Origin of the sequence: Methyloversatilis sp., assembly GCF_030696805.1 — a bacterium.
In the GTDB taxonomy this organism is placed as follows: domain Bacteria; phylum Pseudomonadota; class Gammaproteobacteria; order Burkholderiales; family Rhodocyclaceae; genus Methyloversatilis.
In genome coordinates this window covers 1-56,926 of the sequence record NZ_JAUYRO010000036.1, presented here as the reverse complement: position 1 = coordinate 56,926, position 56,926 = coordinate 1, and the positions used below count along the sequence as shown (strand labels likewise).

The 56,926-nt window shown below is 64.8% G+C and carries 49 protein-coding genes and 1 pseudogene (1 of these 50 cut by a window edge); 21 read left to right on the top strand and 29 right to left on the bottom strand.

Going from position 1 to position 56,926, the window contains the following annotated elements; all coding sequences use genetic code 11:
- The 3 genes in view from Q8R75_RS04940 to mnmG are tightly spaced (at most 46 nt apart) and all read right to left on the bottom strand, a layout consistent with a single transcriptional unit that may run on beyond the window.
- Nucleotides 1–54, bottom strand: partial view of an AAA family ATPase gene (locus Q8R75_RS04940; protein WP_305614084.1) — the 5' end (the start) only. Its footprint begins 717 nt before the window's first position; 54 of the gene's 771 nt are visible here — the first part of the coding sequence; it begins with the start codon at nucleotides 52–54; its stop codon lies off the left edge, out of view.
- Nucleotides 55–61: 7 nt separating this feature from the next.
- Complete coding sequence (rsmG, locus tag Q8R75_RS04935) at nucleotides 62–700, bottom strand: 16S rRNA (guanine(527)-N(7))-methyltransferase RsmG (RefSeq protein WP_305614083.1); 639 nt, start codon at nucleotides 698–700, stop codon at nucleotides 62–64.
- A 46-nt stretch (nucleotides 701–746) separates the two neighbouring features.
- Nucleotides 747–2,636, bottom strand: a complete 1,890-nt coding sequence (mnmG, locus tag Q8R75_RS04930) for a tRNA uridine-5-carboxymethylaminomethyl(34) synthesis enzyme MnmG (protein ID WP_305614082.1) — start codon at nucleotides 2,634–2,636, stop codon at nucleotides 747–749.
- A gap of 164 nt (nucleotides 2,637–2,800) precedes the next feature.
- On the opposite strand from mnmG, the gene Q8R75_RS04925 reads away from it, so the two are divergent.
- Entirely contained in the window at nucleotides 2,801–3,130 is a 330-nt protein-coding gene (locus Q8R75_RS04925) for a hypothetical protein (protein ID WP_305614081.1), read from the top strand.
- A 45-nt stretch (nucleotides 3,131–3,175) separates the two neighbouring features.
- On the opposite strand, the gene Q8R75_RS04920 is transcribed toward Q8R75_RS04925, so the two are convergent.
- The 6 genes from Q8R75_RS04920 to rpmH form a co-directional block, all read right to left on the bottom strand.
- Nucleotides 3,176–3,937 (bottom strand): TSUP family transporter, encoded by a 762-nt coding sequence (locus Q8R75_RS04920; protein WP_305614080.1) that lies wholly within the window; start codon nucleotides 3,935–3,937, stop codon nucleotides 3,176–3,178.
- A 30-nt stretch (nucleotides 3,938–3,967) separates the two neighbouring features.
- The gene (gene mnmE, locus Q8R75_RS04915) at nucleotides 3,968–5,332 is read right to left on the bottom strand and encodes a tRNA uridine-5-carboxymethylaminomethyl(34) synthesis GTPase MnmE (RefSeq protein ID WP_305614079.1); all 1,365 of its coding nucleotides are present in this window, start codon (nucleotides 5,330–5,332) and stop codon (nucleotides 3,968–3,970) included.
- A gap of 105 nt (nucleotides 5,333–5,437) precedes the next feature.
- The gene (gene yidC, locus Q8R75_RS04910) at nucleotides 5,438–7,078 is read right to left on the bottom strand and encodes a membrane protein insertase YidC (RefSeq protein WP_305614078.1); all 1,641 of its coding nucleotides are present in this window, start codon (nucleotides 7,076–7,078) and stop codon (nucleotides 5,438–5,440) included.
- Nucleotides 7,079–7,149: 71 nt separating this feature from the next.
- A complete protein-coding gene (yidD, locus tag Q8R75_RS04905) occupies nucleotides 7,150–7,359 on the bottom strand; it encodes a membrane protein insertion efficiency factor YidD (RefSeq protein ID WP_305614077.1) in 210 nt (69 codons plus the stop codon).
- Nucleotides 7,356–7,823, bottom strand: a complete 468-nt coding sequence (rnpA, locus tag Q8R75_RS04900) for a ribonuclease P protein component (RefSeq protein ID WP_305614076.1) — start codon at nucleotides 7,821–7,823, stop codon at nucleotides 7,356–7,358. The genes yidD and rnpA overlap by 4 nt, the downstream gene beginning before the upstream one ends.
- A 92-nt stretch (nucleotides 7,824–7,915) precedes the next feature.
- Nucleotides 7,916–8,050 carry a 50S ribosomal protein L34 gene (gene rpmH, locus Q8R75_RS04895; RefSeq protein WP_083223994.1) on the bottom strand — a complete coding sequence of 45 codons (135 nt, stop codon included), beginning with the start codon at nucleotides 8,048–8,050 and terminating at the stop codon, nucleotides 7,916–7,918.
- Nucleotides 8,051–8,337: 287 nt separating this feature from the next.
- Between rpmH and dnaA the strand changes: the two genes are divergently transcribed.
- From dnaA to gyrB, 3 genes are all read left to right on the top strand, one after another.
- A complete protein-coding gene (dnaA, locus tag Q8R75_RS04890) occupies nucleotides 8,338–9,804 on the top strand; it encodes a chromosomal replication initiator protein DnaA (RefSeq protein WP_305626632.1) in 1,467 nt (488 codons plus the stop codon).
- 262 nt (nucleotides 9,805–10,066) lie between these two features.
- Entirely contained in the window at nucleotides 10,067–11,167 is a 1,101-nt protein-coding gene (dnaN, locus tag Q8R75_RS04885) for a DNA polymerase III subunit beta (protein WP_305614134.1), read from the top strand.
- A gap of 93 nt (nucleotides 11,168–11,260) precedes the next feature.
- Nucleotides 11,261–13,765, top strand: a complete 2,505-nt coding sequence (gyrB, locus tag Q8R75_RS04880; protein ID WP_305614074.1) for a DNA topoisomerase (ATP-hydrolyzing) subunit B — start codon at nucleotides 11,261–11,263, stop codon at nucleotides 13,763–13,765.
- A gap of 382 nt (nucleotides 13,766–14,147) precedes the next feature.
- On the opposite strand, the gene Q8R75_RS04875 is transcribed toward gyrB, so the two are convergent.
- The 3 genes from Q8R75_RS04875 to Q8R75_RS04865 are packed head-to-tail and all read right to left on the bottom strand — an operon-like array spanning nucleotide 14,148 to nucleotide 16,095.
- Nucleotides 14,148–14,678 carry a hypothetical protein gene (locus tag Q8R75_RS04875; RefSeq protein ID WP_305614073.1) on the bottom strand — a complete coding sequence of 177 codons (531 nt, stop codon included), beginning with the start codon at nucleotides 14,676–14,678 and terminating at the stop codon, nucleotides 14,148–14,150.
- Entirely contained in the window at nucleotides 14,675–15,265 is a 591-nt protein-coding gene (locus Q8R75_RS04870) for a hypothetical protein (protein WP_305614072.1), read from the bottom strand. The genes Q8R75_RS04875 and Q8R75_RS04870 overlap by 4 nt, the downstream gene beginning before the upstream one ends.
- On the bottom strand, nucleotides 15,262–16,095 hold the full coding sequence (locus Q8R75_RS04865; RefSeq protein ID WP_305614071.1) for a TIGR04255 family protein: 834 nt from the start codon (nucleotides 16,093–16,095) through the stop codon (nucleotides 15,262–15,264). The genes Q8R75_RS04870 and Q8R75_RS04865 overlap by 4 nt, the downstream gene beginning before the upstream one ends.
- A 375-nt stretch (nucleotides 16,096–16,470) precedes the next feature.
- Between Q8R75_RS04865 and Q8R75_RS04860 the strand changes: the two genes are divergently transcribed.
- Nucleotides 16,471–17,547, top strand: coding sequence for a Fic/DOC family N-terminal domain-containing protein (locus Q8R75_RS04860; RefSeq protein WP_305614070.1), 1,077 nt, complete (start codon nucleotides 16,471–16,473; stop codon nucleotides 17,545–17,547).
- Nucleotides 17,548–17,794: 247 nt separating this feature from the next.
- A complete protein-coding gene (locus tag Q8R75_RS04855) occupies nucleotides 17,795–18,919 on the top strand; it encodes an XRE family transcriptional regulator (protein ID WP_305663532.1) in 1,125 nt (374 codons plus the stop codon).
- Here Q8R75_RS04855 and Q8R75_RS04850 read toward each other — a convergent pair.
- Nucleotides 18,892–19,272, bottom strand: coding sequence for a hypothetical protein (locus tag Q8R75_RS04850; RefSeq protein ID WP_305614068.1), 381 nt, complete (start codon nucleotides 19,270–19,272; stop codon nucleotides 18,892–18,894). The genes Q8R75_RS04855 and Q8R75_RS04850 overlap by 28 nt on opposite strands.
- Before the next feature lie 174 nt (nucleotides 19,273–19,446).
- Between Q8R75_RS04850 and rhuM the strand changes: the two are divergent.
- A pseudogene (rhuM, locus tag Q8R75_RS04845) lies at nucleotides 19,447–19,962 on the top strand (RhuM family protein); the annotation flags it as partial.
- 80 nt (nucleotides 19,963–20,042) lie between these two features.
- Here rhuM and Q8R75_RS04840 read toward each other — a convergent pair.
- The 3 genes from Q8R75_RS04840 to Q8R75_RS04830 are packed head-to-tail and all read right to left on the bottom strand — an operon-like array spanning nucleotide 20,043 to nucleotide 23,351.
- Nucleotides 20,043–21,077, bottom strand: coding sequence for a zinc-dependent alcohol dehydrogenase (locus Q8R75_RS04840; RefSeq protein ID WP_305614067.1), 1,035 nt, complete (start codon nucleotides 21,075–21,077; stop codon nucleotides 20,043–20,045).
- A complete protein-coding gene (locus Q8R75_RS04835; RefSeq protein WP_305614066.1) occupies nucleotides 21,074–21,943 on the bottom strand; it encodes an oxidoreductase in 870 nt (289 codons plus the stop codon). The genes Q8R75_RS04840 and Q8R75_RS04835 overlap by 4 nt, the downstream gene beginning before the upstream one ends.
- A gap of 25 nt (nucleotides 21,944–21,968) precedes the next feature.
- Entirely contained in the window at nucleotides 21,969–23,351 is a 1,383-nt protein-coding gene (locus tag Q8R75_RS04830; protein ID WP_305614065.1) for an NAD-dependent succinate-semialdehyde dehydrogenase, read from the bottom strand.
- Between the two features lie 268 nt (nucleotides 23,352–23,619).
- Here Q8R75_RS04830 and Q8R75_RS04825 point away from each other — a divergent pair, with 268 nt between their 5' ends.
- The 3 genes from Q8R75_RS04825 (at nucleotide 23,620) to Q8R75_RS04815 (ending at nucleotide 26,764) form a co-directional block, all read left to right on the top strand.
- Nucleotides 23,620–25,197 (top strand): oleate hydratase, encoded by a 1,578-nt coding sequence (locus tag Q8R75_RS04825; protein ID WP_305614064.1) that lies wholly within the window; start codon nucleotides 23,620–23,622, stop codon nucleotides 25,195–25,197.
- 28 nt (nucleotides 25,198–25,225) lie between these two features.
- Nucleotides 25,226–26,260: an NADP-dependent oxidoreductase gene (locus Q8R75_RS04820; RefSeq protein ID WP_305614063.1), complete on the top strand. Its 1,035-nt coding sequence runs from the start codon at nucleotides 25,226–25,228 to the stop codon at nucleotides 26,258–26,260.
- A 165-nt stretch (nucleotides 26,261–26,425) separates the two neighbouring features.
- Entirely contained in the window at nucleotides 26,426–26,764 is a 339-nt protein-coding gene (locus Q8R75_RS04815; RefSeq protein WP_305614062.1) for a zinc ribbon domain-containing protein YjdM, read from the top strand.
- A gap of 101 nt (nucleotides 26,765–26,865) precedes the next feature.
- Here the strand turns inward: Q8R75_RS04815 and yjjJ are convergent, their stop codons facing one another.
- Nucleotides 26,866–28,209 carry a type II toxin-antitoxin system HipA family toxin YjjJ gene (yjjJ, locus tag Q8R75_RS04810; protein ID WP_305614061.1) on the bottom strand — a complete coding sequence of 448 codons (1,344 nt, stop codon included), beginning with the start codon at nucleotides 28,207–28,209 and terminating at the stop codon, nucleotides 26,866–26,868.
- 199 nt (nucleotides 28,210–28,408) lie between these two features.
- On the opposite strand from yjjJ, the gene Q8R75_RS04805 reads away from it, so the two are divergent.
- The 10 genes from Q8R75_RS04805 (at nucleotide 28,409) to Q8R75_RS04760 (ending at nucleotide 42,506) form a co-directional block, all read left to right on the top strand.
- Nucleotides 28,409–30,028 carry a class I SAM-dependent DNA methyltransferase gene (locus Q8R75_RS04805; protein ID WP_305614060.1) on the top strand — a complete coding sequence of 540 codons (1,620 nt, stop codon included), beginning with the start codon at nucleotides 28,409–28,411 and terminating at the stop codon, nucleotides 30,026–30,028.
- Entirely contained in the window at nucleotides 30,018–31,316 is a 1,299-nt protein-coding gene (locus Q8R75_RS04800; protein WP_305614059.1) for a restriction endonuclease subunit S, read from the top strand. The genes Q8R75_RS04805 and Q8R75_RS04800 overlap by 11 nt, the downstream gene beginning before the upstream one ends.
- Before the next feature lie 201 nt (nucleotides 31,317–31,517).
- A complete protein-coding gene (locus Q8R75_RS04795; protein ID WP_305626621.1) occupies nucleotides 31,518–32,120 on the top strand; it encodes a nucleotidyltransferase domain-containing protein in 603 nt (200 codons plus the stop codon).
- Nucleotides 32,074–32,532 carry a hypothetical protein gene (locus Q8R75_RS04790; protein ID WP_305614057.1) on the top strand — a complete coding sequence of 153 codons (459 nt, stop codon included), beginning with the start codon at nucleotides 32,074–32,076 and terminating at the stop codon, nucleotides 32,530–32,532. The genes Q8R75_RS04795 and Q8R75_RS04790 overlap by 47 nt, the downstream gene beginning before the upstream one ends.
- The gene (locus Q8R75_RS04785) at nucleotides 32,529–35,705 is read left to right on the top strand and encodes a type I restriction endonuclease subunit R (RefSeq protein WP_305614056.1); all 3,177 of its coding nucleotides are present in this window, start codon (nucleotides 32,529–32,531) and stop codon (nucleotides 35,703–35,705) included. The genes Q8R75_RS04790 and Q8R75_RS04785 overlap by 4 nt, the downstream gene beginning before the upstream one ends.
- A gap of 102 nt (nucleotides 35,706–35,807) precedes the next feature.
- On the top strand, nucleotides 35,808–36,860 hold the full coding sequence (locus Q8R75_RS04780; RefSeq protein ID WP_305614055.1) for a virulence RhuM family protein: 1,053 nt from the start codon (nucleotides 35,808–35,810) through the stop codon (nucleotides 36,858–36,860).
- Nucleotides 36,857–37,720 carry a GIY-YIG nuclease family protein gene (locus Q8R75_RS04775; protein ID WP_305614054.1) on the top strand — a complete coding sequence of 288 codons (864 nt, stop codon included), beginning with the start codon at nucleotides 36,857–36,859 and terminating at the stop codon, nucleotides 37,718–37,720. The genes Q8R75_RS04780 and Q8R75_RS04775 overlap by 4 nt, the downstream gene beginning before the upstream one ends.
- A 198-nt stretch (nucleotides 37,721–37,918) precedes the next feature.
- Nucleotides 37,919–39,406: an acetamidase/formamidase family protein gene (locus Q8R75_RS04770; protein WP_305614053.1), complete on the top strand. Its 1,488-nt coding sequence runs from the start codon at nucleotides 37,919–37,921 to the stop codon at nucleotides 39,404–39,406.
- A gap of 289 nt (nucleotides 39,407–39,695) precedes the next feature.
- Nucleotides 39,696–40,568 carry a DMT family transporter gene (locus Q8R75_RS04765; RefSeq protein WP_305614052.1) on the top strand — a complete coding sequence of 291 codons (873 nt, stop codon included), beginning with the start codon at nucleotides 39,696–39,698 and terminating at the stop codon, nucleotides 40,566–40,568.
- Nucleotides 40,569–40,646: 78 nt separating this feature from the next.
- Entirely contained in the window at nucleotides 40,647–42,506 is a 1,860-nt protein-coding gene (locus tag Q8R75_RS04760; protein WP_305614051.1) for a nuclease-related domain-containing DEAD/DEAH box helicase, read from the top strand.
- A gap of 99 nt (nucleotides 42,507–42,605) precedes the next feature.
- Here the strand turns inward: Q8R75_RS04760 and Q8R75_RS04755 are convergent, their stop codons facing one another.
- The 12 genes from Q8R75_RS04755 to Q8R75_RS04700 form a co-directional block, all read right to left on the bottom strand.
- Nucleotides 42,606–43,442, bottom strand: a complete 837-nt coding sequence (locus Q8R75_RS04755; RefSeq protein WP_305614050.1) for an aldehyde dehydrogenase — start codon at nucleotides 43,440–43,442, stop codon at nucleotides 42,606–42,608.
- A 300-nt stretch (nucleotides 43,443–43,742) separates the two neighbouring features.
- Nucleotides 43,743–44,759, bottom strand: coding sequence for a class II fructose-bisphosphate aldolase (gene fba, locus Q8R75_RS04750; protein ID WP_305614049.1), 1,017 nt, complete (start codon nucleotides 44,757–44,759; stop codon nucleotides 43,743–43,745).
- Nucleotides 44,760–44,821: 62 nt separating this feature from the next.
- Nucleotides 44,822–45,715: an aldehyde dehydrogenase gene (locus Q8R75_RS04745; RefSeq protein WP_305614048.1), complete on the bottom strand. Its 894-nt coding sequence runs from the start codon at nucleotides 45,713–45,715 to the stop codon at nucleotides 44,822–44,824.
- Complete coding sequence (tkt, locus tag Q8R75_RS04740; protein ID WP_305614047.1) at nucleotides 45,715–47,784, bottom strand: transketolase; 2,070 nt, start codon at nucleotides 47,782–47,784, stop codon at nucleotides 45,715–45,717. The genes Q8R75_RS04745 and tkt overlap by 1 nt, the downstream gene beginning before the upstream one ends.
- Nucleotides 47,785–47,797: 13 nt before the next feature.
- Nucleotides 47,798–48,688, bottom strand: a complete 891-nt coding sequence (locus Q8R75_RS04735) for a phosphoribulokinase (protein WP_305614046.1) — start codon at nucleotides 48,686–48,688, stop codon at nucleotides 47,798–47,800.
- A gap of 395 nt (nucleotides 48,689–49,083) precedes the next feature.
- Nucleotides 49,084–50,157, bottom strand: a complete 1,074-nt coding sequence (locus Q8R75_RS04730; protein ID WP_305614045.1) for a class 1 fructose-bisphosphatase — start codon at nucleotides 50,155–50,157, stop codon at nucleotides 49,084–49,086.
- Between the two features lie 85 nt (nucleotides 50,158–50,242).
- Nucleotides 50,243–50,959 (bottom strand): HAD-IA family hydrolase, encoded by a 717-nt coding sequence (locus Q8R75_RS04725; RefSeq protein ID WP_305614044.1) that lies wholly within the window; start codon nucleotides 50,957–50,959, stop codon nucleotides 50,243–50,245.
- Nucleotides 50,952–51,656 (bottom strand): ribulose-phosphate 3-epimerase, encoded by a 705-nt coding sequence (rpe, locus tag Q8R75_RS04720; RefSeq protein WP_305614043.1) that lies wholly within the window; start codon nucleotides 51,654–51,656, stop codon nucleotides 50,952–50,954. Before rpe ends, Q8R75_RS04725 begins: the two co-directional genes overlap by 8 nt.
- Nucleotides 51,653–52,450 carry an HAD-IA family hydrolase gene (locus Q8R75_RS04715; RefSeq protein ID WP_305614042.1) on the bottom strand — a complete coding sequence of 266 codons (798 nt, stop codon included), beginning with the start codon at nucleotides 52,448–52,450 and terminating at the stop codon, nucleotides 51,653–51,655. Before Q8R75_RS04715 ends, rpe begins: the two co-directional genes overlap by 4 nt.
- A 13-nt stretch (nucleotides 52,451–52,463) precedes the next feature.
- Complete coding sequence (gene cbbX, locus Q8R75_RS04710; protein ID WP_305614041.1) at nucleotides 52,464–53,354, bottom strand: CbbX protein; 891 nt, start codon at nucleotides 53,352–53,354, stop codon at nucleotides 52,464–52,466.
- Between the two features lie 14 nt (nucleotides 53,355–53,368).
- Nucleotides 53,369–53,788, bottom strand: a complete 420-nt coding sequence (locus Q8R75_RS04705) for a ribulose bisphosphate carboxylase small subunit (protein WP_305614040.1) — start codon at nucleotides 53,786–53,788, stop codon at nucleotides 53,369–53,371.
- 161 nt (nucleotides 53,789–53,949) lie between these two features.
- On the bottom strand, nucleotides 53,950–55,416 hold the full coding sequence (locus Q8R75_RS04700) for a form I ribulose bisphosphate carboxylase large subunit (protein ID WP_305614039.1): 1,467 nt from the start codon (nucleotides 55,414–55,416) through the stop codon (nucleotides 53,950–53,952).
- A gap of 376 nt (nucleotides 55,417–55,792) precedes the next feature.
- On the opposite strand from Q8R75_RS04700, the gene Q8R75_RS04695 reads away from it, so the two are divergent.
- Entirely contained in the window at nucleotides 55,793–56,770 is a 978-nt protein-coding gene (locus Q8R75_RS04695; protein ID WP_305626271.1) for a LysR family transcriptional regulator, read from the top strand.
- The last annotated feature ends 156 nt before the right edge of the window (nucleotides 56,771–56,926 follow it).

The window sequence follows — 56,926 nt, the reverse complement described above, 5'->3', positions numbered from 1 at the left end:
CGTCGTCTTGCCGACCCCGCCTTTCTGGTTGGCGATCGCAAAAATGCGCGGCATCGGCCGGTCAGCCTGCAGCGGGCACGCGGGCAAGCCACAGCAGATGACGCGCGCCCTCGACGCCCGGCACCTGCAGTTCCTCGGCCCGGCGCAAGGCCCAGCCGGCGGGAATGGCGCGCACTTCCTCATCCGGGTAAACGCCCTTCATCGCCAGCATCTGGCCGTCGGGCTTCAGCAGATGTCCGGCCACCTTGATGAAATCGGCCAGATCGCCAAAGGCGCGCGACACGATGAAGTCACGGCTCTGCGACAGCTCGACCGCTTCGGCGCGCGCAATCTGCACGTCGAAGTTCTCCAGGCCGAGGTCGATGCGTACCTGCTGCTGGAACGACGCCTTCTTCGAATTCGGCTCGACTGACAGCACATCGAGGTCGGGCCGCGCGATGGCCAGCGGAATGCCCGGCACGCCGCCACCGGAACCGATGTCGATCAGCGTCGAACCGTCCGGAATGAAGCGGGCAATCGACAGCGCATCGAGCAGGTGATGCGTCAGCATGCGCGACTCTTCGCGGATCGCGGTGAGGTTGTACACCGCGTTCCACTTGGCCATCAGCGCGATGAAACGCAGCAGTCGCGTTTGCGCGGCAGCGGGAATCGACAGGTCGAGGACGTTGAGGCCGGCGGCCAGTTCGGTTTGCAAGGTCATGGGCAGATCGCTTGGGGCAACTTCATTTTGGGGTCGGCTCAGCGGCTCAGGCCGCGCTGCGCACGGCCTGACGCTTCTTCAGGTGTACCAGCAGCAGCGATATCGCGGCCGGCGTGATGCCCTGGATGCGCGAGGCCTGGCCCAGCGTTTCCGGGCGGTGCTGCACCAGCTTCTGGCGCACCTCGCGCGACAGGCCGGTCACGGCGGCGTAATCCATGTCATCAGGCAGGCGCGTGTCTTCTGTGGCGCGCAAGCGCTCGACTTCGTCCTGCTGGCGATCGATGTAACCCTGGTACTTGGCCAGGATGTCCAGCTGTTCGATTGCGTCGATGTCAGTGATCGGCTCGGGCGCGCCCGGCAGCGTCATCAGCGCGGCATAGCTCACGTCCGGCCGGCGCAACAGATCGAACAGCGAATACTCGTGCTCGATCGGCTTGCCGAGCACACGGATGGCGTCGCTCGCCGGAACGGTGTCCGGGCGTACCCAGGTCGCGCGCAGGCGCTGCGTTTCACCGGCGATCGCGTCGCGCTTGCGGTTGTAGGCATCCCAGCGCGCGTCGTCGATCAAGCCCATGTCGCGCGCGACGTCGGTCAGCCGCAGGTCGGCGTTGTCTTCACGCAGACTGAGCCGGTACTCGGCGCGCGACGTGAACATGCGGTAGGGCTCGGACACGCCGCGCGTGATCAGGTCATCGACCAGCACGCCCAGGTAGGCCTCGCTGCGCGCCGGGCACCATGCATCGAGGTCGCGCACCTGACGCGCCGCGTTCAGACCGGCCAGCAGGCCCTGCGCAGCCGCCTCTTCGTAGCCGGTCGTGCCATTGATCTGACCGGCAAAGAACAGGCCGTTGATCGCCCGGGTTTCAAGCGAGGACTTCAGACCGCGCGGATCGTAGTAGTCGTACTCGATGGCGTAGCCGGGCCGCAGGATGTGGGCGTTCTCAAGACCTGGAATGCTGCGCACCAGATCGATCTGAACGTCAAACGGAAGCGATGTCGAAATGCCGTTCGGATACACCTCGTGCGTCGTCAGGCCTTCCGGTTCCAGGAAGATGTTGTGGCTGTCGCGATCGGCGAAGCGGTGGATCTTGTCCTCGATGCTCGGGCAGTAGCGCGGACCGACGCCTTCGATCACGCCGGTGTACATCGGCGAGCGATCAAGACCGCCGCGGATGATGTCGTGCGTGCGCGTCGTGGTGTGCGTGATCCAGCATGGCAACTGGCGCGGATGCATGGCGCGCTTGCCGATGAAGCTGAACACCGGCACCGGGTCATCGCCCGGCTGCGCTTCCATCAACGAATAATCGATGCTGCGACCGTCTATGCGCGGTGGCGTGCCGGTCTTCAGGCGACCTTGCGGCAGCGCAAGTTCCTTCAGCTTTTCGGCCAGGCGGATCGCGGGTGGATCGCCTGCGCGACCGGCGGAATGGTTCTCCAGACCGACATGTACCCGGCCATTCAGGAAGGTGCCGGCAGTCAGCACAACCGACCGCGCACGGAAGCGGATACCGACTTCGGTCACGACGCCGGCGACACGGTCGCCGTCCATGATCAGATCGGCGGCAGCCTGCTGGAACAGATCGAGGTTCGGCTGATTTTCAAGCCGGCTGCGGATGGCCGCCTTGTACAGAACGCGGTCGGCCTGGGCGCGCGTGGCGCGCACCGCCGGGCCCTTGCTGGCATTGAGTGTGCGGAACTGTATGCCAGACTCGTCGGTAGCCAGCGCCATCGCACCGCCGAGCGCATCGACTTCCTTCACCAGATGACCTTTGCCGATGCCGCCGATCGACGGATTGCACGACATCTGGCCCAGCGTTTCGATGTTGTGCGTCAGCAGCAGCGTGCGCACGCCCGACCGCGCAGCCGCCAGCGCGGCTTCGGTACCGGCATGGCCGCCGCCAATGACGATCACGTCGTAACGGGTCGGGAAATCCATTTTCGCTGCAATGCAAAATAAGACGAAGGGGCTGAATGATACGACCGAAGGCAACGATCACCAAGGTCGCACGCCCTTGTAGCCTTGCAAGTTCTTACAGTTGCTTACGGCGCAAAGCGTCCGCGCTCACTACGCTTGTGACGTGTTCACCAAGAGTGAGAACCATGAAAACCCTCAGTTCGGTACTTGCTGCGCTCACATTGACTTTCAGCGGCGTTGCCATGGCTGACCGCGATGACTGGCGTGGCCACCGCGGCGACCGCCACCACGGCTACCAGAAAGACTACCGTGGGCATCATGACTTCGGCCGCCATCACCGTGGCCACGGCCATCGTCATTACGGTCCACGGGTGAGCAACCACTACTATGGTGGGCCTGCCTACTACGTCGCACCACCGCCGCGCTACTACGGCTATGGCGGTTACGGTCATCACGGCTATCGCGGTGGTAGTGGGGTGACCATCGTGCTGCCGCCAATCCGCTTCGGTCATTGATTGTTTATCGGCTACATCTGAACGATGTTTCACGTGAAACATCGTTCAGGTGGACAACACATCCCAGGTCAAACGCGCGATCAGCACACTGACCACAACAATGAAAACGCGGCGCACGAACAGTGCGCCGTTTTTCATTGCAAGGTGGGCTCCGACCCATGCGCCAGCAAGATTGGCCAGCGCCATCACGGCCGCCACCTTGATCATGATCGCTCCCACCGGCACGAACCAGCACAGCGCCGCCAGATTGGTGCTGACGTTGACGACCTTGGCGGCGGCCGACGCACGCAGGAAATCCCACGCATAGCAGCGGATGAACAGAAAGATCAGGAAGCTGCCCGTACCGGGCCCGAAGAAACCGTCGTAGAAGCCGATCGCCGCGCCCAATACAAGTGCAAGCATCGGGTGCGCCTTGCGTTCGACGCTGCGCGACGAAGCGCCGAAGTCCTTCTTCTTCAGCGTGTAGCCAAGCACGGCGACCAAAAGCACGATGACCAACGGTCGCAACATTTGCGGCGGGAACAGACCGACCGCTGCGGCACCGGCAAATGACGCGACGAACGCAGCCAGGGCAGCACGCCAGAGCACGCGCCAATCCATGTCGACCTTGCCAAGATAGCGGCGCGCCGCGAAGGCCGTCCCGACAATGCTTACTGCCTTGTTGGTGCCGAACAGGGTCGCCGGCGCGACGCCCGGGAAAACGTTGAACAGCAGCGGTATCTGCACCAAGCCGCCGCCGCCGACCATGGCATCGACAAGTCCCGCAAAGAATGCGCCGACGAACAACAGGGTGAAGTCAGCGAACAAAACGAAGTTCCGGTTGTTTCACGTGGAACATCACTTGCCGATGCAGAAGCGGGAGAAGATTTCGCCCAGAAGATCATCCGGTGTGAATTCGCCGGTGATGTCACCCAGGGCACGGTGGGCGAGCCGCAATTCTTCAGCGAACAGATCCAGCTGCAACACCTTGCCAGCGATACAGGTACGCGCAACGTCCAGCCTGTCTATCGCCCTATCGAGCGCATGCAAGTGCCGGGCACGGGCAGACAACGCATCTTCCGCGCCGCCGTGCCAGCCGATGCAATCAAGCAAGGCTGTGCGAAGCAGATTCAGCCCGGCACCTTCGCGGGCTGACAGCCAGATCGACACGACATCGCCCGAGATTTCCGTGCTTGGCGCGGCTCCGGTGAGATCGATCTTGTTGAATACACGTATGCGCTTCAATCCAGCTGGCAGACCATCCTCTATCAGGCGTGCAGCCGCATCCAGCCCGGTCGTCGCGTCGATCAGGTGCACCACTGCATGCGCACGATCGAGCTCGCGCCGCGTACGCGCGATGCCGGCCTGTTCGACCGGATCGGTCGTGTCGCGCAGGCCGGCAGTGTCGATGATGTGAAGCGGAACACCGTCGATGGAAATCAGCTCGCGCAAGGTGTCGCGAGTGGTGCCGGCGATATCGGTCACGATGGCGCGATCCTCACCGGACAGCGCATTGAGCAGGCTCGATTTGCCGACGTTCGGCGCGCCGGCCAGCACAACCGTCAGTCCATCGCGCAGCACCGCGCCGCAGCGCGCTCTTTCGCGCAACGCGCCGACCGCCCGCATCACCTCGTCGAGCTTGCGCCGTGCGCCCGACTGTTCGATGAATTCGACGTCTTCTTCGGGAAAGTCCAGCGTCGCCTCGACGAACAGTCGCAGATTGACCAGTGCGTCTTCCAGCTGATGAACGTGGCGCGAGAACTCCCCGTCCAGCGAGCGCATGGCCGAGCGGGCCGCCGATGACGTACTCGCATCGATCAGGTCCGCCACCGCTTCAGCCTGGGCCAGATCGATGCGGTCGTTGAGGAAAGCACGTTCGGTGAATTCGCCCGGGCGGGCAGGGCGGGCACCCAGTTCGAAGCAGCGTGCAAGCACCGATTGCAACACCGCACCGCCGCCATGGCCGTGCAGTTCGAGCACATTCTCTCCGGTGTAGGACGCCGGCGCCGCGAACCAGAGCGCGATGCCGTGATCCAGCACCGCACCGTCGCCTGCCAGAAACTTCAGGAAGGAAGCCTGACGCGCAGGCGGCAGCCGGCCGAGCACGCCAAGTGCAACATCGGCCGCCCCACTGCCGGACACCCGTACAACGCCGATGCCGCCACGACCGGACGCGGTGGCGATGGCGGCGATGGTATCGCTGGGGTGCCTGACTGGATGCATGATCTCTGGGGTCCGTTAACGAATAGGGCGCCGCGCCCACAATACAACCCGCCGTGGGTGATTGCAGTCGCGGCGCCCTGGGCGCCGGAACGAAAGTCTGCGGGATCAGGTCTTCGCCGTCTTGCCGCTTTCGATCATGCGGGTGATCTGCCACTGCTGGGCGATCGACAGCACGTTGTTCACTACCCAGTACAGCACAAGACCGGACGGGAAGAAGAGGAACATGCCGGTGAATACGATCGGCAGGAACAGCATCACCTTGGCCTGGATCGGGTCCGGCGGCGTCGGATTCAGCTTGGTCTGCACGAACATCGTGACGCCCATGATGATGGGCAGGACGAAGTAGGGATCCTTGATCGACAGATCGGTGATCCAGCCTATCCACGGCGCGTTGCGCATTTCGACGCTGCCCAGCAGCACCCAGTAAAGCGCGATGAACACCGGTATCTGCACCACGATGGGCAGGCAGCCGCCCAGCGGATTGATCTTCTCGGTCTTGTACAGCTCCATCATTTCCTGCTGCATGCGCATGCGGTCGCCGCCATGGCGTTCCTTGATCTGCTGCATGCGCGGCGTGACCACGCGCAGCTTGGCCATCGAGCGATAACTGGCGGCCGACAGCGGGAAGAAGATGGCCTTGATCAGAATCGTCAACAGAATGATGGCCCAGCCCCAGTTGCCGACCATGTCATGCAGCTTCTCCAGCACCCAGTGCATCGGCGAAGCGATGATGGTCAGGAAACCGTAATCGACCACCAGATCGAGGCCGGGCGCCAACGCAACCAGATCCTCCTGGATCTGGGGGCCGGCGTAAAGCGGCACCTCGATCGACGACGACCCGCCGGGTGCAGCCGCCGCCAAAGGCACGACGACACCGGCTGTAAAGAGGTCATTGCCTACCTTGCGTGCAAAGAATTCGCGATCGGAGCCCTTCGGCGGCACGAAGGCACTGACGAAATAGTGCTGCACCAGCGCCACCCAGCCATCCGGCGCCTTGGTGACAAACTTTGCCGAATTGTCGGCGATGTCCGAAAAGTCGATCTTCTGGTACTTGCCCTGATCGGTGTAGAAGGCCGGGCCCGTGAAGGTGCTCAACATTGCGTTGCCGCCCGCGGTCGGCTTGCCGTCGCGCAGCAGCTGGAAGTAAGCATGCGCGCTAACCGGCGCCTGCGACGCATTTGCCACTTCGTAGCGGGTGACGATCTGATAGCTGCCGCGGGTGAACGTCAGCACCTTGGCCACGGTGACGCCTTCGCCACCGGGTGCCGTCATGCGCAGCTCGACTTTGTCCTGGCCATCGGCCAGCGCCAGCTCACCTTCCGGCAACTGGAAAACCGTCTTGTGGGTCGGCAGCCCTTCACCAATCAGGCCGCTCTGCGCGTGATAAAGGTGGGCACCTCCATTGTCGAGCAGCACGAAGTTGCCGGTCGCCTCGGGGCCTGCCTTGTGCTGCAGCAGTTCGAGCCGGATGATCGAACCGCCCTCGGCCGACACATCGGCGATGAACAGATCGGTCACCACGCGGGTCGCGGTCTTCTGCGCCACCACCGGCACGGCCGGTACATCGGTTGCGCCAGCCGGCGTGCTCACGGTGGGCACCGGTGCCTGGGCACCCGGCGACTGAGCAACCGCGTCGGCGGTGGGTGCTGCCGCGACCGGTGGCTGCGACTGGCGCTGCCAGCCGTCCCACAGCATGAACAGCGAAAACAGGAAAACGATCAACAGGGCGGAGCGTTGGGTATCCATCTGGGGAATCGTCGGAAAAATGCGTCGTTGAGTGGAAAGCGATCGTGGAAGCGGCCGGGAAGACCCGATGCTCAAGGCACCGGATCATGCCCCCCGGGGTTCCACGGATGGCAGCGCGCAATGCGCCTGAGCGACAGCCAGCCACCACGCAGGGTGCCGTGGTGGCGAATCGCTTCGGTGGCGTATTCGGAACAGCTGGGCAGAAAACGGCAATTCGCACCCAGCATGGGACTGATGGCGTAGCGATACACGGCAAGTACGGACAGCAGAAGACTTTTCAACTGGCTGGCTCCGGAACAGGCGGCTTCCCGCTGGACGGCCCGGCATCGGGCACTACGGCCGGCGGACGCATCCGGCCAAAAAGCTGGTCAAGCTCTGCCCGCAGCGCCTTGCGGTCAAGGCCTTCGGGCCGTGAATTCAAGCGCAGCACCAGATCGAGCGGCCGCAGTCCAGGTCGCGCGTGGCGGAATGCTTCGCGCGCCAGACGCTTGACCAGATTGCGATCATGCGCGCGTTTCAGGTGCCGCTTGGCGACCACGACGCCCAGACGCGCTCCGTTCTCGACATCCGCTCCGGTGATGTTCACCGGACCGTAATGGATCACGAAATGGCGACTGCGCTGTGTGCGCCGTAAAGCAAAAACGGATGAAAACTCATCCGTTTTTCTGAGCCGGAATACCGGGCGAAAACTGAACGTTTCTCGCGGCGGCTTTTCGGGTAGTTCTGCCGTGCCGGCTTCGCTCACGTTGCATTTACCTTCCGGCTTGCTGCCGGATGGCAAACGACCGGACGATTACAACCATGGCGCGCGGGCGGCGGCTGAAAAATCGAACCGCTTTAGACCGCGAGCCGGACGCGGCCCTTGGCGCGACGTGCGCGGATGACGGCGCGACCACCGCGGGTGCGCATGCGTTCGAGGAAACCGTGGGTGCGGGCACGGCGGACAGATGACGGCTGGTATGTGCGTTTCATGGCCTGCTCACTATGTATACGGAAAAGCCCGCGATTACAGCGCAACATCTGCGCCTTGTCAATCGCCCCGCAGCGGCGCGGGTTTGGCCGGTGTGGATAAGCAGGGCCGAAAGCGCTAGAATCCGTCACTCAAAACAGCTGGCAAAAGCGGACCCGGGCCACCGGTCACCGCAGTGCCCGGAACACCGCAGAGAGGCGATCCTTCATCACGGATCGACTGTTCCGGGTCAGGTCACAAAGCTGTGCCATACCCCCTAGAAATCGACCCGGCGACCTCGCAGACCATGATGCAACAGTTTTGGGCAGTCTGCCTCAGCCGCTTCGAGCAGGAACTTCCCGCGCAACAATTTCACACCTGGATCAAAGGCTTGCGCATCGATCCGTGCGCAGATACCGAAACCGAATCACTGGCGCTGGTCGCCCCGAACCGCTTCGTCCTGCAATGGGTGCGCGAACGCTACGTGTCACGCATCGAAGCACTGGGTCTCGAATATTTTTCGCAACCCGTATCCGTGCGCCTCAGTCTGCCCCAGGCAGGCAGTCAGGCGAGTGACGCTGCCGACGCGCCCATTCTGGTGCCGTCTTCGCCGTCGGAGCCGCGTGTGCGCCAGACGCATCTGCGTGCCGACGGTGAAGAAACCACCCGCGTCACGCCGCCGGCCATCATCAAGTCAAATGGCGACGCGCAGTCCGACCGCAACGAACGCAACCGCGGCCGGCCTGATGAACGTGACCGCTCGCGGCTGAACCCGGGTTTCACCTTCGACAACCTGGTGACCGGCCGTGCCAACGAACTGGCGCGCGCAGCAGCCATACAGGTCGCGCAGAACCCGGGCATGTCCTACAACCCCATCTTCATCTACGGTGGTGTCGGGCTGGGCAAGACGCACATGGTGCACGCGCTGGGCAACGAGGTGATGCGGCACAACCCGGACGCGGTCGTCCGCTACGTGCATGCCGACGACTACTACGCCGACGTGGTGCGCGCCTACCAGCAGAAGAGCTTCGACGCCTTCAAGCGCTATTACCGCTCGCTCGACGTGCTGCTGATCGACGACATCCAGTTCTTCAACAACAAGACGCGCACGCAGGAAGAGTTTTTCTACGCGTTCAATGCGCTGACCGACGGCAAGAAACAGATCGTCATCACCTGTGACACCTATCCGAAGAACATCCAGGGCGTCGAAGAGCGTCTGACGACGCGCTTTGGCTGGGGGCTCACGGTGCAGATCGAGCCGCCCGAACTCGAAATGCGGGTGGCCATCCTGAAGAAGAAGGCCGAGATGGAACGCGTGAAGGTGGGTGACGACGTCGCCTTCCTGGTCGCCAAGAACATCCGCAGCAATGTGCGCGAGCTCGAAGGCGCGCTGAAGAAGATCATCGCCTTCGCCCACTTCCACACAGTCCCGATCACGCTGGAAGTGGCCCGCGAGGCGCTGAAGGACCTGCTGGGCGCGCACAACCGGCAGATCACACTCGAATTCATCCAGAAGACCGTCGCCGATTACTTCAAGATCAAGGTGTCGGAGATGTATTCGAAGAAGCGCACGCGTGCCATCGCGCGGCCGCGCCAGGTCGCCATGTGGCTGGCCAAGGACCTGACGCCCGAAAGCTATCCGGCGATCGGCGAAGCGTTCGGCGGGCGCGACCATACGACCGTGCTGCATGCCTGCCGCACCATTGCCGACCTGAGGCTGAAGGATGAAGTACTCAATCATGACCTGCACGTGCTCGTGCAGACCTTGCGCAAATAGCCGGAGACTGCCGCAAAAAGATGTGGAGGAAACGGTATTGAAGCTGTACGGATAAACAGGCATTGAAACGTGTATGGCAGCTGTGGATAAGCAGGGTGTTTTCAGCGGGCCACGGTTTCATCCACATTTGTTCAAGCGCAGATCCGGCAGTTGTACAGACAACGATACATACTGCAAGCAACTGAAAATAATAAGAATTAAGGTGTTCTCCACAGAAAATGGTCGACGTTAACGGTTTACAGAGGTTTATAAAATGCTCTTAATGAAGATAGAACGCGAACAGCTGCTGCGTCCGCTGCAGTCGGTCAGCGGCATCGTCGAGAAGCGCCACACCCTGCCCATCCTGTCCAACGTCCTGATCGAAACCGAGGGCGATGCGCTCACGCTGCTGGCCACCGACATCGAAATCCAGATCCGTACCCGGACCACCGGCAGCATCAGCGCCGCCCAGCCGGCTGCGCTGACGGTCGCCGCCCGCAAGCTGCAGGACATCCTGCGTGCCCTGCCGGAAGGGCAGGAGGTCAGCCTCGACGCCGACGACCGCAAGCTCACGGTGCGCTGCGGCAAGAGCCGCTTCACGCTGCAGACGCTGCCGGCGCAGGACTACCCGCGCATGCAGGTCGCCGAGGGCGAAACCGTCAAGCTCAGCCTGACCCAGCGCAAGCTCAAACGCCTGCTGTCGCTGGTGCAGTACTCGATGGCCCAGCAGGACATCCGCTACTACCTGAACGGCCTGCTGCTGGCCGTCGGCAGCGAGGAACTGCGGCTGGTCGCGACCGACGGCCACCGTCTGGCCTACGTGTCCGAAGCGCTGCCCGGCGTGACCGACAAGCTCGACGTGATCCTGCCGCGCAAGACCGTGCTCGAACTGTCGCGCCAGCTGGCCGACACCGACGACCCGGTCGACATCGAACTGGGCGGCAACCAGGCGCGCCTGCGCTTCGGCTCGGTCGAGCTCATTTCGAAGCTGATCGATGGCAAGTTTCCCGACTACGAACGCGTGATTCCGAAGGACCACCCGAAGGAAATCATGCTGCAGCGCGCGTCCTTCCTGCCGGCGCTGCAGCGTGCCGCCATCCTGACCAACGAAAAGTTCAAGGGTGTGCGCGTCGTGCTGTCGTCCGGCCTGCTCAAGCTCATTTCGAGCAATGCCGAGCAGGAAGAGGCGCAGGAAGAGCTGGAAGTCGATTACACCGGCGACGCCCTCGACATCGGATTCAACGTGAGCTACCTGCTCGACGTGCTCGGCAACGTGGCCGGCGACACCCTGAGCCTGCGCCTGAATGACGGCAACAGCAGCGCGCTGATCACGCTGCCCGGCACCGACGGCTTCAAGTACGTCGTGATGCCGATGCGCGTGTAAGCCGCGCCGCCTGCACCACCGCCCGGCCTTCGCGCCGGGCTTCGTGTTTTTTGATGGACCCCGCGCACCTCGTGCGCAGCACCGGAATACGCCATGTCTGACGAGCTCACACCGAATGTCCCCGAAGCGCCCAAGGTCCCGGAGGCTCCCGACGCCGACGCCTACGGCGAAGGCAGCATCCAGATCCTCGAAGGGCTGGAGGCCGTGCGCAAGCGGCCGGGCATGTACATCGGCGACACGTCGGACGGCACCGGTCTGCATCACCTGGTGTTCGAAGTGGTCGACAACTCGATCGACGAGGCGCTGGCCGGCCACTGCGACGACATCGTGATCACCATCCACACCGACAATTCGATTTCGGTGACCGACAACGGCCGCGGCATTCCGACCGGCATCAAGTTCGACGACAAGCACGAACCGAAGCGCTCCGCCGCTGAAATCGCGCTGACCGAACTGCACGCCGGCGGCAAGTTCAACCAGAACTCGTACAAGGTGTCCGGCGGCCTGCACGGCGTGGGCGTGAGCTGCGTCAATGCGCTTTCGAAGTGGCTGCGCCTGACGGTGCGCCGCGACGGCAAGAAGCACTTCATGGAATTCGAGCGCGGCGTGCCGGTCGAGCGCCTGCTCGAGGTGCAGAACGGCGTCGAAGTGTCGCCGCTGAAGGTGCTGGGCGCGTCCGAAAAGCGCGGCACCGAAGTGCACTTCCTGGCCGACGAAACCATCTTCGACAACATCGAATTCCACTACGACATCCTGGCCAAGCGGCTGCGCGAACTGTCGTTCCTGAACAACGGCGTCAAGATCAAGCTGGTCGACCAGCGCAATAGCAAGGAAGAAGATTTCGCCTTCCTCGGTGGCGCGCGCGGTTTCGTCGAATACATCAACCGCAACAAGACCGCGCTGCACCCCAATGTGTTCTGCAGCGCCGGCGCGTCGATGCAGGGCAATGTGCAGATCGACGTCGAAGTCGCGATGCAGTGGAACGACAGCTACGCCGAACAGGTGCTGTGCTTCACCAACAACATTCCGCAGACCGATGGCGGCACCCACCTGACCGGGCTGCGCGCGGCGATGACCCGCATCATCAACAAGTACATCGAAGAACACGAAATCGCCAAGAAGGCCAAGGTCGAAATCACCGGCGACGACATGCGCGAAGGTCTGGCCTGCGTGCTGTCGGTGAAGATGCCCGACCCGAAGTTCGCGTCGCAGACCAAGATGAAGCTGGTGTCATCCGAAGCGCGTCCGGCAGTCGAGGAAGTGGTGGCGCAAAAGCTCACCGACTTCCTGCAGGAACGTCCGAACGACGCCAAGACCATCTGCGGCAAGATCGTCGAGGCCGCGCGTGCGCGCGACGCCGCCCGCAAGGCACGCGACATGACGCGCCGCAAGGGCATCCTCGACTCCTTCGGCCTGTCGGGCAAGCTGGCTGACTGCCAGGAGAAGGACCCGGCCAATGCCGAGCTCTACCTGGTCGAGGGTGACTCCGCCGGCGGCTCCGCCAAGCAGGGCCGCGACCGGAAGTTCCAGGCCATCCTGCCACTGAAGGGCAAGATCCTGAACGTCGAAAAGGCGCGCTTCGACAAGCTCATTTCCAGCCAGGAAATCGTCACGCTGATCCAGACCCTGGGCACCGGCATCGGCAAGGACGAATACAAGCCGGAAAAGCTGCGCTACCACCGCATCATCATCATGACCGACGCCGACGTCGACGGCGCCCACATCCGCACCCTGCTGCTGACCTTCTTCTACCGCCAGATGCCCGAACTGGTCGAAGGCGGCCACATCTACATCGCGCAGCCGCCGCTGTACAAGATCAAGCACGGCCGCACCGAGCTGTACGTGAAAGACGACCACGAGCTGAACCAGTACCTGCTCAAGCTGGCGTTCGACGAATCCAGCCTGGTGCCGCGCGAGGGTGCCGAGCCGCTGTCCGGCAGCGCCTTCGAAGAAATGGCGCGCGAATACCTGCTGGCCGAAGCCATCGTCGAACGTCTGGCCGAGTACGCCGACGGCGAACTGCTGCGCACGCTGCTCGAACACAACATCGCGCTCAGCCTCGACGACGAAGCCGCCGCCCGCGACAGCGCCGCCCGGCTCGCCGCCAAGCTCCCGTCCAGTGTCACCCTGCTGGCCGAATACAACGACAAGACCGAAGCCTGGCAACTGCGCATCGAGCGCATGCACCACGGCAACCGCAAGATCGGCCGCGTCGACAGCGAATTCCTGTTGTCAGGTGACTACCAGCGCATCCGCCACGCCGCCGAACTGATCGCCGGCCTGGTCGGCCCCGGCGCCGTCGTCAAGCGCGGCGACAAGCAGCAGGACGTCGCGAGCTTCACCGAAGCCACGCGCTGGTTGCTGAACGAAGTCGAACGCAACCTCGGCAAGCAGCGCTACAAGGGCCTGGGCGAAATGAACCCGGAACAGCTCTGGGAAACCACGATGGACCCGACCGTGCGCCGCCTGCTGAAGGTACAGATCGACGACGCCATCGCCGCCGACGAAATCTTCACCACGCTGATGGGCGACAACGTCGAGCCGCGCAGGGCGTTCATCGAGAACAACGCGCTGAACGCGCGGAATATTGATGTTTGAAGCTGGTGTCGGATGACACGGAAAGTGAATTTCCTGCCACGTTAGTGCGAAATCGCTGACACAGATAGTGACAAAAGCTCCCGAGGGAGCTTTTGTTGTTTCTGCACTGTGCTTTTCGAACTGTGCTGCTCAGCTGGCCTCTCTTGGGCTGGAACAGTCAGTGACGTACCAGTGACCGACCGGCTGTAGCTGCTGGGCGCGCCTCAGACCTGAACGGAGGCTTTCATTTTGGAGAAGCTGCCGAGCCCATCTAATCCATGCCCCCGGAAAAACGAACCTGCCGGTGCGCCCTTATTCCGCCTCCGCCATCGACCGTGTAGCGCGATTACGATTCGATGACATAAGAAAACTCCCCTAGTCCGCTCAGGGGCGTTGAAGGAGATCAGGCGGGGTGGATCAGGAGCGAGAACTGCTTCTGGAGCTCGCGCCGCAACTGCGCGCGCGTGTGCCTGCTGCCGTGTCGCGTCTGGCATACATCGGCATGGCCGGGATCGGCGGCGTGGGCGGTGTCGTAGATGCAGAAGCGGCCGCCGTCCTCCGGGCCGCGTAGGGCGCGAATGCCGGCGGCGGTGGCGCCGATGGCGCATTCGAAGGATCGACCGGGCTTGGCGGCGGCGCGGGCGTGGCCGTGTTGGCGAATATCGTCTTCACTGCCGGTGACGACCAGCCGCTGTACCGACATGCCCTTGTTCGACGCATCGTCGAAAGCGGCTTCCGTTACCTTTCCGGTCGCGAGGTCGTAATGCACCGGGGAAAGGATCAGGCGCCACAGGGTCTCGTCGTCCGTCACCGGACCGGGGGAGTGCGGCGACACCGAATGCGCCTCGCATGCGCAGTTGGGTGACTGTGCGTCGATTTTCTCGGACTTCTTCGGGTCGTTCGCGACGCTTGCGAACAGTTCCTGGCAGCTCATCCGGCAATGGGTAGGCTCGCGAGGTAGTGTTGCAGCGCGGCCGGCAGCGTGCGCGCTGCGATACCCTCGGCGCCGCCATAGCCGTCCGGGCCGTCGGTCAACGACGTATAGGTGCCATCGCCTTCGAACTCCAGGCTCGCATAGTGCGTGCCGCGATCCCAGTACAAGCCGATGGCGCCCGATCCGGACAGCATCGGGGACGGGACAGGAAGGGTGTGCGGCAGCTGCACCAGGAACTCCAATACGTCGAGCAGCGCGGTCGCCTTCGCCGGCTGTCCGTCGTAGCCGTCCCAGTCGTGGGTCAGAAACTTGTATTCGATCAGTGTGCGCCGCAGCGCCATCATCTGTTCCACACGCCCGTTCTGCGCGGCGGTTACGACCAGTTCGTGGGCGCTTGGAATCGGCGCCGCATTGGCAGGGGCTTCAGCGAGTCCGAGCAGCGCAGTGGATATCTTGCGCAAAACGTTGTCTTGCGAGAACCATCCGCGCACAGGGGTGGCGGTGCGGTCGGTCCGGGCAGCACCGACGGATCGGTTCGGCGCGGGCTGGGGCAGATAGCTGACGAATTCGAAGGTGGCGGCGGTCATGAGTCGGTCCCATCCTCTGCATTCAAATGGATGCGTGCGAGCATTTCATCGTTGAGAAGCTCACGCAGCACAGCCTTGTTCTCGCTGTGCATGCCGTGCATCGTGGTGTGCAATAGAGGATTGTTTCCCGCGTAAAGCTGCTCGGCGTCGGAGAGCGGTGCGTTGAAGACGGTCTTGTGCACGCTCCAAATGCGTACTTGGCGGTTTCCGTTCTCGTCGATCAGGTCCGTGTTAACCACCGTCAGCTTCCGGCATTCGGGCTCGTCGGGCATCTCAGTAAAGTACCCGTGGTGCGCATGCCAAAGACTCTTTTGCTGGAAAACTGACGCCGGGAGCATGGCCGAGTTCTGCCGCAGCAGCATGTCTGCGCGGAACTGCGCGACATTGTCTCCGGTGATTCTGAAGACATCCTGGTACTGCAGGCCGAAACCGGTGAAGCCCCCCGAGCTGACGGCAATGAGTGGCAAAAGGGGGTGCATCAGGTCCGCCGCAGTGGCGTACTCCTCTTCCCAGCGGGTGTAGGTGTGAAGCGTCACGGCCAGCGTGTTGGGCGTGAGCATCAGATTGCGTTCGATGCGCCCATCCGGTGCAAACCGTTCGAACGTCCAGCCCACCGCTTGAGCCGGCTGTATGGATTTACCGCCGCTTTCGAGATTGAATTCGACCGCGAATTGCTGAACAGGCTTCTTGCTCGGAAGCTTGTCCTTGAGAGTGGCCTCATATACCGACTCGAGCGCGCCCATAACGGCGGGCGGCAGCGGCTGCTGCCATTCGACGCCGAACGAAACGCTCTCGATTGCGTGCGTGTCGTGCAGGGGCGAGATGTTCATCGTCAAGTCGGTCTCTCGTAGTGGCGGAAAAGTATAGCAATGATATCCGGCTGGATATCGTGTCCTGCTTCCGGTCAGAGGTTATCGAGAGGGAAGAGTTCGCCATTCCTTGGGGGCGGGCTCTTCGCGCACGATGCCAACGAATTCCCCGCGTTGCACCTACGTCCTGCCATGGGGTTGTGCAGCACGTGCTTCAGCACACCTCGGTCGGCGTGGGTCAGCTCGCCGGGTTAAGTTTGGCTGTGACGGCAGAAGCCCTGGCAGGTCAATGACCTCTGTGCATATATATAGAAAACGCCGATATCTATACAGATCGCTCGCCATATGTCTAAAAGTTAGCTATTTTTAGACACGTCTTCATTCAAAGGTCGCTGAATGCCGTTCGATCGCGCGCAGCCCTACAACGACCTGCCCCTGCTTCCGCCGCCGGTCGAACTCGAAACCCGGGCCGTTCTCAAGCAGGCGATCAGCTCAAATCGTGTGCTGGCCAACCTGCGGGGTCTGGCGGCGCAGATACCCAACCAGGGCATGCTGATCAGCAGCATTGCGCTGCAGGAAGCCCGTCTGTCGTCCGAGATCGAGAATATCGTCACCACCAACGATGAGCTGTATCGGGCCGACGCCGATCCCGAGGGCAAGAGCGATCCGCACACGAAGGAAGTCCTGCGCTACCGGGAAGCGCTCTATCACGGCTTTCAGGCGCTGAAGGCTCGGCCGCTGACGACCAACCTGTTCATCGAAATCGTCCGCCTGATCAAGCAGACCGAACTCGACATCCGGGCGATTCCGGGTACGGCGCTGAAGAACGAGGCCGGCGAGGTGGTGTACACGCCGCCGGTCGGCGAAGCGGTGATTCGCGACAAGCTGGGAAACCTCGAACAGTTCATCCATGCCGACGACGGCATCGACCCGCTGGTGAAGATGGCGGTGATGCATTACCAGTTCGAGGCGATCCATCCGTTTCCGGATGGCAATGGCCGTACCGGGCGCATCCTGAATCTGCTGTATCTGGTCGAGAAGGGGCTGCTCGACATACCGGTCCTGTGCCTTTCGCGCTACATCATCGCCAACCGTGCGGCCTACTACGAAGGTTTGCGCCGCGTCACCGAGTCTCAGGACTGGGAGAACTGGATTCTGTTCATGTTGCGCGCCATCGAATCGACGGCGCAGCAGACCCACGACCAGGTGCAGCGGATTCGTGCCTTGATGGAAAGCGTGCGCGCACGGGTGCAGACCGAAGCGCCGGCGATCTACAGCAAGGATCTGATCGAGGTCATCTTCCGGCACCCGTACACGAAGATCCAGTTCGTCGTCGACGCGGGCATCGCCAAGCGGCAGACCGCTTCAACCTATCTGCAGAACCTTGCCGGGCTTGGCATCCTGCGCGAACAGAAGCACGGCCGGGAGAAGTACTACATCAACGAAGCCTTGTTCAACGAGCTGGCGGGTTGACCGCGAGACGCGTCGACGTGATCGACATGTCCGTAAAACGTGTCGATTTTCGCCTGGTTTTTGAACACGATTTCCGGATGTGTCGATCCGCTCGACAGGTTTCGGTGAAACGTGAGCCTGGCGCAACGCGTGCCGTAGGATCGCCCGCTGCCCATTCTGCGCACTGTGGTTGAGCGCATTCTCGCCAGGATGTACCGCCCGTTCGATGAACACGACCAAGGCGATTTCGCAGGGCGAGCGGCGTTAAATGACGCGCTCACCAGTCAGCGCAGCAATCAGGTTGACGATTCCTATATTTTGTATATGGTTGTCAACCTGGGAGGCCGCAATGATCCATGACCGCATCCGCCGTGCCCGCGTGCTCCGGGGTTTGAGCCTCGAAGATCTTGCGCAGAGGCTGGGCGATATCAGCAAGCAGGCCTTGAGCAAGTTCGAGAAGGGCGCCGCGGTGCCGAATTCGACGCGCCTGCTGCAACTGGCACACGCGCTGGACGTGAAGCCCGAGTACTTCTTTCGCCCGGACGCCGTGACGCTGGCGCCGCTGGAATTCCGCAAGCTCGCAAAGATGCCGAAGTATCGACAGCAACAGGTCGAGGAGCAGATGCGCGAGCATCTGGAGCGTTACATCGCGCTGGAGCGATGCTTCGACGCGGCGGACGTCGCGCTGGACGCCGTTCCTGCGCGCGCCATACCCGTCGCGTCCGTAGACGCCGCCGAAGACGCGGCCAGAAAGCTCAGGGAAGACTGGGCCATCGGTGGCGATGCGATCGCCAACCTGACCGAACTGCTCGAAGACCATGGAATCAAGGTCGCGCTGCTCGACGGGCCGGATGACTTCGACGGCGCATGCGCCGCCACCCATGACGAGCAGCACGTGCTGATCGCCCTGAATCGCACCCGCCCCGGCGAGCGCATGCGTTTCACGGCTGCGCACGAGCTCGGGCACTGGATCATGGCCCTGCCGGAAGAGATGCCTGAACGGGAGCAAGAGGCGTGCTGCCATCGCTTCGCGGGCGCTTTCCTGTACTCCAGGGATCAGGTCGTTCTGGATTTCGGCAGCCACCAGCGCTCCAGGGTTCACATGATGGAACTGCTCAACGCCAAGCGCCGTTACGGCGTGTCCATGCAGGTGGCTCTGCGTCGGCTGAAGGATCTGGATCTGTTGAGCGAGCCCGGTTACAAGTCCGCGTCTATCCAGTTCAACGTGAATGGCTGGCGTTCTTCCGAGCCGGAACCGTTGCCTGCCGAGCAGCCCCGCCGCTTCGAATCTCTGGTGTTCTGGGGCCTGGCGGAGGATCTGTTCACCCGGTCCCGCGCGTCCGAATTCCTGCAGCGGCCGATCGATCAGCTTGAGCCCGCGATCGAGGTGTAGGCCGTTTCCGCATGAGCCGGATCTACATCAGCGACACCAATATCTGGATTGATTTCAACAACGCCGGCCTGCTCGACGAGTTGTTCCGGCTGCCGTTTGCGCTCTGCTGTACCGATTTCGTACTGGACGAGCTGAAGGACTTCGACCATGCCGCCCTGCTCGCGCGAGGCCTGGTTGTCGAGGGGATGGACGGCACCGCAATCACCGAGCTGCACGGCATGATGATCGAACACAACAACAGTTCCCTGCCCGACGTCTCCTGCTACTTTCTGGCTCGGCAGACCGCACGACCACTGCTCACCGGTGATGGCCGGCTGAGAAAGCAGGCACAGAAGGACGGCCTGGAAGTGCATGGCGCGCTATGGCTTCTGGATCGTCTGGTCGAGCATGCGGTGATCCCGCCGGCTCGCGCCGCCGACTGTCTTGAACTCATGTTGCGAAGGAACGCGCGTTTGCCACATGTCGAATGCCAGGCTCGACTGAAGCAGTGGCGCGGGTAAATTGACAGCCGGTTTTCTATAAACATCATGAGCGAACTGATTCTCTATACCACCGAAGACGGCCGCAGCCAGATCAGGCTGCGGGCCGATCAGCAGACGGAATGGCTGACACAGCTGGAAATGGCCGAGCTGTTCGATGTGACGACTGACAATGTCGGCCTGCATCTGAAGAACATCTTTGAAGATGGGGAGTTGAGTCGCGAGGCAACTACCGAGGATTCCTCGGTAGTTCAGATCGAAGGTTCGCGCGAGGTGAAGCGTCCGGTCACGCTCTACAACCTCGACGCCATCCTGACCGTGGGCTACCGGGTGCGCTCGCCGCGCGGGGTGCAGTTCCGCCGCTGGGCGACCACGGTGCTCAAGGAGTATCTGCTCAAGGGCTTCGTGCTGGACGACGAGCGTCTGAAGAACCCGGATGGCCGCCCGGACCACTTCGATGAAATGCTGGCGCGCATCCGGGACATCCGTGCCTCGGAGAAGCGCTTCTACCAGAAGGTGCGCGACCTGTTTGCCTTGAGCAGCGACTACGACAAGAGCGACCAGGCGACGCAGATTTTCTTCGCCACCGTACAGAACCTGTTGCTGTACGCCGTCACGCGACATCGACTGCCGGATCGACGGCTTCAGCCCGTGAAGTCCAGCACCACGCGCGATGGCACTTCACCTTTGGCCAGACGTTCAAAAACGGCGTTGATCGCCGACAGGGGCTGCAATTCAATGTCGGCCTTCACCTTGCCGTCAGCAGCGAAGGCCAGTGCTTCGGCCATGTCCTGCCGGTTGCCGACGAAGGAGCCGCGAATGGTGATGCAGTTGGCCACCACCTCGAACAGCGGCGTCGGAAATTCGCCTGGTGGAATGCCCACCAGCACGCAGGTGCCGTGCTTGCGGGTCATGCCGATGCCTTGCCGGAACGCGGGCAGGGACGGTGCGGTGATCAGCACGCCGTGCGCGCCTCCATCGGTAATGTCTCTGACCGCCAGCGCCGGGTCACCCGTCCGGACGTTGATCACGGCATCGGCGCCGAGGCGTTTTGCGTGGTCGAGTTTTCCGTCATCGATATCGACCGCGCACACGTGCAGACCCATGGCCTTGGCGTACTGCACCGCCAGGTGCCCCAGGCCGCCGACGCCCGACACGACCACCCATTGTCCCGGACGGGCCTGCGTTTCCTTCAGACCCTTGTATGAGGTGATGCCGGCGCAGATCAAGGGCGCCGCATCGTGAGCGGCAAGACCCGCCGGGATGTGGGCAACGTAGTTCGGGTCGGCGATGATGTATTCGGCGAAGCCACCGTTCTTCGAGTACCCGCCGAACTGCGCGTCGGCACACACCGGTTCCTGTGCCGCCAGACAGAATTCGCAATGACCGCAGGCCGAATAGAGCCAGGGCACGCCAACGCGGTCGCCTTCCTTCACGGCAGTGACGCCGGCACCCAGCGCCGTGACGATGCCGATGCCCTCGTGCCCGGGCGTGAACGGCGGCGCAGGTTTCAGTGGCCAGTCGCCGGCGGCGGCGTGCAGGTCGGTGTGGCAGACGCCGCAGGCTTCGGTCTTGACGAGGATCTGGCCCGCACCGGGTGTGGGGATATCGATGTCCTTCAGCACCAGCGGTTTGCCGAACTGCTCCACCTGCGCGGCCTGCATCGTGCGCGTCGTCATGTCGCCGTTTCCGGGAAATCGGCACCGCGCGCGACCGCCTCGCCGGCCATGAAGTCGTTGCGCAGTTCGTCCACCTTGGCCATCGCACCCTCGAAGGCGTCGTTGCCGAGCAGCAGGTGATGCGGCGGCTGACCTGAACTGACCGCTTCGATGATGGCCTTGACTGCCCGCACCGGGTCGCCCGGCTGCTTGCCGGACGACTCGCGCACGGCAGCGCGCACCGCGCCTGCGGTGGCCTGATAGTCATCGATCTGCAGTGCGCTCTCATTGGCCGAGCGTCCGGCCCAGTCGGTGCGGAACCCGCTGGGTTCGACCACCATCACCTGGATGCCCAGCGGCTCGACCTCGCGGCGCAGTGCTTCGGACAAGCCTTCGACGGCGAATTTGGTGGCGTTGTACTGCCCCAGGGCAGGCATGCCGCGCAGGCCCGCCAGTGACGACAGATTGACGATGCAGCCGCTGCGGCGCTTGCGCATGCCCGGCAGCGCCGCCTGAATCATGGCGGTCAGACCGAACACGTTCACCTCGAACATCCTGAGCACTTCCGCGGCCTCGCCCTCCTCGATCGCGGCGAAATAGCCGATGCCGGCATTGTTCACCAGCACGTCGATGCCGCCGAAGCACGCCTCGGCCGCCTCGATGGCGGCCGCGACCTGATCCGGCCGGGTGACGTCGAGCGTCAGCACGAGCACCTTGTCGCTCTCTTCGAAGTCGTCCAGCTTGGCGGGGTCGCGCGCGGTCACCACCGTGCGGTAGCCCAGCGCGATAGCCTGCCTGGCCAGTTCCTGACCGAAGCCGGTGGAGCAGCCGGTGATGAACCAGACGGGTGATTCGTCGGACAGCAGGCGGGGGGCGGGCGTGTTCATGGTGGTCACTTTCTGGCGTGCGTGATCAGACGGGCGCGGCGGTGTGCCCGCTGCGGACCAGCTTCTTGTTGACGAATTCCTGGATGCCCAGGTCGCCGAGTTCGCGGCCATAGCCCGAGTGCTTGATGCCGCCGAACGGCAGTTCGGCATCGCTCCAGTCGAGGTTGTTGATGAACATCATGCCGGTGTCGACGCGGCTGGCCACGCGCCTGCCGCGCGCTTCGTCCCGCGTCCACACCGAACCGCCGAGGCCGAAGTCGGAATCGTTGGCCAGCGCGATGGCTTCGTCTTCGGTCTTCACACGGTAGAACGACGCCACCGGGCCGAAGAACTCGTCCCGGAAAGCGCGGTTGCCGGGCGCGATGTCGGTCAGGATCGTGGGTTGCATGAAGAAGCCCGGGCGATCCAGACGCGCGCCGCCCAGCAGCAGCGTGGCGCCGTCCTTGACGGCGGCATCGACCTGCGCCAGCAGTTGCACCAGCGCCGCTTCGGAGGACAGCGGGCCCAGCGTCGTGCTCTCGTCCATCGGGTCGCCCGGCCTGAGGGCTTCGAGCGCCGTGCGGAATCCCGCCAGGAAGCGGTCGGCGACGGCATCCTGCACGATGAAGCGCTTGGCCGCGCAGCAGGTCTGGCCGGTGTTGTACATGCGGCCCCACACGGCCCACGGAAGGGTCTGGTCCAGGTCGGCGTCGTCGAGCACGATGAAGGCGTCGCTGCCGCCCAGCTCCATGGTCGACTTCTTCAGGTTCTGCCCGGCGCGGGCGGCCACGACGCGCCCTGCCGGCACGCTGCCGGTGAGTGCCACACCCTTGATGCGCGGGTCGTCGATCACGCGGTCGGACTGTTCGTAGGAAATGAGCAGATTCGTGTAGGCGCCGACCGGTGCGCCGGCGTCGAGCAGCAGCTTCTCGAAGGCGATGGCGCATTGCGGCACGCTGCCGGCATGTTTCACGACCAGCACATTGCCGGCCATCAACTGCGCACCGGCCACGCGGGCGAGCTGGTAGAACGGGAAATTCCACGGCTCCACGCAGAACAGCACACCCAAGGGCGAGCTTTCCATGTGCGCCTCACCGTTCTTCGGATGCAGCGTAACGGGCGCCAGAAAGGATTCCGCGTGCGCCGCGTAGTAGGCCAGGATGTCAGCACTGAATCTGACCTCGCCGCGCGCTTCATCGATGCGCTTGCCCATCTCCAGCGTGGCCAGCCGCGCGAAGTCATCGACATGGGCGCGCAGCAACGTTGCCGCCTTGTTCACGATGTCTGCCCGTTCGGCAAAGCCGGTGTGCTTCCAGACTTGGAAGCAGGACTCGGCCGTCGCCAGTGCGGTGTCGAGTTGCCCGCTGCTCATGTGCTCGAAGCTCTTGAGCAGCTTGCCGTCATTGGGGTTGATGCTCTGATAGGCCATGCGAACGGGTGTCCTTCGGGTTCGTGGATCGGGACGCCGGAGCGCGGCCGTCGTGTTGCGCTCGACACGCCTCGGGAGCCGGTTGGGGGGATGGTCCACGCAGGCTGAACGGCGCGGTTTGTCGGGTCTGTTCGATGGCGCACGCAGCGCTTCAGCCCGCCCGGGGCCGTCGATCGCGAGGTGTTGCCCAGCGCACAGACCACGATAGGCGTGTCGCATAGCGTCGGAGCCCGGCTATTCCGCCAGCTGATCGGTCCATGAAAAAACCATGAGCACGACGTCGACACGCAAAGCCTTTTTCGTTGGTGGCGGCATCGGCTCGCTGGCCGCCGCCGCTTTCCTGATCCGTGACGGCGGCATGCCGGGCAGCCGGATTTCCATCCTGGAGACCGGCCCGGTAATGGGTGGCAGCCTCGATGGATCGGGTGATGCAGATCGCGGCTATTCGATGCGCGGCGGTCGCATGCTCACCACCGACAATTACGAGTGCACCTGGGCGTTGTTCAAGTCCATCCCGTCGCTCGCACGACCGGGCCTCAGCGTGTTCGAGGAGACGCGGGAATTCAACGAAAAGCATGTATCCAACGCGATGGCGCGCCTGGTCGACAGCCGCCGCGCCCGGGTGCCGGTGTCCTCCATGGGCTTTTCGATGCACGACCGGGTGGAACTGCTCAAGCTCGCCAATGCCGACGAAGCCTCGCTCGGCTCGAGCCGCATCACCGACCACCTGTCACCCGCTTTTTTCGAGACCGAGTTCTGGTTCATGTGGGTTACCACCTTCGCCTTCCAGCCCTGGCACAGCGCGGTCGAGTTCAGGCGCTACCTGCACCGCTTCATGCTGGAGTTCTCGCGCATCGAAACGCTGGCCGGCGTCAAGCGCACCGTGCTGAACCAGTACGACTCGCTGGTGGTGCCGCTGCAGCGCTGGCTCGAAGCGCAGGGCGTGCGCCTGATCAATGACTGCACCGTCACCGGGCTCGACCAGCGGACGGCCGACGGCCCGTTCGAAGTCAGCGCAATTCAGTGCACCGTGAAGGGAGAGGCGCAGACCCTTTCGCTGGACGACGGCGACCTGACCTTCGTGCAGAACGGTTCGATGACCGATGCCTCCAGCCTGGGCTCGATGCGTGCGGCACCGGCCAAGCTGAAGAAGGCCCGCAACGGCAGCTGGACCTTGTGGGAAACGCTCGCCCAAGGGCGGCCGTCGTTCGGCAACCCGGCGGCGTTCAACAGCTGTGTCGCGCAATCCGACTGGGCGTCGTTCACGGTCACGCTGAAAGACCCGGCCTTTTTCGACCTGATGCAGCGCTTCAGCGGCAACGAAGCCGGCACCGGCGGGCTGGTGACGTTCAAGGATTCGAACTGGCTGATGTCCATCGTGCTGGCGCACCAGCCGCACTTCGCCAACCAGCCGGCCGACGTGCAGGTGTTCTGGGGCTACGGACTGTTCCCCGACCGCATCGGCAACTTCGTCGCCAAGGCCATGGCCGACTGCACCGGCGCCGAGCTGTTGCAGGAGCTGTGCGGCCACCTGCGCTTCGACCTGGAAACGATGGACACCGCCAACTGCATCCCCTGCCGCATGCCCTACATCACCAGCATGTTCATGCCGCGCGCGCCCGGCGACCGCCCGCTGCCGGTGCCGCCCGACACGAAAAACTTCGCCTTCATCAGCCAGTTCGTCGACATCCCGCTCGATACCGTGTTCACGGTGGAGTTCTCGGTGCGGGTGGCGCAGATGGCGGTGTACCAGTTGCTCGACATTTCGCAGCCGATTCCACCGGTGACGCCGCATGACAAATCGCTCCACGTGCAGTTCAACGCACTGGTCAAGGCGCTGAAGTAAGCCGATCAACCCCGAAAGGACCCGCGCCATGTCGCAAGGCAAGACCGTCAATCGCCGCATTGTTCTGAACGCCCGGCCGCGCGGCGCACCGACCGCCGAAGACTTTCGCCTCGAAAGCGGTCCGCTGCCGACGCCCGAAGCCGGCCAGCTGCTGTTGCGCACCGTGTTCCTGTCGCTCGACCCCTATATGCGTGGCCGGATGAGTGACGGGCCGTCGTACGCGCCACCGGTGGAGATCGGCGACGTGATGGTCGGCGCCACCGTTTCGCGCGTCGAGGCGTCGCGTCACGACGACTTCAAGGTGGGCGCATGGGTGCTGGGCGCCAGCGGCTGGCAGGACTATGCAATTTCGGATGGACAGGGCCTGACACCGCTGCCTGCCGACGAGACGCATCCGTCGCACGCCCTGGGCGTGCTCGGCATGCCGGGCTTCACCGCCTACATGGGGCTGCTCGACATCGGTCGCCCGGTACCCCGGGAAACCGTCGTCGTCGCCGCGGCAAGCGGGGCCGTCGGCTCGGTCGTCGGACAGATCGCGAAGATCAAGGGGTGCACCGTGGTGGGCATTGCAGGCGGCGAGGACAAGTGCCGCTACGTGGTCGATGAACTCGGCTTCGACGTCTGCCTCGATCACCGCGCCGACGACCTGCCCGGTCGTCTCGCCGCCGCCTGCCCGAAAGGCATCGACGTGTACTTCGAAAGCGTGGGCGGGCCGGTGTTCGATGCCGTGCTGCCGCTGCTCAACACCAGGGCGCGCATCCCGGTGTGCGGGCTCATTTCGGCGTACAACGCCACCGGGTTGCCGCCAGGCCCCGACCGGCTCGGACTGCTGATGGGCACCGTGCTGCGCAAGCGCATCCGCATGCAGGGATTCATCATCTTCGACGACTACGGTCCGCGCTGGAACGAGTTCGCGGACGCGATGGGCGCGTGGGTGAACGAGGGCCGGGTCAAGGCGCGCGAAGACATCGTCGTCGGTCTGGAGAACGCCCCCACTGCGTTCATCGGCCAGCTCGAAGGCAGGAATTTCGGCAAGCTGGTCATACGGGTGGCCGACGACTGAGCGCTGCCGCCCGCGCGGATGAAGTTCATCGCAGTACACTGCGCGCCTTTCGAGCGAAGCGCGGCACGCCATGTCGGCCCGCCTGCACTTCGGCTGGCGCGGCGCCGGACGGTTCATCGCCGTCCGCAGCGCGCGGCAGCACGTGTAATGACTGAAGGAATCCCGATGAGCGGCCTGCCCCCCTGCCCGCAATGCAGTTCCGGATACACCTGGGAAGACGGCGCCATGCTCGTCTGCCCCGAATGCGCCCATGAGTGGGCCAGCGGCGACGCGGCGGCCGTCGAGGACAAGCGCGTGTGGAAGGACGCCCACGGCAACGTGCTGCAGGACGGCGATTCGGTCACCGTCATCAAGGACCTCAAGGTCAAGGGCACCTCGTCGGTCGTGAAGGTCGGCACCAAGGTCAAGAACATCCGCCTGATCGAAGGCGATCACGACATCGACTGCAAGATCGACGGCTTCGGCTCGATGCAGCTGAAGTCGGAATTCGTCAGGAAGGCCTGATCGGACGTTTTCCGGCCGGTGCGCCGACCTGATCCTCGCCAATCCGCCGTTATTCAGGCCTTGCTTTCCCCTTGCCGGTGCCGAGGTCTTCGTCAGCACGCTCACGCCAGTCGTTCTATCCGCGCGCTTGCGCTGTTGATGTGACGTTCCAGCGCGGCGATGCAGGGTCGGAATCGCTCGCTGAATCCGTTTTGCGCCGTGATTCCGGCGAGGTAGGCGCGTGCCAGCGCCTCGGCCTGCCGCCACGTTTCGTTTGCTACACCTGCGTGAATGACGGCTTCGGGAACCGTGTCGGGCAGGCCACCGCCACTGCGCGGTGCGAAGGTCATCGGCGTCATGTCGTAGGCGGGTGCGAGGTCGTACGGACGTCCATACTCGGCAACGAAGGACAGATTGCCGGCATGCATGTCCGAATTGCCGATCAGCGTGCCGAAGGCCCAGAGCAGACCGGCGCCGGCCGCCGCCGCCGGACGGATATGGCCGGCGGCGGCGAGCCTGGCCGCAATGTCGGGCCAGCCGACCGATGCCTCGCCGACGAACTCTGCATCCAGCGCAGTCAGTGAGAACAGCGCCCGCCGGCCCAGATTGCCGATGCGATCGAAGCGTTCGATCTGCAGGAAGCGCTGACCACCGTGGTCGATCCACTGCGTGGAAGAAGCCGGAACCCCCGCGTCACGCAGCGTTTCAAGCGCGACATGCTCAGCCAGCAGCAGGTCACGCCAGCGCTCGCTGACCGGGCTGTTCTCGGGTTCGCTGAATTTCACGATCACATGCCGGGCCCCGCCGGGTGTCATGGCATAGGCGGTGAATTTCGGTTGTTCCCCCCCCGCTGATGATCCCGGGGTGTCCCCCCGGGCCGCCTCGCACGCCAGTCGGGCATAGGTTTCAGCCTTTTCCGCATCGGGGATGGGCGCCGGAACCGGCATGGCCAGAAACCGGTCGCGCGCCACATCGCCGGGGAGCAGATTGCCGACCAGGTCGTGGCCATGCGCCAGCAGCGCCCGCAAGGCATGCGTATCGCTCCAGTCGGCCAGTCGGGCCGGCAGCCCGAGTTCAGCACCATGGCGCGCCGCGTGGGCCCGACCCGGATAGCCCTGCGGGCGCATATCGAAGAGCCACCAGGGCAGACCTTCGCTGTACAGCGTGACGCCGTCGGTCTGGCGCATCACGAATCCTTCTGAACGCACCGGTACAAGCGTGCCCAGCAGCTTGATCCGGCCTTCTGCATCGACCCGGTATATCGCGATGTCCGGCAAGCCACGGGCGGCATCCCTCAGCGCGTAACGAATGGATCGTGCCGCGCCGATGCGCACGATGTCGTCACCCAGGTCGGTCAGCGCACGCGACATCGTCGGCTGACTGATACCCATGCTTTCAGACAGTTGGCGCGCAGTCAGCGGCCCACCGTACAGGCGCATGCGAATGCTTTCAGCGTGCGGCGACATGTTTTGAATGGATTAATGAATAGATATGTGAATATATCACGTCTGACCCGAGGCCGTCCTCAGGTGCGTCCTCAGGTGTGTCCTCAGGCCCGTCCCGAGGTCTATCTGACGTCTATCCCACGTCTGTCTGCCGCGCCCGGTGCCGCACCGTTCCCGTTTGTGACTTTCGCGTTTGTGGTTACAGTCGCGCGGGTGCCCGATGGCTGCGCGTGTGCAGGTCAGTCGGCGCACGCCGACCACGACCTGGAACCCCATGCTCGACGACATCAAGAAAACCCTCTGGGCCACCGCCGACAAGCTGCGCGCCAACATGGATGCGGCCGAATACAAGCACCTCGTGCTCGGCCTCATCTTCGTCAAGTACATTTCCGACACCTTCGCCGCGCGCCGCGCCGAACTGGTGCGCCGCTTCGCCGACGAAGCCGACGACTACTTCCTGCCCGACAGCACGCCCGCCCTGCTCGCCGAAGAACTCGAAGACCGCGACTACTATCGCGAGGTCAATGTGTTCTGGGTGCCCGAAGCGGCGCGCTGGGAAGCGATCCGTGCGGCAGCCAAGCAGCCCGACATCGGCAAGCGCATCGACGACGCGCTGTCGCTGATCGAAGCGGAAAACCCGAAGCTCAAGGGCATCCTCGACAAGCGCTATGCGCGCGCCCAGTTGCCCGACGGCAAGCTGGGCGAACTGATTGATCTGGTGTCGACCATCGGTTTCGGCACCGACAGCAAAGGCGAACCGGGTGCCGCGCGCGACGTGCTGGGCCAGGTGTACGAGTACTTCCTCGGCCAGTTCGCCAGCGCCGAAGGCAAGAAGGGCGGGCAGTTCTACACGCCGGCCAGCATCGTCAAGACGCTGGTCGCCGTGCTGGCACCCCATCACGGCAAGGTGTACGACCCCTGCTGCGGCTCGGGCGGCATGTTCGTGCAGTCGGAGAAATTCATCGAGGCGCACGGCGGCCGGCTGGGCGACGTGTCGATCTACGGCCAGGAATCCAACCCCACCACGTGGCGGCTGGCGGCGATGAACCTCGCCATCCGCGGCATCGACTTCAATCTGGGCAAGGAACCGACCGACACCTTCACCCGCAACCAGCACCCCGACCTGCGCGCCGATTTCATCCTCGCCAACCCGCCGTTCAACATCAGCGACTGGTGGCACGGCAGCCTCGAAGGCGACCCGCGCTGGGAATATGGCAACCCGCCGGCCGGCAACGCCAACTACGCGTGGCTGCAGCACATGCTGTATCACCTGAAGCCCACCGGCCGCGCCGGCATCGTGCTGGCCAACGGCAGCATGAGCTCCAGCCAGAACAGCGAAGGCCAGATTCGCGCCGCCATGGTCGACGCCGACGTGGTCGAAACCATGATCGCGCTGCCCGGCCAGCTCTTCTTCAACACCCAGATTCCCGCCTGCCTGTGGTTCCTCACCCGCCACAAGCCGCGCCGCCCCGGCGAAGTGCTGTTCATCGACGCACGCAAGCAGGGCCGCATGATCAGCCGCGTGCAGGCTGAACTGAACGACGACACCATCGCCCGCATCGCCGCCACCGTCGCCGCCTGGCGCGGTGAAGCCGGCGCCGGCGACTACACGGACGAGCCCGGCTACTGCCGCAGCGTGACGCTCGCCGAGATCGCCGAACACGGCCACGTACTCACGCCCGGCCGCTACGTCGGCGCCGAAGCGGTCGAGAACGACGACGAGGCCTTCGCCGACCGCATGCAGGCGCTCACTGAAAAGCTCGGTGAACAGATGGCGAAGGGCGCGGAACTGGACCAGTTGATCCGGCAGAAGCTGGGGGGGCTGGGGTATGAGTTCTGAGTGGCGGTCGTATAGGCTCGAAGAAGTTGGACGGATCGTTACAGGCAAAACGCCGAAAAGTGGTGTCTCGACGTTTGAGGGAACCGATGTCCCATTTATCTCGCCGCTGGACTTCTCCGGCGACAAATGGATAAACCGAAGCGTTAGAGCGATTTCGGAAGTCGGTGCTCAAGCGGTCAAGGGCTGCATCATTCCCGCGCGCAGCGTCCTCGTGACCTGCATTGGCTCCGATATGGGCAAGGCGGCGATTGCTGCGTCACGATCTGTTACGAATCAACAGATCAATGCGATTGTTGTCGATGAGGGGCGTTTCTGCCCGGAGTTTATTTACTACAACCTTTCGCTTCGAAAGGCCGAGATTCGTAGCATGGCGGGGGGCTCCGCCCAGCCCATTTTGAACAAGTCAGCGTTTAGTCGGCTTTTCTTTGAATGTCCGTCATTGAACGAACAGCATCGGATAGTCGAGGCGCTGCGACCTTTAGACGACCGCATCGCCCTCCTGCGCGAAACCAACGCCACGCTCGAAGCCATCGCGCAGGCGCTGTTCAAGTCGTGGTTCGTCGATTTCGACCCCGTCCGCGCCCGCATGGAAGGCCGCGCCCCGGAAGGCATGGACGACGCCACCGCCGCCCTCTTTCCCGACAGCTTCGAGGAATCGAAACTGGGCTGGGTGCCGCAGGGGTGGAGGCTTGCTCCGCTTTCGGACGCTTTCGAAATCAACCCGACGCGCAAGTTGAAGAAGGGCGAACTTGCGCCCTACCTCGACATGGCGAGCGTCGGTACGCAAGGTCACAGTGTCAGCGGTACCGTGCAGCGGGAGATGGGTTCCGGCACGAAGTTCATCAACGGCGATACGCTTCTGGCGCGCATCACGCCCTGCCTTGAAAACGGCAAGACCGCCTTTGTCGACGGCCTGCCTGAAGGTCAGACAGGCTGGGGATCGACTGAATTTGTCGTGCTCCGTCCGAAGACCCCGCTTCCCGTGTATTACGCATACCTTCTGTGCCGTCACACAGCCTTCCGCGATTTCGCGATTCAGAGCATGTCCGGTACCAGCGGACGCCAGCGCATTCAGAATGACGTGCTCGGCCGTTATCCTGTTGTCGTGCCATCAACCGATGTCGCCGAGGCGTTCGGACAGGTTGTCGGCAGCATCCAGCAGAAGATCGCCGCGAACCATGTGCAAGCCCAAACCCTCGCCACCCTCCGCGACACCCTGCTGCCCCGCCTGATATCCGGCCAGCTCCGTCGGCCGGACGCCGAAGCGATGGCGCCTGAAACGGCGTAACTGCAAACCTTCACTTGGTACCCATTGGTTCGGTCGGGGCTCATGTCGGGCCGACGATTGCGAACTTCGCGTACATGCAGTGGCTGATAGGTATGGAAAATGCCGTTTTCCATACACTCAGCGGCCAGCTTTCAGTCACCCATCTTGCATTACGTAGCCGATAAGGCTACAGTCGGAGCCAATGGAGCTACGACTATGTTGATGGAGCTGTTGTTCGGGAGTTATCGCCAGCGGGTGTTGAGCCTGTTGTTGTTGCATCCCGATTCAAGTTATTACGTGCGGGAACTGGCGCGCCTGACCGGCACCAGCGCCGGCACCCTGCACAAGGAATTGACCCGCCTGGCTCAGGCCGGTTTGCTGCTGCGTCAGGAGCAGGGTAACCAGGTGCGTTACCAGGCCAACCGGGCGTGTCCGGTCTTCCCTGAGCTGGCCGGCCTGTTTCGCAAGACCAGTGGCCTGGTGGATGTGCTGGCCGACGCCTTGCAACCCCTGGCTGGCGATATTGCGCTGGCTTTCGTCTTCGGCTCGATGGCGCGTGGCGACGAGCAGCCCGGCAGCGACGTGGATCTGATGCTGATCGGCTCGCCGGCCTTCGCCGATGTCGTGAGGGTCTTGTACCCGGCGCAGGAAACCTTGCAGCGTGAAATCAATCCGGCGGTCTACAGCGCTCAGGAAGTTGCCAGGCACATTGCGGCGGGCGAGCCTTTCATCCGCGAGCTTCTCGCCAAACCCAAATTATTCGTGATCGGAACCGAGCATGAACTTGGAAAACTTGCTGGCGATTCACAAGCTGCAAAGCTTTGAAGCGAGCGCGGCTGGCGTGCAACGCCTGCTGGCTGCGGCCAGCCGTAACCTGGCGGATGCCGGGATCGAGGCGCTCAGTTCGGAAAACCGGTTTGATGCGGCCTACAAGGCCGTCATGCAGTGCGCGATGATTGGCTTGTGGGCCAATGGCTACCGTACATCGACCAGCCAGCCCGGCCATCACCAGACCGCCTTGCAGGTATTGCCAAAGACGCTGGGGCTGGAGCGGGACGCCGTGATCGTGCTGGACGCCCTGCGCAAGCAACGCAACCTGAACGACTACGAGGGCGATCCGGTCAGCGATAGTGCCGTGACTGAATGCTGCAGGCAGGCGGCTTTGCTTCTTGAACATACGCAGACGTGGTTGCGCAGGAATCGCCCGGAGTTGCTGGCGAGCAAGGCGCAACCGTGACCGAAGAACACCTCGAACAGGAAGTGCTGGGCTGGCTGGCCGACGTCGGCTACACGCCGCTCGACGGCCCGGATCTGGCGCCTGACGGCAGCCGCCCGGAGCGCGGCCACTACCGGGAGGTGGTGCTGGAAGGGCGGCTGCGCAGCGCGATCGCGCGGCTGAACCCGGCGATTCCCGCGCCGGCGCGCGAGGACGCGCTGCGCCAGGTGCTCGATCTGGGCACGCCGGCGCTGCTGGCGGCGAACCGGCTGTTTCACCGGCTGCTCATCGGCGGCGTGCCGGTCGAGTACCAGCAGGAGGGCGACACTCGCGGCGACTTCGTGCGGTTGATCGACTGGGCTGACCCCGCGCGCAACGAGTGGCTGGCCATCCGGCAGTTCACGATCAAGGGGCCGAAACACACGCGCCGGCCCGACGTGATCCTGTTCGTCAATGGCCTGCCGCTGGTGCTGCTGGAACTGAAGAACCCGGCCGACCAGACCGCCAGCATCTGGAAGGCCTACGATCAGATCCAGACCTACAAGGCGCAGATCCCGGACGTGTTCCAGTACAACGAACTGCTGGTGATTGCCGACGGCAGCGAGGCGCGGCTGGGTTCGCTGTCGGCCAATTCCGAGCGTTTCATGCAGTGGCGCACCATCGACGGGGACGTGCTCGACCCGCTGGGTCAGTTCAACGAACTTGAAACACTGGTGCGCGGCGTGCTCGCGCCGCCGATGCTGCTTGACTATCTGCGCTTCTTCGTGCTGTTCGAAGACGATGGTGGGCTGGTGAAGAAGATCGCCGGCTACCACCAGTTTCACGCGGTGCGCGCGGCGATCCGCCAGGTGGTGGCCGCGTCGCGACCCGACGGCGCGCCGCTCACCCGCGGCAAGGGCGGCGTGGTGTGGCACACCCAGGGCAGCGGCAAGAGCATCACGATGACCTGCTTCGCCGCCCGCGTGATGCAGGACGTGGCGATGGAAAACCCGACCATCGTCGTCATCACCGACCGCAACGACCTCGACGGCCAGCTGTTCGGCGTGTTCTCGCTGGCGCAGGACCTGCTGCGCGAACAGCCGGTGCAGGCGGCCACCCGGCAGGATCTGCGCGCCCGGCTCGGCAACCGCCCGTCGGGCGGCATCGTGTTCGCGACCATCCAGAAATTCATGCCGGGCGAAGACGAAGACAGCTTTCCGGTGCTGTCCGACCGCCACAACATCGTGGTGATCGCCGACGAGGCGCACCGCACGCAGTACGGCTTCGAGGCCAAACTGAAAACGGTGCGCCCCGCGCGCGCCGGCTCTGCCGATGCCGCCAATGACGACGCGCCAGCGCTGAAGGTGGCCCAGCCGGAGGCTGAATACGTCACCCGCTATCAGGTCGGCTATGCGCAGCATCTGCGCGATGCGCTGCCCAACGCCACCTTCGTCGCCTTCACCGGCACGCCGGTGTCGAGCGAAGACCGCGATACGCGCGCCGTGTTCGGCGACTACATCCACATCTACGACATGCAGCAGGCGCGCGAGGACGGCGCAACGGTCGCGATCTACTTCGAATCGCGCCTGGCCCGGCTGTCCCTGAAGCAGGAGGACCTGCCGCAGCTCGACGACGAGGTCGACGAACTGGCCGAAGACGAGGAAGAAAGCCAGCAGGCGAAACTCAAGAGCCGCTGGGCCGCGCTCGAAAAGGTGGTCGGCGCCGAACCGCGCATCGCCCGCGTGGCGGCCGATCTGGTCGCTCACTTCGAGGAACGCAGCAAGGCACAGTCCGGCAAGGCCATGGTCGTGGCGATGAGCCGCGAAATCTGCGTGCATCTGTACGACGCCATCGTGGCGCTGCGCCCCGACTGGCACGATGACGACGCGGAAAAGGGCGCGATCAAGATCGTCATGACCGGCTCGGCGTCGGACCGCGCGCTGCTGCAGCCGCATATATATAGCGCTCAGGTGAAGAAGCGGCTGGAGAAGCGTTTCAAGGCGCCGGGTGATCCGCTGCGTCTGGTCATCGTGCGCGACATGTGGCTCACCGGCTTCGACGCGCCGTGCATGCACACGCTCTACATCGACAAGCCGATGAAGGGCCACAACCTGATGCAGGCGATCGCCCGCGTCAATCGGGTATTCAAGGACAAGCAGGGCGGGCTGGTGGTCGATTACATCGGCATCGCCAACGAACTGAAAAGCGCGCTGAAGGAATACACCGCCAGCAATGGCCGCGGCCGGCCGACGGTCGATGCCGCCGAAGCCTATGCGCTGCTGGCGGAAAAGCTCGACCTGCTGCGCGCGCTGCTGCACGGCTACGACTGGAGCGATTTCCTGACCGCCAGCCACCGACGACTCGCCGGTGCAGCCAACCACGTGCTCGGCCAGCAAGATGGCAAGAAGCGCTTCGCCGACAATGCGCTGGCCATGAGCCAGGCTTTTTCGCTGTGCTGCACGCTGGATGAGGCGAAGGCCGTGCGCGAGGAGGTGGCGTTCCTGCAGGCGGTCAAGGTCATCCTGACCAAGCGCGACATCACCCAGCAGAAGCGCACCGACGATGCGCGCGAACTGGCCATCCGCCAGATCATCAGCTCGGCGGTCGTGTCCGAAGACGTGGTCGATGTATTCAATGCCGTCGGGCTGGACAAGCCGAACATCGGCATTCTTGACGACGACTTTCTCGCCGATGTGCGCAACCTGCCGGAACGCAATCTGGCGGTCGAACTGCTCGACCGGCTGCTGCAGGGCGAAATCAAGTCACGCTTCGGCAGCAACGTGGTGCAGGAGAAAAAGTTCTCGGAACTGCTCGCCAACGTCATCACGCGCTACCAGAACCGCGCCATCGAAACCGCCCAGGTGATCGAAGAGCTGATCGCGATGGCGAAGAAATTCCGCGCGGCGGCCAGCCGTGGCGAGGAACTGGGTCTGAGCGAGGACGAAGTGCGCTTCTACGACGCGCTGGCCGACAACGAATCGGCGGTGCGCGAGCTCAGCGACGACATCCTGAAAAAGATCGCCCAGGAACTGACCGACAGCCTGCGCCGGAACCTGACGGTCGACTGGTCGGAACGCGAAAGCGTGCGCGCAAAGCTGCGCCTGATGGTGAAGCGGATCCTGCGCAAGTACCGCTACCCGCCCGACGAACAGGAAAAGGCGGTGGAACTGGTGCTGCAGCAGGCCCAGGCGCTCGGCGAGGCCTGGTCGGCGTGAGTGGCGCGACCTTGTCTGTTGCTGCCTTGCCTTCGCCTTGTCTGGCGCGCCCGCGCTGCAACTGCCCGCGATCGCTTCTTAGCCCCCTTCCACGTGTGCGACATGACTGATCAACCCAGCGGCGAATTCCTGCTGTTCGAGAGCGACGATGGCAAGACGCGCGTGGAATGCCGCTTCACGGCCGACACACTCTGGCTGACACAGGCGCTGATGGCGGAACTGTTCCAGAAGGACGTTCGCACGATCAATGAGCATCTTCGGAACATCTACGACGAGGGCGAGCTTGTGTCCGAGGCAACTATCCGGAAGTTCCGGATAGTTCGATCCGAAGGCAGTCGTGAGGTCAGCCGCAACATCGACCACTACAGCCTCGATGCCATTCTCGCCGTCGGCTATCGGGTGCGTTCGGCACGCGGCACGCAGTTCCGTCGCTGGGCGACCGAGCGGCTCAGCGAGTATCTGGTCAAGGGCTTCACGCTCGATGACGAGAGATTGAAGAATCCACCCGTCGCCGATTCGGGCGCACCGGACCGCTTCGACGAACTGCTCGAACGCATCCGCGACATCCGCGCCAGCGAGCGGCGCATGTATCTGCGGGTGCGGGAGATTTTCGCGATGGCGGCGGATTACTCGCCGTCACTGGCGGAAACGACAAAGTTCTTCCAGATCATCCAGAACAAGCTGCACTTCGCGGTGACCGGCAAGACGGCGGCTCAGCTGATAGTCGAACGCGCCGACAGCAGCCTGCCGAACATGGGCCTTACCAGTTCGAAATCAGGCACGGTCCGCAAGTCCGACGTAACGGTGGCGAAGAACTACCTGCGCGAGAACGAGATCGACGAGCTGAACCGTATTGTCGTCATGTGGCTGGACTTCGCCGACGACCAGGCGCGGCGGCGCAAGGACATCTTTCTGAAGGACTGGGAAGACAAGCTCGATGCCTTCCTGCGTTTCAACGACCGCAATGTCCTGCCGGATGCCGGCAAGGTGTCGAAACAGCAGGCCGACGCACGCGCGCAAGTGGAGTACGAACGTTTCGCCGCGCAGCGCCGCGCACTGCTCGAAGCCGAAGGCGCCGAGCACAACGTGAACATGCTGGAAGAGGCGGCCAAGGCACTGCCTGCACCGTACCCCCGGTCGAGGAAAAAGACATGAACAAACCATTCTCGCTGCGCATCTTCGTCGCCGACGGCGACCCGGACGGACTGCGCGTGGTGGAGCGTTCGAACTGGATCGGCAAGGCATTGATGTTTCCGCGAGCGTTGCTGCCGCGCGTGAAGGAGCGCGACGAGTTGAAGCAGACGGGCGTCTATCTGCTGATCGGCCCGCGCGAAGATGGCGAGGGCGATCTGCTCTACATCGGTGAGGGCGACCCGGTGCGCCCGCGACTGGAGTGTCATTACGCTCACAAGGATTTCTGGACCCACGCGCTCTGCTTCATCGCCGCGCCGGGCCAGCTCAACAAGGCACATGTGCAGTTTCTCGAAGCCAACCTGATCCGGATGGCGAAGGCTGCCAGGCGGGTGCCGCTGGATAACGGCAACCAGCCCATGGAGCCCAGCCTATCCGAGGCCGACCGGGCAGACATGCTGGTGTTTCTGGAGAACGTGCTCGGCATGTTGCCGGTGATGGGGGTACATGCCTTCGAAAAGGGTGTGCAACCCGCCGCCGCTGTCACGCCATCACTGGTGCTGAGGGGGAAGGGCATCACTGCGTCCGGCTTCGAAGCCAGTCAGGGGTTCGTTGTCCGGGCCGGGTCGCTTGCGGTGGGCGATACGGTGCCGTCGATGCAACAACATGTGCGCGGCATGTACGACCTGCGGCAGCAGCTGATAGGCAATGGCGTGATGGCGAGGGACGGAGATGGATACCGCTTCTCGCAGGACTATGTGTTCACTTCGCCCTCCACCGCCGCAGCCGTGGTGCTCGGACGCAGCGCCAACGGCCGGGTTGAGTGGAAGGATGCGCAGGGCCGAACGCTGAAGGCGCTGCAGGCGGGAGAGGCGTCCGCCTGATGGACGCCGCTCGGCGCAAGTCAGAGTAGTACAGATCGATGCTCGCCGCAGCGAGCCCTGTTGCAGTGCGCAACGCACCCAAAGCGGGCAAATTTCACACATCCCGCCATTGATTCATAAGGGTTTTCCCTCTGGCATGGTTGATGCACTGCAAGACGCGGTGCTGCACATCCCCCACTGACCAGAAGGAGCGTCCGCATGTCGAGCTGTACTCATCCCGCACATCAGCACTGCAGTTTCTGTGATGCAAAAGGCCGCCTGACGGTACAGGTCGATGGCAATGGCGAGGCGGCGCTCGATGCGCCGGCGCCGCCGGATCCGTCGCGGCGCGGCTTGCTGAAGGGTTCGCTGGCGGCCGGTTTCGGCACGCTGAGCGCCGGCTGGGTCGGCTCGGCAATGGCCAAGGATGCGGCCACCGGCGCGATGAAGGCGGTCAATCACTATTACATCGCGGCCAGCGCCGACACGGTGCACTGGGGTTACTTCAGCAAGTCGCTCAAGCCGCAGGTGACGGTCGAGCCGGGTGATTTCGTCACCATCGAAACGCTGACCCACCACGCGGGCGATGATTTCGATCGCATGATCAAGGGTGACCCGGGCGCGGAAAGCGTTTTCTACTGGGACAAGAAGAAGAAGGGGGTCATCCGCCGCGGTGCCGGGCCGATGGACGCCAGCCTGTTCGGGCGCGGCGCCGGTGAAGGTCTCGGTGTACATATATGCACCGGGCCGGTGTTCGTGAAGGGAGCGGAAGAGGGTGACGTGCTCGAGGTGCGCATCGTCGATGTCACGCCGCGGCCGAGTGCCAACCCGAAGTACAAGGGCAAGAGCTTCGGCGTCAACGCCGCGGCCTGGTGGGGCTTCCACTTCAAGGAGCTGATCACCGAGCCGAAGGAACGCGAAGTCATCACGATCTACGAGATCGACGCGAGCAGCGAGAAGAACTGGGCGCAGGCGGTGTACAACTTCCAGTGGACGCCGCAGACCGACCCGTTCGGCGTGGTGCACAAGACCATCGACTACCCGGGCGTGATCGTCGACCACTCGACGATCAAGGAAAACCACGGCGTGCTGAAGAACGTGCGCGTGCCGACCCGGCCGCACTTCGGCGTGACCGGCGTGGCGCCGAAGGAAGCCGACATGGTCGATTCCATCCCGCCCAGCTATACCGGCGGCAACATCGACAACTGGCGCATCGGCAAGGGCGCAACGATGTACTACCCGGTCGCGGTCAAGGGCGCGCTGTTTTCGGTCGGCGATCCGCACGCGGGCCAGGGCGACTCCGAACTGTGCGGCACCGCCATCGAATGTTCGCTGACCGGCACCTTCCAGTTCATCCTGCACAAGAAGGCCGACCTCGCCGGCACCGCACTCGAAAAGCTCGCCTACCCGCTGCTCGAAACACCTGACGAGTGGGTGATACACGGCTTCAGCTTCGCCAATTACCTGGCCGAACTGGGCGACAAGGCGCAGAGCGACATCTACGCCAAATCGTCGGTCGACCTCGCGCTGAAGGATGCCTTCCGCAAGAGCCGCGCTTTCCTGATGGACACGCAGAAGCTCACCGAAGACGAGGCGATTTCGCTGCTGTCAGTTGGCGTCGACTTCGCCGTGACCCAGGTGGTGGATGGCAACTGGGGCGTGCATGCGGTGATCAAGAAGGCGCTGTTCTCCGGCGGCAGCCTGTAGCCGCCCTGCGGGAGCGACCCCTGAGGGAGCGGCGATCCACTGCCGCCCTGCAGGTGGCGAGCAGTGAGGATGTTGTGGGAGCGGCGTCCCCGCCGCGATTCGCACTTCGCTCAGCGGCCATCGCTGCACAGATCGCGGCGGGGACGCCGCTCCCACAGGGACCCCTCCCACAGGGGTGGGCTCCCACAAAGGGTCCCCCTCCCACATGGGGGCCCCGCAGCCACACGCTTTTCGAACACGCGCAGCCCGGCTTCGGCCAGACTGCGCGTTTTTCGTTGTCGGCGGCCTCGTGTTGAACGTCTTCGCGCCCGTGCTGTTCGTGCTGATCTGGTCCACCGGCTTCATCGTCGCGCGAGCGATCGATGGCGTGGCGGATCCCAACCTGTTTCTGCTGGTGCGCTTTCTGGCGTCGGTGCTGCTGTTCGCCGGGCTGGCGCTGGCGCTGCGGGTGACCTGGCCGGCGCGGGCGACGTGGCCGAAGCATGTGCTGGCGGGCGCTCTGCTGCAGGGTGTGTATGTCGGCGGCGGCTACTGGGCGGTGACGCACGGCCTGTCGCCGGCGGTGATGGCGCTGCTCGGCACGCTGCAACCCATGGTGACCGCGCTGATCGCGCAGCGGCTGTTCGACGAGCCGGTCGGCCGCAGCTTCTGGGCCGGGCTTGCAACCGGGGCGGTGGGCGTGCTGCTGGTGCTGTCGCCGCGACTGTCCGCCGTCGACGGCGACGGACTGTCGGCACTGGTGATCGTCGTGGCGCTGCTGTCGGTCACGGCGATCACGGCCGGCACGCTGATCCAGAAAACGTCGCTGGCCGGTGCCGATCTAATCAGCGCTAGCGCAGTGCAGTACATGGGCGGTGCCGCGGTCGTCGGGCTGGCTGCCTGGCTGCTTGGCGGATCGGAGGGGGGCTATCTGTGGCGGCCGGGGGCGGCGCTGTGGGGCGCGCTTGCCTGGTCGGTGTTCGCGCTGTCGGGTGTGGCGACCACGCTGCTGGTGTGGATGGTGCGCCGCGGTTCGGCGGCGAAGGTGACCGTGCTGCTGTTGCTGGCGCCACCGCTGGCCGCCGTGCAGGCGTGGTGGCTGTTCGACGCGCGACTGACTGTGGTGCAGATCGCGGGCTTCGCGCTGGCGCTGGGCGGCGTGCTGCTGTGCCGTCGTCGCTGAAGGTCATGCCCTGCACGCCCGACCCCGGCAGGCATACACGACTATCATGCACGTTGTCTGGTGCCTTCATCCTGAAGCATGGCCACGCTCATTCCTTCATACACCGCCTGCGCATCCCGCATGCAGGCGGGCGAACGACGTTTTGCGCAGCGTCTCGAAGACAAGCTCGAAGACGACTACCTGTGCTGGTACGACATGCCGGTCGGCGCCCGCCGACGCTACTCGGACTTCATCGTCCTGCACCCCCGCCGCGGCCTGTTGCTGCTCGAGGTGAAGGATTGGCGCCTGGCCACCATACAGTCCATCGACCGCGTATCCGTGCAGCTTCTGACCGAGGCCGGCCCGAGGGTGGTGAGCAATCCGCTGGAGCAGGTCAGGCAGTGCGCCTATCAGCTGATCGGCGACCTGGAGCGCGATCCGCAGCTGGTTCAGCACGACGGCCGGCACCGGGGCAAGCTCGTGCTGCCGTGGGGCTATGGCGTGGTGCTCAGCGGCATGACGCGCAAACAGTTCGAAGCCACCGATCTCGCGGATGTGCTGCCGCCCCATCGCGTGATCTGCGCCGACGAAATGCGCGAGGCGAGCGATGCCGAAGCCTTCCAGCAGCAGCTGTGGAACATGTTCGACGTGAGCTTCCCGCAGAGCCTCACGCTGCCGCAGATCGACCGCATACGCTGGCATCTGTTTCCGGAGGTGCGCATCGGTCATCAGCAGGCCGATCTTTTTGCCGCTGCGGACGACGACGCAGCGGACGACAGCGTGTTGCCGGATCTCGTCAAGGTGATGGACATGCAGCAGGAGCTGCTGGCGCGCAGCCTGGGTGAGGGGCACCGCGTCATCCATGGCGTGGCCGGTTCCGGAAAGACGCTCATCCTCGGCTACCGCTGCCTGCATCTGGCCCGCGTGCTTGCCAGACCCATTCTCGTGCTCTGCTACAACATCGCGCTGGCGGCGCGCCTGCGCGATCTCATCGCCACCCGCGGCCTGGCCGACAAGGTGAGCGTGTATCACTTCCACGACTGGTGCAGCGAACAGTTGCGGACCTATCACGTCGAACGCCCCGCGGCCGGTCAGGACTATTTCGATCGTGTCGTGTCCGCCGTGATCGCCGCCGTCGACAAGGGTTTCATTCCGCGCGGTCAGTACGGCGCCGTGATGATCGACGAGGGGCATGACTTCGCGCCCGAATGGTTGCGCCTCGTCGTCGGCATGGTCGATCCGGAAACCAACGCCTTCCTGATGCTGTACGACGATGCGCAGTCCATCTACGGCAAGCGCGGCGGTCTCGACTTCAGTCTGTCCAGCGTGGGCATACAGGCGCGCGGCCGCAGCACGGTGCTCAAGCTCAACTACCGCAACACCGAGGACGTGATCCGCTTCGCCTATGACTTTGCGCGTGCCTACCTGACCGCAGCCGATGCCGACGACGACCACGTGCCGCTGATCGAGCCGCAGTCGAGTGGCCGCCGCGGTCCGCCGCCGGTGCTGCGCATCCTCGAGTCGGAGGGCGATGAAATGGCGCTCATCACGCGCACGCTGAAGAAGATGCATGCGGAACGCGGCCTGGCGTGGGCCGACATGTGCATCGCCTGCCCCGACACGTACATCGGTGACCGCCTTCATCGCTACCTGAGAGCGTCATCGATCCCTGTGCACTGGCTGTCCGACTCGAAGTCGAAGCGTCGTTTCAGCCCGTCCGAGGACACGGTTAAGCTCATGACCATGCACAGCAGCAAGGGGCTGGAATTTCCGTTTGTGGTCGTGTGCGGCGCCCACACCCTGCCGCGGGCGGAAGACGACGCGGACAGGGTGGCTGCCGACGCCAAGCTGCTGTATGTCGCCATGACGCGTTCGACCGAGCGCCTGCTGGTGACGGCCTCCGCCGAACGGGGATTCGCTGCGCGTCTGAAGGCCATGCAGGGCGGTGCGGGTCTGTAGCAACCGCCAGCAGGTTGAGGTCTCCCTCGTCGCGACAGGCGCAATCCGCATGGTCACGGCTTGGTCGTCGGGCGGCGGGCCGGGCAGCGAACCGGAAGGTCAGACGCGTGCCATCACTTCCAGTGTATCGACCAGCCGGCGCGCGTAGCCCAGTTCGCTGCGGTAGCCGGCGCACACCTTGACGATGCGGCCCGACACCTGGGTCAGCGCCGCCTGGAACAGGCACGAGTGCAGGTCGGCCGCGCCGGATCTGCCGGCGACCGGGCCGTCGCAGTAGCGCAGCAGGTCGTCGTAGGCGCCGAAGCTGGCGCACTGGATGAGCGCATTCACTTCTTCCACGCTGGTTTCGCGCCCGGCGGCGAACACCATGCCGAGCAGCACGAGATCGCAGTCCGGCACATGCACCGGCGGTGTTTCGTCCAGCGTGCCCGGCAGGCGGGGCAGCACCTGCTGCAGCTGCGCGGCCACGCTGCCTGCGCACCCACAGGCGATGCCGGCACAGTGCTGCACGTCGTGCATCGGCGTGATGACGGCGTGTTCGATGCCCACTGCGTAGTGCAGCAGGCGTGCCACGGGCGCGATGCCGTGGGTGGCACTGCAAGCGCCGTGCAGCAGGCGATGCGAGCCGTCGATCCGCATGTGGTTCACGCCGAACACCACCATGCCGTCGAACGCGAAGCCGCTAGCCGGCGCGCCGCACAGCACCTTGGTGGCGCCGGCTGCGAGGTGCCGTCGCGGGTCGCCGCCCGAACAATCGAGCACGATGTCGACACCGTGTTTGCCCCAGGCGGGCGTGGCCTCGCCAGCGGCATCGCCGCGCGCCGTCACGCTGACCAGTTCCAGCCCGCCGTTGGCGCAGAAGGCCGGGTGCGTGCAGATTGCCGCCCGCGCGTCGCGCGCAGTGCGCCCGCAGCCGTCGATGGCGATCCGCCTCATGTCGTACCCGCGCCGGACGGGCCCGTAATCGAAATGATGGGATGCCTGACCGACATGAAAACCTCGCGATGACTTTACTCATCGACATAGCGCGCGAACGCCGGTTCCCGGAAGCGGCTGTTCAGCCATCCCGAGACACGGTGAAGCTCATGACCCCGCACGGTCGCAAGGGGCTGAAGTCTCCGCTCTTGCCGTATGCGGCGCAAACGCCCTTCCGCGGATCGAGGACGATCCGGTGCGGGGGGCGGCCGATCGACCGCCGCATCGCGGGCCGGGCCCGTTTCTGGATAGCAGCAGGGGTCAGGCCGCTGCGCGCAACACGATGCGTCCGGCCATGCCGGCGCAGCCGAAGGCTTCGAAGCGGTCGATGCACAGGTCGCGGGCGGCGATGGTGGCGTCCTTGAGAAATTTGCGCGGGTCGAATTCGGACGGGTCGCGGGCCATTGCGCGGCGCATGGCGCCGGTCATCGCGAGGCGGATGTCGGTGTCGATGTTCACCTTGCGCACGCCGTGGCGTATGCCTTCCTGGATCTCTTCGACCGGCACCCCGTAGGTTTGCCTGATGTCGCCGCCGTGTTCGCGGATCACCGCCAGCCAGTCCTGCGGCACGCTGCTCGATCCGTGCATCACCAGGTGGGTGTTAGGCAGGCGGGCGTGGATGGCCTTGATGCGGTCGATGGCGAGGATGTCGCCGGTTGGCTTGCGGGAGAACTTGTAGGCGCCGTGGCTGGTGCCGATGGCGATCGCCAGCGCGTCCACGCCGGTGGCGGCGACGAAGTCGGCGGCCTGTTCCGGGTCGGTCAGCATCTGTTCGTGCGTCAGCACGCCGGCCGCGCCGACGCCGTCTTCCTCGCCGGCGGTACCCGATTCGAGCGAGCCGAGGCAGCCCAGTTCGCCCTCGACCGACACGCCGACGGCGTGCGCGATGTCGACCACGCGGCGCGTCACTTCGATGTTGTAGTCGTAGCTGGCGGGCGTCTTCGCGTCTTCCATCAGCGAGCCGTCCATCATGACGCTGGTGAAGCCGGAGCGGATCGACTGTACGCACACGGCCGGGCTGGCGCCATGGTCCTGGTGCATGACGATGGGAATGTCCGGGTACATTTCGGCGGCCGCCTCCACCATCCGGCGCAGGAAGGGTTCGCCGGCGTATTTGCGGGCGCCGGCCGAGGCCTGCAGGATGACCGGCGCATTCACCTTCTGCGCCGCCTGCATGATGGCCTGGATCTGTTCGAGGTTGTTGATGTTGAACGCCGGTACGCCATAGGCGTTTTCGGCGGCGTGGTCCAGCAGTTGCCGCAGTGAAATCATTGCCATGTGAAACTCCTCCGGGTGGGTCTGTATCCAGTAAATGTGGGTCGTCCGGGCGCCGTTTGCCGTCATTGCGCCGGGACGTGTGCAGGGAGGTGGGCAGGGAGGTGCGCCATCGCCCGCACGGTGTCGACCAGCCGGTGCGCGAAGCCGTGGTCGCCGCGATAGCCGGCGCACACCTTCACGACGCGGCCCGACACCTGGGTCCAGCCCGCTTCGAACACGCTCGACCGCGTGTCGCGCGCCGACAGCGCGGTGGTGAAGGGCGTGTCGGCGTAGCGCAGCAGTGCGGCCCAGTCGCCGAAGGCGGCGGTCTGCATCAGCGCGTTGACCTCTTCGACCGTCGTTGCGCGCTGCGCCACGAACACCATGCCGATCAGCGACGCGTGCGCGCCGGGTATGCGCATCGGCTCGGTTTCGTCGAAGCAGTGGTTCAGTTCGGGTAGCACGCGGTGCAGGTGCGCGGCAGCACCGGTGGCACCGGGCAGCGCGATGGCGCCGTCGTGCGGGCGGCTGTGCACCGCGGTCAGCATGGCGTTGGAAATGCCCAGCGCGTCATGCAGCAGGCGCGCCACCGGCGCGATGGCGTGGGTGGCGCGGCAGGCGCTGTGCACGCTCGCATGCGTGTCGCGCAGCGCGCCGTGGTTGACGCCATAGACCACGGTGGCGTCGGCCGCCGTGCCGGCGGCGGCGCAACTGAGCACCTTGCGCGCGCCCGCCGCCAGATGCACCCTCGCATCGCGCCCGCAACAATCGAGCACGATATCGACGGCGTGCCGTTTCCACGGCAGGCGGCGGGCGTCACGCACACGGCTGGTCGGAACGCCGGCAGCCCCGGCATCCGCACCGTCGTCGTGCCCGTTGATGATCACGAGTTCGAGCCCGGCGGCGCCGCGCAGCGCGTCGAGCACGCTGCGCGCGAGGCCGCCGCCGCCGTCGATGGCGATGCGCGCGCGCACCATCAGCCGTGCAGCGACAGCGCGTCGCGGCCGGCGGCAGGCACCGCGTCGATCAGCGCGCGGGCGCGTTCGTGCAGCGCTTCGGCGGTGAGGCCGAACAGCGCGAACAGTTCGCCCGCCGGCGCCGATTCGCCGAAGCGGTCGAGCCCGACCACGTCGCCGCTGACGCCCGGCTCGCCGACGTACTTCCACCACAGGCCGGTGCTGCCGGCCTCGATCGCCAGGCGGGGCAGGTGGCGCGGAATGACGTCCTGCTTCCAGCGCGCGTCCTGCCGCTCGAACGCTTCGACGCAGGGCATCGACACCACGCGCGCCGGCAGGCCTTCGGCGGCCAGCAGGTCGGCGGCGCGCAGCGCCAGGCCGACTTCGGAACCGGTGGCGATCAGGCACAGCCGTTCGCCGCGCGGCCGGCGCAGCACATAGCCGCCGCGGGCGATGTCGTCGACGCGCGCCGTGCCGTCGCCGGCGTGCGGCAGCGCCTGGCGGGTCAGCAGCAGGCAGGAGGGGCCGGGTCGCGGGGTGGCGCCGCGGCGCAGCGCTTCGCGCCATGCCACCGCCGTTTCGGTGGCGTCGCACGGGCGCCACACGTCGACGTCCGGAATCAGCCGCAGGCTGGACGCGTGTTCCACCGGCTGGTGCGTCGGGCCGTCTTCGCCCAGCCCGATCGAGTCGTGCGTGAACACGTACACCACCGGCAGGTGCATCAGCGCCGACATGCGGATGGCGTTGCGCGAATAGTCGGAAAAGGTGAGGAAGGTGCCGCCGTAGGGCCGGTAGCCACCGTGCAGCGCGACGCCGTTCATCAGCGCCGACATGCCGAATTCGCGCACGCCGTAATGCACGTGGTTGCCCGTGCCTTCGCCCTTGAGCGGCCGGTGGCCCTTCCAGTCGGTGAGGTTGGAACCGGTCAGGTCGGCCGAGCCGCCGAGCAGTTCCGGCATCGCCGGTGCCACGATGTGCAGCACGTCCTGCGAGGCCTTGCGCGTGGCCACCGTTGCGGCGCGCAGTTCGGCCGCGTCGCAGGCGGCTTCGAGCGCGCGCAACGCCTCCGACGACGGCGGCGCGTCGCGGCGCAGCCGCCGCTGCAGTTCGGCCGCCAGTTCCGGGAAGGCCCCGGCGTAGTGCTCGAAGCGTTGTTGCCAGTCGCGGTGGGCGAGCGCGCCGCGGGCGCGCGCCGACCAGGCGGACTGCAGCGCGGCGGGTATTTCGAACGGCGGTGCCGTCCAGCCCAGCGCCTCGCGGGTGAGCGCGATTTCTGCGTCGCCCAGCGCCTCGCCGTGCGCCTTGGCGCTGCCGGCGCGGTTCGGCGAGCCGTAACCGATACTCGTTTTGCAGCACACCAGCACCGGGCGTTCGCTGCGCAGCGCCGCTTCGATCGCCGCGTCCAGCGCCGCCGCGTCGTGGCCGTCGACATTGCGCACCACTGTCCAGCCGTAGGCTTCGAAGCGGGCCGGCGTGTCGTCGGTGAACCAGCCGGCGACGTCGCCGTCGATCGAAATGCCGTTGTCGTCGTAGAAGGCGACCAGCTTGTTCAGCTTCCAGGTGCCGGCGAGCGAACACACTTCGTGGCTGATGCCTTCCATCAGGCAGCCGTCGCCGAGGAATACCCAGGTGCGGTGATCGACCACGGGGTGGCCGGGGCGGTTGAATTCCGCGGCGAGCAGCTTTTCCGCCAGCGCCATGCCGACCGCGTTGGCCAGGCCCTGGCCGAGCGGACCGGTGGTCGTTTCCACGCCCGGCGTGATGTCGACCTCGGGGTGGCCGGGCGTGCGCGAATGCAGTTGGCGGAAGCGCCGCAGCTCGTCCATCGGCAGGTCGTAGCCGCAGAGGTGAAGCAGCGCGTACAGCAGCATCGAGCCGTGGCCGTTGGACAACACGAAGCGGTCGCGGTCGGGCCAGTGCGGGTCGGCCGGGTCATGCTTCAGGTGGTGGCGCCACAGCGCCTCGGCGATGTCGGCCATGCCCATCGGCATGCCGGGGTGGCCGGAATTGGCGGCCTGCACCGCGTCCATCGCGAGTACGCGCAGTGCATTGGCGCATTGCCTGCGCAGGATCCGGTTTGCGTCGTTCATGGCGGTCATCCCTTCAGGCGGCCAGTTGCTGCCGACGGCGTTCCAGCAGGCGCAGGATCATCGGCGTGAAGATGAGCTGCATAGCCAGTTCCATCTTTCCGCCCGGCACCACCAGCGTGTTGGCGCGCGACATGAACGAGTCGTGCAGCATGCTGAGCAGGTAGGGAAAGTCGAAGCCACGCGGATTCGAAAAGCGGATCACCACCAGGCTTTCGTCGGCAGTCGGAATGGTGCGGGCGATGAACGGGTCGCTGGTGTCCACCACCGGCACGCGCTGGAAGTTGATGTGCGTGCGCGTGAATTGCGGGCAGATGTAATGCACGTAGTCGTGCATGCGCCGCAGGATGACGTCGGTCACGGCTTCGGTGGAATAGCCGCGGGTGCTGCGGTCCCGGTGGATCTTCTGGATCCACTCGAGGTTGATGACAGGCACCACGCCGATCAGCAGATCGGCGTACCGGGATACATCAACATGTTCTGTCTTCACGCCGCCGTGCAGGCCTTCGTAGAACAGCAGGTCGCTCGCCGGCAGCGGCTCCCATGGCGTGAAGGTGCCGGCCGGCTGTTTGTACGGCGCGGCTTCGTCGTCGTTGTGCAGGTACTTGCGGCTGCGTCCGCCGCCGCTTTCCGAGTAGTCGCGGAACAACTGTTCCAGTTCGGCAAACAGGTTGGCCTCTTCGCCGAAGTGGCTGAAGTGCGGGCTGAACTGCGCACTGCCGCCGGCTTCCGCATCGGCCATCATGCGCTTCATTTCGGTGCGGTCGTAGCGGTGATAGCTGTCGCCTTCGATGAGGGCGGCGGCCACGTTCTCGCGGCGGAAAATGTTCTCGAAGGTGCGCGTGACCGACGTGGTGCCGGCGCCGGACGAGCCGGTGATGGCAACGATGGGGTGTTTCACTGACATGAAAGCAATCCTTTTGATCGTGATTCGGCTCTTCAATCCCTCTCCCGCATCAGCGGGAGAGGGTGGCGCAACGCCGTGCCCTCACCCCCGGCCCCTCTCCCGCTGATGCGGGAGAGGGGAGAAGGGCGTCGATCGCGACGTTTTTCGCAGGAGCGGGCCCTGCCCGCGATGGCGGCCTCGAATGACCGCCGGCGCGTGGATGGAGGCCGCATCGCGGGCAGGGCCCGCTCCTGCAGGGGCCAGGAAGTAAGCGGTGTCTTGGGTGATGCGCATGTGCTTCTCCGTGGTTCGGTTCTTCAATCCCTCTCCCGCATCAGCGGGAGAGGGTGGCGCAACGCCGTGCCCTCACCCCCGGCCCCTCTCCCGCTGATGCGGGAGAGGGGAGAAAAGCGGGGTCAGACGGCGTCGGCGAACAGGCCGCGTTTGCCGAACAGCGGTGACTGGAAGGTGTCGGCCGGCGGTTCGCGGTGGTAGGCCTCGATGCGCGAGACTTCTTCGCTGGAGCCGAACACGAAGCCGATGCGCTGGTGCAGCGACTCGGGCTGCACGTCCATCAGCCGGCTGCGTCCGGTGCTGGCCATGCCGCCCGCCTGTTCGATCAGGAAGGCGATCGGACTGGCTTCGTAGAGCAGGCGCAGGCGGCCGGGCTTGGCCGGATCCTTGTTGTCCTTCGGGTAGAGGAACACGCCGCCGCGCATCAGGATGCGGTGCGTTTCGGCTACCAGAGAGGCGATCCAGCGCATGTTGAAGTCGGCGCCGCGCGGGCCGGTGCGCCCGGCCAGACACTCGTCGACGTAGCGGCGCACCGCCGGCTCCCAGAAGCGGCTGTTCGACGCATTGATCGCGAATTCGCGCGTCGCGGCCGGTACCTTCAGGTCGGGGTGGCTGAGCACCCATTCGCCGAGCATCGGGTCCAGCGTGAAGGCGTGCGTGCCGCGGCCCAGCGTCAGCACCAGCATGGTAGACGGGCCGTAGATGGCGTAGCCGGCGCACACCTGTTCGCGCCCTGCCTGCAGGAAGTCGGCCGTCTTCGCGTCCTCACCCGGCGTGCGCGCGCGGGTGATCGAAAAGATGCTGCCGACCGACACGTTCACGTCGATGTTGGACGAGCCGTCGAGCGGGTCGAAGGCGAGCAGGTATTTGCCGCGCGGGTACTGCGCCGGCAGCAGCGCGATGTCGTCCAGTTCTTCCGACGCCATGGCGGCGACGTGGCCGCCCCATTCGTTGGCGCGCAGGAAGATCTGGTTGCTGAGCAGGTCCAGCGTCTTCTGTTCCTCTCCCTGCACATTGCCGCTGCCAGCCGAGCCAAGTACCCCGGCCAGGCCGCCGAAAGCCACCTTGCGCGAAATCGCCTTGCAGGCGAGCGCGACGTCCGTGATCAGCGCATTGAGGTCGCCGGTCGCCTCGGGGTGACGGCGGCGTTCTTCGATCAGGTACTGGACCAGCGTGGTGCGTCCGCCTGTGGGCATGAGTCTCTCCTCCCTTGATGTGAATGCCTGGATGCGTGCGCCGTCTGTGAGGCGCTGCGCGGGTGTGCCGCGTGTGTGTTGGGCGCTATTCGGTCTCTTCCTTGAAGCGCGCGCTCATTTCCGCGAGCAGTTGCGACGGCGAGCCGACCGGCCAGGCGTCGACGCCGGGTGCGCTGGCGTGCGCTCCCCCCGCTGTCCCGTATCCCCAGCCCACCAGCGCGACCGGGCAGCCGGCGGCCTGCGCAGCAAGCAGGTCGGCTGAACTGTCGCCGACCATCAGCAGTTGCGCCGGATTCACTGCGAGCCGGGTAGCGGCGGCCTCAAGCAGCGCGGGCGAGGGTTTGAGCAGTTCGCTGCGGTCGCCGCCGTAGACCGACGACATGAAGGGCAGCAGGCCGGCGGCGCCGAGTACCGCACGCGCCAGCGGCGTCGGCTTGTTGGTCACCACCACCAGCGGGCAGATGGCGTACAGGCCTTCGACCATTTCTTCGATACCGTCATAGACCATGCCGTGATCGAGCGGCGCCTCCAGCGTGGCGTGGTCGAAATCGGCGCGCAGCCGGGCGTGCAGCGTGCCGTCGCTGTGCGCGAGGCCGAGATGGTCGAGTGCGCGCGAGATCAGCCGATCCGGCCCGCCGCCGATCCAGCCACGCACGGTGACGAGATCGACAGCGGGCAGGCCGGCCTGCGACAGACCGAAGTTCAGCGCGTGCCAGATGTCGGCGGCACTGTCGACCAGGGTGCCGTCGAGATCGAAGGCGATGGCGTGGATGCGGCTTGGTTTGTGGCACAGGTCAAGCATGGATGGCCTCGGCGGTAAGTGCCTGCGCGCGGCCCACGAGGGCGCGTTCGCGCAGCGTGCGAATGGAATCGGCGTAGCGGCCGCCGGTGAACACGGCCGAGCCGGCGACCAGGGTGTCGGCGCCGGCCGCGCCCACCTGCGCCGCGTTATCGGCATTGACGCCGCCGTCGACTTCGAGCCAGATGTTGCGGCCGCTGGCGTCGATGCGCCGGCGCGCCGCCTCGATCTTCGGCAGCACCGACTCGATGAAGCGCTGGCCGCCGAAGCCGGGGTTCACCGACATCAACAGCACCAGATCGAGCTGGTCGAGCACGTGGTCGAGCACGTTGAGCGGCGTCGCCGGGTTCAGCACCAGGCCGGCTTTCACGCCGTGGCTGCGGATCAGCTGGAGGGTGCGGTCGACGTGTTCGCTCGCTTCCGGGTGGAAGGAAATGATGGCCGCGCCGGCGTTGGCGAACAGCGGGATCAGCGCATCGACCGGCTTGACCATCAGATGCACGTCGATCGGCACCGTGGCCCAGGGCTTGATCGCCTGGCACACCAGCGGGCCGACGGTCAGGTTGGGCACGTAGTGGTTATCCATCACGTCGAAATGGATCAGATCGGCGCCAGCGTCGATGACGGCCGCCACTTCGGCGCCGAGGCGGGCGAAGTCGGCCGACAGCAGGCTGGGGGCGATGCGCAGGGGTCTGTTCATCGCAGTGCGGCATCCGCCGGATGCGCCTCGCCGCCGGCCAGCCGGCACAGTTCGTCGAAGCCGAGCCATGCGAGGTGGCGCAGGCGGGTGCCCGGTTCGTCCGGCAGCGGCGAGGCGGCATCGCCCAATTGCGGCAGCACCAGATCGGCGTCGGAAAAATCGCTGTCTTCGGTCCAGAAGGTTGGCGTGATCACCGTCCAAAGGCCGGCGGCGCGCGCAGCGCGCAGGCCATTGAGCGAATCTTCGAAGGCGATGGCTTGATCGGCGCGCACGCCGAGGTGCTCGAGCGCGAGCAGGTAGATGTCGGGCGCCGGCTTCTTCGCGGCCACCTGGTCGCCGCAGGCGATGACGGCGAAGCGTTCGAGCGCGCGCGCGCCCAGCGTGGCATGCAGCAGCGCATCCACGTTGATCGCCGTGGTGGTGCTGGCGATGGCCAGCCGGCAGCCGGCGTGGCCCGCCTCGTCGAGCAGGCGGGCCACGCCCGGGCGCAGCGGCACAGCGCCGTCGCGCACCACGGCGCTGTAGAAGCGGGTCTTCGCCGCGTGGATCTGCGGCAGCCGGTCGAGCAGCCCGGCGCGTTCGGCGTCCGTCAGGTCAAGCGCGCCGATGTGGCGGGCGATGCGTTCCTTGCCGCCAGTGGTCGTCAGCAGGCGGCGGTAGTCGGCGCGCGACCAATTCCAGCCCAGCCCTTGCTGTTCGAAGGCGAGGTTGAAGGCGGTGCGGTGAGCCTCTTCGGTGTCGGCGAGTGTGCCGTCGACGTCGAAGATCAGTGCGTCAGGGCGGATTGCGGGCACGTCGGTCTTCCTTTCAATCGCTTGCGAACACGCGGCTGGCCAGCACGTCTTCGGCATACAAGGTGCACAGCGCGTCGCGCGTCGGCGCGGTGTCGGTGGCGAACAGCCGGGTGGCGTGGCGCAGCCGGATACGGTCGAGCGCGTTGCGCACCGAGCGTGCGTTGGCGAAGTGCGGCTGCTGGCGGCGCAGGCCGAGATAGCGCTCGAACGCCGCTTCGGCGGTGTCGTCGAAGCGGTAGTTCAGGTTGCGCAGCATCAGCTGGGCGATGTGCATCAATTCGTCCTGGTCGTAGTCCGGGAAGTCGATGTGGTGCGCGATGCGCGACGCCATGCCGGGATTGCTGGAAAAGAAGGTGTCCATGCGGTCGCGGTAGCCGGCGAGGATCACCACCAGATCGTCCCGGTGGTTCTCCATCGCCTGCAGCAGGATTTCGATCGCTTCCTGACCGTAGTCGCGTTCGTTCTCCGGCCGGTACAGGTAGTAGGCCTCGTCGATGAACAACACGCCGCCCATTGCCTTCTTGATGATTTCCTTCGTCTTGGGCGCGGTGTGGCCGATGAACTGGCCGACCAGATCGTCTCGCGTCACCGCCACCATGTGACCCTTGCGCACATAGCCGAGCTGCTTCAGCACCTCGGCCATGCGCAGCGCTACCGTGGTCTTGCCGGTGCCCGGGTTGCCGGTGAAGCACATGTGCAGCGATGGCGGCGTCGACTGCAGGCCCTGTTCGGCGCGCAGCCGGTCGATCAGCAGCAGCGCCGCGATGTCGCGGATGCGGCCCTTGACCGGCGCCAGCCCGATCAGCTCGTCGTCAAGCTGGTCGAGCAGCGCCTGCACGCCGGACGATGCGAACATCGAGCGCGGTGATGCGATTCCGGTCGTCGGTACGGTGGCGGCGTCCATGAGGCAAACCTCCTTCAGTAACGCGCGCCTTCCGGACGCGCCTGCACGGCATAGCTTTCGATGCTGTAGCGCACGGTGCGGCCCGGCTCTTCGGTACGGATCAGGCGGAAGCCGGGTTCGGCATCGGGCCGGTTCACGATGAACGACAGCACGACGGATTCGGTGCCGTGCGTCGAGTCGAATGCGGTCACCCGGATGTAGTACTGCGGAAAGGTAGCGCGGCAGGCGTTCACCTCGATCAGGATGGCGGTCGCGTCGCGGATGTCGAACATCGGGTTGCCGTACATGTCCCAGAAGGTGTTGCGCGGGTGCGGGTCATCGGTGTACTCGATGCCGACCGCCCAGCCCTGGTCGAGGCAGTAGTCGATCTGCGCCGCGATCTGGGAATCGGTGAGGTCCGGCAGGTAAGAAAAGGTGCCCTGGGTGATGCGCATGGTGGTTCTCCTGGATAGGGTTTCTTCAATCCCTCGCCCGCATCAGCGGGAGAGGGTGGCGCGTAGCGCCGGGTGAGGGCTGCGGCGCTTGTTCCCTCACCCCCGGCCCCTCTCCCGCTGATGCGGGAGAGGGGAGAAGGGCGTCGCTCCTGCAGGCGGCGTCACGCCACCGACGGCGTCGGCGCGAAGTCCGAGGTGTCGGTCGAGGCGTAGTTGAAGGTGATGTCGCCCCAGGTATCGAGGGCGGCGGCCAGCGGCGAACACCATTTCGCGGCGTCGCGCAGGATCTGCGGGCCCTCTTCCTTGATGTTCCTGCCTTCGTTGCGCGCCAGCACCATGGCTTCGAGTGCGACGCGGTTGGCGGTGGCACCGGCCTGGATGCCCTGCGGGTGGCCGATGGTGCCACCGCCGAACTGCAGCACGACGTCGTCGCCGAACAGGTCGATCAGCTGGTGCATCTGGCCGGCGTGGATGCCGCCGGACGCGACCGGCATCACCTTCTTCAGCGCGCCCCAGTCCTGATCGAAGTAGATGCCGCGCTGCAGGTCGACTTCGGTGTGCGTGTCGCGGCACACGTTGTAATAGCCCTGCACCGTCATCGGGTCGCCTTCGAGCTTGCCCACCGCGGTGCCGGCGTGGATATGGTCGACCCCGGCCATGCGCATCCACTTGGCGATGACGCGGAAGCTCACGCCGTGGTTCTTCTGCCGCGTGTAGGTGCCGTGGCCGGCGCGGTGCAGGTGCAGGATCATGTCGTTCTGGCGGCACCAGTGCGACAGCGACTGGATCGCGGTGTAGCCCACCACCAGGTCGACCATGATGATGACCGAGCCCAGATCCTTGGCGAAATCGGCGCGCCGGTACATTTCCTCCATCGTGCCGGCGGTGACATTGAGGTAGCTGCCCTTGACCTCGCCGGTCGCGGCGCTGGCCTTGTTCACCGCGTCCATGACGAAAAGGAAGCGGTCGCGCCAGTGCATGAAGGGCTGCGAGTTGATGTTCTCGTCGTCCTTCATGAAATCCAGTCCGCCCTTCAGACCTTCGTACACCACGCGGCCGTAGTTGCGGCCACTGAGGCCAAGCTTGGGCTTGGTGGTCGCACCCAGCAGCGGGCGGCCGAATTTGTCCAGCCGCTCGCGCTCCACGATGATGCCGGTCGGCGGGCCGGCGAAGGTTTTCACATAGGCGACCGGAAACTTCATGTCTTCAAGCCGCGCCGCCTTCAGCGGCTTGAACGAGAACACGTTGCCGATGATCGACGCGGCCACGTTGGTGATCGAGCCTTCCTCGAACAGCGACAGGTCGTAAGCGACGTAGGCGAAGAACTGGCCCGGCGTGTTGGGCACCGGATCGACGCGATAGGCCTTGGCGCGATACATGTCGCAGGCGGTCAGGCGGTCGGTCCACACCACGGTCCAGGTCGCGGTGCTCGATTCGCCCGCCACCGCGGCGGCGGCTTCGATCGGATCGACGCCATCCTGCGGCGTGATGCGGAACAGCGCGAGGATGTCGGTCGGCTTCGGCTCGTAGTCGCTGTCCCAGTAGCCCATCTGCGCGTATTTCAGGACGCCGGCCGAGTAGCGTTTCTTCGCGTCGGTGATCTGCGTCGGGGTGTTCATGTCGCCCATGTCTTCCTCCTGTGAATGCGGTCGTTCGCCGGTGGGAGCCCGGCTTTGAGCCCAATCTAGGGAAGCGCCATGGATAAGAAAAGTTTGTTTTTTTCCCAGTTCGATTAAGTTAAGCTTATGTCCGGACCTTGCCCGGTCGTGGATGCTGCGCTGCCGCATCGGTTGCATCCACTGCAAGCGCCGCTTGCGGTGCGGGACCGGCGCTGCAATGCGCGTTGTCGTGCCGAGGTGCTGCGGCGGCGCGGCACTGCATACATCAGTTATTGTTTATCAATGGTTTGGCACTCATGAACCGCGTTTTCGGGGTCTCGTGACCAGGCTGGCGCGCAACTTGTAATGGACCGGATGTCCCTTTCCGGCCCGCAGGAGATTGCTCATGCTCAAGAACGCCACGCTACGCCAGCTCTCTGCGCTGCACGCGGTCGCCCGTCTGGGCAGCGTGTCGCGCGCAGCCAGCGAAATCCACCTGACCCAGCCGGCGGTGTCGATACAGCTCAAGCTGCTGGAAGAGTCGGCCGGTACGCCGCTGCTGGAGCGCGATGGTCGTGGCATCCGCCTGACCGGTGCTGGCGAGTTGATGGCCGACTACGCGGCGCGCATTCTCGACCTGTGGCGCGAGGTGGGCGACGAAATGGCCGCCTATCGGGGCGTGGTGTCGCGCCGGCTGCGCATCGGCGTGGTCACCACCGCCGAGTACCTGGTGCCGCGCATGCTGGTGGTGTTCGCACGCGAACAGCCGAATGTCGAGGTAAAGCTCAAGGTGGGCAACCGCGACGAGATCGTGCGCCTGCTGACCACGCAGGAGGTCGAGCTGGTCATCATGGGTCGGCCGCCGAAGGACCTGAAGACGGTGGCCACGCCGTTCGCCCGCCACACCATGGCTTTCGTTGCCGCGCCCACCCACCCGTTGATGGCGCGCAAGCGGCTCGCGTTACGCGACCTGGCGAAGGAGGACCTGCTGGTGCGCGAACGCGGCTCCGGCACGCGAACCACGCTGGAGCAGCTGTTTCGCGAGGCCGACCTGAACCTGCGCATCGGTTCCGAGCTATCCAGCAACGAGGCGATCAAACAGATGTGCGCCGCCGGTTTCGGCCTTGCGTTCATGTCGCAACACATCTGTCGTCACGAGCTTGAATCGGGCGAACTGACACTGCTGCCGGTGGCCGACAACCCGATCGAGCGCGAGTGGTACGTGATCCGGCTGGCGTCGCGCCAGCTCACCGGTATCGGCGAGGAATTCGAACGCTTCCTGATCGATCACGGCCAGCAACACATCCAGGACCAGTTGTTGCGGCCGCCGCAAACGACCCTGTCGATGAAGGTGTGCGCGGCGGGGAACGGGGTGACGACGTAGCGGGTGCGGGGGTGGCGTTGGGCATCGCTGCGCTCACCCCAACCTACGTCGGCGCAACGCGCGCACCCCGCCAATCCCCGGCATGGCCCGTCACCCGCGCCCCGCCCCCACTCTCCCACTCTCCCACTCCCCCGTAGGTTGGGGTGAGCGCAGCGA

Bases quoted from the DNA above. Each gene is read 5' to 3' on its own strand.
- rsmG (WP_305614083.1), bottom strand. From the start codon at position 700: ATGACCTTGCAAACCGAACTGGCCGCCGGCCTCAACGTCCTCGACCTG.
- mnmG (WP_305614082.1), bottom strand. From the start codon at position 2,636: ATGGATTTCCCGACCCGTTACGACGTGATCGTCATTGGCGGCGGCCAT.
- Q8R75_RS04925 (WP_305614081.1), top strand. From the start codon at position 2,801: ATGAAAACCCTCAGTTCGGTACTTGCTGCGCTCACATTGACTTTCAGC.
- mnmE (WP_305614079.1), bottom strand. From the start codon at position 5,332: ATGCATCCAGTCAGGCACCCCAGCGATACCATCGCCGCCATCGCCACC.
- yidC (WP_305614078.1), bottom strand. From the start codon at position 7,078: ATGGATACCCAACGCTCCGCCCTGTTGATCGTTTTCCTGTTTTCGCTG.
- rpmH (WP_083223994.1), bottom strand. From the start codon at position 8,050: ATGAAACGCACATACCAGCCGTCATCTGTCCGCCGTGCCCGCACCCAC.
- dnaA (WP_305626632.1), top strand. From the start codon at position 8,338: ATGCAACAGTTTTGGGCAGTCTGCCTCAGCCGCTTCGAGCAGGAACTT.
- dnaN (WP_305614134.1), top strand. From the start codon at position 10,067: ATGAAGATAGAACGCGAACAGCTGCTGCGTCCGCTGCAGTCGGTCAGC.
- gyrB (WP_305614074.1), top strand. From the start codon at position 11,261: ATGTCTGACGAGCTCACACCGAATGTCCCCGAAGCGCCCAAGGTCCCG.
- Q8R75_RS04875 (WP_305614073.1), bottom strand. From the start codon at position 14,678: ATGAGCTGCCAGGAACTGTTCGCAAGCGTCGCGAACGACCCGAAGAAG.
- Q8R75_RS04870 (WP_305614072.1), bottom strand. From the start codon at position 15,265: ATGACCGCCGCCACCTTCGAATTCGTCAGCTATCTGCCCCAGCCCGCG.
- Q8R75_RS04865 (WP_305614071.1), bottom strand. From the start codon at position 16,095: ATGAACATCTCGCCCCTGCACGACACGCACGCAATCGAGAGCGTTTCG.
- Q8R75_RS04860 (WP_305614070.1), top strand. From the start codon at position 16,471: ATGCCGTTCGATCGCGCGCAGCCCTACAACGACCTGCCCCTGCTTCCG.
- Q8R75_RS04855 (WP_305663532.1), top strand. From the start codon at position 17,795: ATGACGCGCTCACCAGTCAGCGCAGCAATCAGGTTGACGATTCCTATA.
- Q8R75_RS04850 (WP_305614068.1), bottom strand. From the start codon at position 19,272: ATGCACTTCCAGGCCGTCCTTCTGTGCCTGCTTTCTCAGCCGGCCATC.
- Q8R75_RS04840 (WP_305614067.1), bottom strand. From the start codon at position 21,077: ATGACGACGCGCACGATGCAGGCCGCGCAGGTGGAGCAGTTCGGCAAA.
- Q8R75_RS04835 (WP_305614066.1), bottom strand. From the start codon at position 21,943: ATGAACACGCCCGCCCCCCGCCTGCTGTCCGACGAATCACCCGTCTGG.
- Q8R75_RS04830 (WP_305614065.1), bottom strand. From the start codon at position 23,351: ATGGCCTATCAGAGCATCAACCCCAATGACGGCAAGCTGCTCAAGAGC.
- Q8R75_RS04825 (WP_305614064.1), top strand. From the start codon at position 23,620: ATGAGCACGACGTCGACACGCAAAGCCTTTTTCGTTGGTGGCGGCATC.
- Q8R75_RS04820 (WP_305614063.1), top strand. From the start codon at position 25,226: ATGTCGCAAGGCAAGACCGTCAATCGCCGCATTGTTCTGAACGCCCGG.
- Q8R75_RS04815 (WP_305614062.1), top strand. From the start codon at position 26,426: ATGAGCGGCCTGCCCCCCTGCCCGCAATGCAGTTCCGGATACACCTGG.
- yjjJ (WP_305614061.1), bottom strand. From the start codon at position 28,209: ATGTCGCCGCACGCTGAAAGCATTCGCATGCGCCTGTACGGTGGGCCG.
- Q8R75_RS04805 (WP_305614060.1), top strand. From the start codon at position 28,409: ATGGCTGCGCGTGTGCAGGTCAGTCGGCGCACGCCGACCACGACCTGG.
- Q8R75_RS04800 (WP_305614059.1), top strand. From the start codon at position 30,018: ATGAGTTCTGAGTGGCGGTCGTATAGGCTCGAAGAAGTTGGACGGATC.
- Q8R75_RS04795 (WP_305626621.1), top strand. From the start codon at position 31,518: ATGGAGCTGTTGTTCGGGAGTTATCGCCAGCGGGTGTTGAGCCTGTTG.
- Q8R75_RS04790 (WP_305614057.1), top strand. From the start codon at position 32,074: ATGAACTTGGAAAACTTGCTGGCGATTCACAAGCTGCAAAGCTTTGAA.
- Q8R75_RS04780 (WP_305614055.1), top strand. From the start codon at position 35,808: ATGACTGATCAACCCAGCGGCGAATTCCTGCTGTTCGAGAGCGACGAT.
- Q8R75_RS04775 (WP_305614054.1), top strand. From the start codon at position 36,857: ATGAACAAACCATTCTCGCTGCGCATCTTCGTCGCCGACGGCGACCCG.
- Q8R75_RS04770 (WP_305614053.1), top strand. From the start codon at position 37,919: ATGTCGAGCTGTACTCATCCCGCACATCAGCACTGCAGTTTCTGTGAT.
- Q8R75_RS04760 (WP_305614051.1), top strand. From the start codon at position 40,647: ATGGCCACGCTCATTCCTTCATACACCGCCTGCGCATCCCGCATGCAG.
- Q8R75_RS04755 (WP_305614050.1), bottom strand. From the start codon at position 43,442: ATGAGGCGGATCGCCATCGACGGCTGCGGGCGCACTGCGCGCGACGCG.
- fba (WP_305614049.1), bottom strand. From the start codon at position 44,759: ATGGCAATGATTTCACTGCGGCAACTGCTGGACCACGCCGCCGAAAAC.
- Q8R75_RS04745 (WP_305614048.1), bottom strand. From the start codon at position 45,715: ATGGTGCGCGCGCGCATCGCCATCGACGGCGGCGGCGGCCTCGCGCGC.
- tkt (WP_305614047.1), bottom strand. From the start codon at position 47,784: ATGAACGACGCAAACCGGATCCTGCGCAGGCAATGCGCCAATGCACTG.
- Q8R75_RS04735 (WP_305614046.1), bottom strand. From the start codon at position 48,688: ATGTCAGTGAAACACCCCATCGTTGCCATCACCGGCTCGTCCGGCGCC.
- Q8R75_RS04730 (WP_305614045.1), bottom strand. From the start codon at position 50,157: ATGCCCACAGGCGGACGCACCACGCTGGTCCAGTACCTGATCGAAGAA.
- Q8R75_RS04725 (WP_305614044.1), bottom strand. From the start codon at position 50,959: ATGCTTGACCTGTGCCACAAACCAAGCCGCATCCACGCCATCGCCTTC.
- rpe (WP_305614043.1), bottom strand. From the start codon at position 51,656: ATGAACAGACCCCTGCGCATCGCCCCCAGCCTGCTGTCGGCCGACTTC.
- cbbX (WP_305614041.1), bottom strand. From the start codon at position 53,354: ATGGACGCCGCCACCGTACCGACGACCGGAATCGCATCACCGCGCTCG.
- Q8R75_RS04705 (WP_305614040.1), bottom strand. From the start codon at position 53,788: ATGCGCATCACCCAGGGCACCTTTTCTTACCTGCCGGACCTCACCGAT.
- Q8R75_RS04700 (WP_305614039.1), bottom strand. From the start codon at position 55,416: ATGGGCGACATGAACACCCCGACGCAGATCACCGACGCGAAGAAACGC.
- Q8R75_RS04695 (WP_305626271.1), top strand. From the start codon at position 55,793: ATGCTCAAGAACGCCACGCTACGCCAGCTCTCTGCGCTGCACGCGGTC.